This window comes from Winogradskyella eckloniae, from assembly GCF_013249045.1.
In the GTDB taxonomy this organism is placed as follows: domain Bacteria; phylum Bacteroidota; class Bacteroidia; order Flavobacteriales; family Flavobacteriaceae; genus Winogradskyella; species Winogradskyella eckloniae.
The window spans coordinates 1-57,671 of sequence record NZ_JABRWP010000003.1 but is presented as its reverse complement, the minus strand read 5'-3'; the positions used below and the strand labels follow the sequence as shown (position 1 = coordinate 57,671).

The following is a 57,671-nucleotide window of genomic DNA, read 5'->3' as shown; positions in this document are numbered from 1 at the left end:
AAACTCTTTAAGTTCATTTGGATCTCCTTTTCTAAACTTTTAGATTCGACAAATAGGCTTTCTAAATTGCTTTCAAACCCATTCATTTTAGCTGCAAACTCTTCCGCAGTAATATCTATGTATTCTATTTTAACTTCAAAATATTGTCCTGCACTTAGGCTGTAATTTTTGGCTTTTATATCGTCGTAAGACACCACAACAGAAAAATCGTCTTTGGCTTCTTTCGCATTAAACACATTTATAATTTGTTGTTCCTCGGCTTCGCTTAAAACGGTTTTTTGGTTTTTACCTTCTTTTACTTTGGTTCCTAAATTAGAGGCATCTACCAACACCACATCTTTTATATTGGTTTTATCTAAAAACAAAATACTAACGTTGGTTCCTGTAGTTGCAAAAATATTAGAAGGCATAGACACTACACCTGCTAGCATTTTACTTTCTACTAGTTTTTGTCTAATTTTTTTATCGATACCAGATTGTGCAGTTATAAAACCTGTAGGTACTACAATAGCCGCTTTTCCTTTTGGGGTTAAGCTGTGCATAATGTGTTGTATAAATAGCAAGTAAATAGCCATAGAGTCTTTCTTGCTTTTAGGAATATTGGGTATGCCTGCAAAAAAGCGTTCTTTATTGGCTTTGCTGTCTAAATCTGCACTGTAATCGCTAAAATCTAACTTAAATGGTGGGTTGGACACTATATAATCAAACTGTTCTAACTGTCCGTTGTCTTGTTTGTGATACGGACTTAAAATAGTATTGCCTTGTATAATGTTTTGTATGGAATGTACCAGATTGTTTAAAATAAGGTTTAAACGCAATAAGGCAGACGATTTTTGCGAGATGTCTTGCGAGTAAATGGTACACTTATCTTCGCCAATGGCGTGTGCAATATTCATTAACAAGGTTCCCGAACCTGCACTTGGGTCGTAACAGGTTACGTTGTTTACATTGTCTCCTGTAACCAAACAAGCAGCCATAATTTTGGCTACAGCGTGTGGTGTAAAATACTCGGCGTATTTACCTCCAGAATTGGTATTGTAATCTTTTATTAAATACTCGAAAATAGTAGCAAAAAAATCGAATTTTTGCGTGAATATGTGTTCAAAACTAAATGTGGTTAGCTTGTTTATTAAGGCTTTGCAGAAATCATCTTTTTTATCGGTAACATATTTACTTAGGTTTTCGAACAATACTACTTTTTCGCCACCTTGTGTAAGTACCGAGAAAATAGCGATATTATCTTTAGCTACGCTAACTAAGGTTTCATCGAAAATGGCAGCGAAATTGTCTTTGTTTTGTTGCTCAAACAAACGCGACAATAGGTTTTTAGGAGCGATGCGTGCGGTATTTTCGCTTATTTGCATGGTTAGCATTTCTAAATCGTCCTCAGAATACGTTTTAAGTGCATCGTCAAAGTTTTCGGCTTTTGCTAATTCGGGTTCTAGTTGTTTTAGTTCGTAAACGTATTTATCGTTTAAGAATTTATATAAAAATACTTGGGTTATTATTTTAAATTCGTTGCCGTCATTTCCTAAACCGTAATTGGCACAGACGCTTTTTAGGTCGTCTATAAGTGCTTTGGTTTGGGTTTCAAATTGTGTGGTACTTGTCATTATATTTAATCTCTCTTATTTAATTGCTGTTATTTCTGTTTAATACACTAATTACCAAACGTGTTACGGTTTGCATTTCGTCTGGTTTGCTAGATGCTATAAACAGCGTTAAACTGGCTAAGGTATCGTTACTAATTATGGGTTGTTGCTCACTATTAAACAACATATTGTTTTGTTGCAAAAACTTTAAAAAACAAGCAGCAGCTATACGTTTGTTGCCATCTACAAATGAGTGATTTTTAACTACTAAATATAGAAGCATGGTTGCCTTTTCTTCTATGCTTGGGTAAAAATCGTCGTCTCCAAATCCTTTTGCTATTTGTGCCACAGAACTCTGGAAGCTTTTATCTTTTTCTTTTCCAAAGACATCAGAATCAAACTCCGTTAGCATTTGATTAATTATCTCCTGATAATCGTCTAAACTAGGGTAACTAGCTTCTGTTGTTGTTAGTCCTTTAGCATCTAATTCTTCATGATCATAATCATCTAACAAGCTTAAGCCTTTAGCAAAGGTTTCTAAAATTATATTGTCTGAAGCCTTTTCTTCAATAGCTTTGCTTACTGTTCTAGTTAAAATATGAATCCCGTCTTTTAGTAGCTTTACTTCTTGTTCTTTTTGTGCTAATCGTTTTTCATTAAGCGCATAGCCTTTAACTAAATAATCTTTTAAAATAGCATTTGCCCATTTTCTAAAAGCAGTTCCTTTTTTAGAATTTACCCTATAACCTACGGAAAGAATTGCATCAAGATTATAAACATTTATTGTCCTTTTAACTTCTCTTTCCCCTTCTTGTTGAACTTGTGCAATTTTTGCACTAGTTGCCTCTTTATCTAATTCATTAGAACTATATATATTTCTTAAATGACGACCAATAGAAGTTCTATCGGTATCAAACAGCGCTTCAAGTTGATATTGGTCTAGCCAAATAGTTTCTCCTTCTAGTTTTACATCTATTGTAATACCAGAATCTTTATCTTGATAGATTACTATTTGACTATCCTTACTCATTTACTTTTTTTTGAACTGTCGTATATTTTGCGACAATTAATATTTTAACTTCTATTAAGCAACGTAACCGTTGTATTCGTTCATGTATTCTTTTACTATAAGGCTATTAATGCGTCTTACATCAGTTGTATTAATGTCAATTTTTTGTTCTTTTTTAAATTGGCTAACAACTAAACGCATCATCATTTTTTCTACATAACTCTCGTTTTCTAATAACTTAGAGTTTTGCAAAATCTCTTTATCTACTGCTGTTTTTAATCCTATTAAGGCGTCAAACAGTTTGCGTTCGCTATCGGTTAATGGGTCTTTTTCCATTAAACGTTTATGAATACGTGCATATTTAGCATCGTAATCGTATTTAGCTTTCAGTAATTGGTTTTCACGTTCTAGCTTTTTGGCTTTGTCATAGATTTCGTTTAAAGCTGTTATGTTCGCTTCCATTTCTTCTTTAGTGACTTCGCTTAAATTCTTCTTTTTAAACAAACGTTCTAACTCCTCACGTAAAGAAATAAAGATAGGATCTTTCTGGTCGAAGTTTCCTGCTAACATTTCTCTTGTATTACCTAAGGTGTTTTTCAGTTCGTCTGCCAATATCATTTCTTCTTCTTTCACTTTGGTAAAAGCAAAAATGACATCTTCTAAAGCTGTGTTTAAAATGTTATCGGTATCTACATTGTTTTCTAAAGCAATTCTTGTGTTTATTAGGGCTAACCTATCGTTAGTTAATCGTGCTAAAACAGATAGTTTTCTAAAATCTAATTTTTCGAGTAATTCAAAATTACCAGACAAACGAATGAGGTTATATAATTCTTTTGAATTGTTTAGGACTTTAGCAATTTGACGAATTTCGGAACGTTCGTTTATTTCTGAAATTTGCTGAGTAAAAACCTCTTTATTATGCGTGTCAAATTTGAATAAAACATCCTTTATTTCTTCAATCTCTTCTTTTATCTCTTCAGGCTTTTTAAACAGATTAGAATAATGTTGCATTTCATCTCCTAACTCACTTTGCAGCTCATTAAAGTAATCTTGATTGGTTTTATCGAACTCTTTCTGTATATCTGCAAAATCAACTACATAACCGTATTTATGCGTTTTGTAGGTTCTATTAACACGAGTCAATGTTTGCAGTAGGTTATGCGATTTTATCTTTCTTCCTATATAGAGTTTCTTTAAGCGTTTGGCATCAAAACCAGTTAATAGCATATTATAAACAAATAGAAAATCGAGCTTTCCAACTTTAAAATCGGACACCCAATCTCTTCTGTCTTGTTTGGTGCCAATATCATGTAAAATAACCTGTGCTTTGTTTACTTTGCTTTCTTCTTTTTTCTTGTTGCCATAACTAGCAGGTTCTTCTGCTGCTTGATCAAATAATGTATCAGACTTATCAGCATACTTATCGTCAAAAATCTCTTGCATCATTTTAGCTTGATCAGAAGAATCACAAACTACCATACCGCCAATGCTATAATCGTTCATAGAGATTCTAGCTTGTTCCATATCTTTAACAATATAGTCTAGCATAGGTTCTACAAATCTATGGTCTGCATAGAGTTTCTTTTTATCAATATTACCTTGTAATACTTTAATGTTTTCGAGTGCTTCTTGTAGTACAAGCTTGTAATTGGTTTCAATTTCTTCACGGATTAATCGTAAAGTGTAACCATCTTTAATAGATAGGTTGTAATAGTATTTATGAATATAATCGCCAAATAGCGTTCTAGAGTTATATTCTGAACCTAGTAAAGGTGTACCTGTTAGTCCTATTTTGATGGAATGCTTATCTGCCAATTCTAAATTGGCTAAAAAGCTACCTTTAGGGTTATAACTACGATGTACTTCGTCTAAAAAGAAAACACGTTGTACACTCAGATTGTAATCGTTGTTTTTAATAACATCAGGATCATCTTTAAACTTCTGGATATTTACAACTGTAATTTCCGGCTTACCAGAACTGTTGTGCAAAACGCTTGTCGATTTAATGTCGCGACTAAATACCTCTCTAGAATCTACTTTATGCACTACTAAACCACGAGCTGTAAATTCCTTTGCTGCTTGGGCTAATAAATCTAATCTATCTACAATAAAATAGAACTTTGGTATGATATTATGCTTTTGAAAATAATGCGTGAGGTGTTTTACATTAAAATATGCTAAAGCCGTTTTACCAGAACCTTGTGTATGCCAAATGATTCCTTTTTTAATACCGTTTTCCAACTTGTTCTCTATCGCTTTAGTAGCAAACAGTTGTGGATAACGCATAATGTGTTTTTCTAGTCCATTTTCTTCTTCTACATAAGCAAAAGCATAACGTAGAATGAATTTTAAACGCTCTCTCTGAAATAAAGACGTAGAAATAGAATTGGTCGCTGTATTTGGGCTTTTATTAGATTGGTATTCTTTATTGCTTTTTATACTTAGAAGGTTGGTGTCTTTTAAAACATAATTTTCATCTTCCCCTGTAAGTGGTTGAAGTAGCTTGTTTAAATCAAAGGTTTCTTCTTCTCTAAAATAATTGAAGATTGGTTTTTTATAATTTGTTGTACTATAAAAAGCACCTTCTAACATTTGCGTATCCTCCTCACTATATGCCATGTTATTTGAAAACACCATGAGCTGAGTTAGGTTGACAAACTTTCTGAACTTCTTGTTCTGAAAGCGCCTTTGCATTCGTCTATGTTCATCTTGAACACCATTTCTATTATTCGGTTTTTTAACTTCTATAAAAACCAATGGCATTCCGTTTATTAAAAGAATAATATCTGGTCTAAAGCTTTCGTCGTCTTTGTTGTATGGTAACTCGGTTACAACATGGAATGAATTATTATCAAAATTCTCAAAGTCTATAAGTTTAACTCCTGATTGATCTATGAGCTTATTGTAAAAAGCTCGTCCTAAATCTTCATTTTCCAAGGATATAGAAATATCATCGTATACTTTTTGGATATCCTTTTCTGATAAATAGGAATTTATCTTTTCAATACGTTCTTTAAAAATATCAGTAAAGATATTTGTATTTTCATCCCAAATACTGTCTTTTAATGAAAGGTAAGTATAACCTAATTGAATTAAATGTAAAATGGATGGTATTTTAACTCTAGAGTCTTCGTTGAATATCATTTACGTAAAAGAAATGTCATATAATTCTTAGTGAAGTCTAAAATATGAATCTTTTTCAATTAATGGTTACGGTTTTACGTAATTATATTTTAAAAACGACTTACAAACTTGATTTTCTGAAACATATCTACCAAATCACTACCTTCTTCGATACTTTTATCCTCTAAAAAATCACTACAGCTTATGTTAAAACCTTTATTTTTTAATTGAATAACTTTAGTATTCCAATCGATAAATTCTGTTTTATCAGGAAACACAATAATATTATAACCTTTTAGCGGTTTTAATAGTTCCTCTTTTAAATTCGATTTAGAGCCTGTTGCCAACCACAAATAAGCAGGAAATAAAACACTCATTATTATTGCTGTTTTCTCAGATTCAACAATGCAAACGGTGCTCCCTTTATCATAATCACATAAATTATGTATTCCAAAAAGGCATTGTTGTAATACAAAACCATCTATTTGTAATACACGATGCATCCAATTTATATGAGGATATGGTTTTTTGACTCTGCTACCGCTATTTTTGTCGTAAAGCATCACTTTTCCTGCACATATATTCATTTGTTCATCCACCTGCCAAAAAATGGTAGCACCATTCCAATGGCTTGAAGTACCTATAAAGTATTTACGTATTACATTCTTAATATCTGTATTACAAAAGTGCTGTTGCAAGTATTTTATAAAATTGTTATTAGTATAATTTCTTCCGAAACACCCAATTACCTTATCTGGATGACTTGATGCTTCAGAAGCTAAAATCAAATTATTGATATTAGTGATTGTTTTATTTCCACTAGGGTATTTATGATATTGACATTTACTTTCTCGGTCACACCTACCAATGGTTGATTCTAAATATTCTAATGTTTCAACATCAACATACCTTACAAATGATTTTTTAAGACATGATGGACATTGAAATTTTTTGCTTGATTTATCTAAGGTGTATTTGTAAGTCATAATTTTTACTATCTCGTACCATTCGTACCTGAAAAAAAGGTACGAGTGGTACGAATTTTATATTTAAGGTTTTCTCACTTTATTAAAATGATTATTTATTAAATACGCTATACCATCTTCAACTGTGAAGTCTGGCATAGGCTTCTTTTTTCGTTTTGCAGGCGTCTTTGGTTGCATTTTAAGTTCTAGCATATCACATAGCTTAAATAACTCTTCATTTGAGAGTGCAGTAGCTATATTATATACATCCTTAGCATTCATTGATTATAGACCCAATGCTTTTTTTCTTTTTCTAATAGCTCCTTCAGACAACCCCAATTGTTCGCCTATTTTAACGTTAGAAAGTCCTTGAGAAATTAAATCTTTCATTAATGCATCTCGCTCCTCAAAATCATTATAATTGGTTTGCTTTAAATGCTCCATCTCAGAACTAAACTCAATAAACTCAAAGCTCAAAAAATTAAATTCTTTTGTAAGTTTACAAACCACCACATTATTATGATGATACATATGTTCTGTATTACGCTGCTTTATTTGAATTAGATACCTGTATGAGGGGTCAAAAGAACTTCCTCCAATAGCAAAGGAACTATCACAAAAATTCATTAACATTTTACTACCAGCTAGGTCATTTTTTGTAATTGGTTTTGAAGCATCACGTTTAGGCGTATGAGCTAACACCAGTATGGAAATATTCCTTTTTTTAGTTAATTGCTTCAAAATCTTCATGAGCGCAAGAGCGTCTTTTGCTCTTTCATTATCACTCTTTAAATAGGTAAGATTATCTATAATAATTACCTGTGCATCTTTATCAATAATGATTTTCTCAAGTGAATTAGTTAAATAATCTTCAACGCCATTATACTTTTTAGGAATATCAACATCTGTATTTATTTCTGCTCTAAGTAGATTTGAATCGAATTTATAATGATCTTGGTAGTTAAAAGAATATCTATTCTCAAATTGTTTATCCGAAAGTTCAAAATCTAAATACAACACTTTCTTTGGCTCGCATTCAAATTTAAATCCTACTATGGCTTTCCCTCTACTTATACTATCAGCAATTTGGACTGCCAAAATTGATTTACCGATATTTGTGTCAGCAAATAAAATACATAGTTCATTTTCATACCAAAACTCACTGAAAAGCATGTTAGGAATAGGACGGTTCTTAGCTTCATCAACCCATTGATTTGCAGGTTTAATCGTTAAACAGTAATTAACACTTTGCTGATTACCTAAACTTGCTTCTTGATTCTTAATTTCACGTAAAACTTCATCTTGAAATGGTTTCAACATTTTATTCCAATCCATAATTTCTAATATTTGATTGCCCAGATTTCATCCATGAGTCTGAAATAATCGAATGACAATGGGTGATTAGTTGTTGAAAAAAAGAATTGTTTGTGCTCGTAATTAGGCTCAACTAAAAATCTATTAAGGTCATTGAGTATTTTAACAAACTCGAGCTTCAACTCTTGAGAAAAAGAACTTTCATTAATTACTAATTCAACCCTATTTTTTATAGATGTTAATAACGTCTTGTTATTAAAATCTTGAGGATTCATAGACTTGTAGAAAATCCAAGTCAACAAGTATGTGAAGTCGTATGATTGCTCATATCGCTTTGGTTTTTGTTCGTTTGATTTGAAAATCTCTACAGAATCTGGTATATCTATAAAAAATTCATCATCAACCTCATTGTGATCAAGAACATGGTCCGTTAATAATTCTCTCAAATATTGAGAAAGTGTTTGGATATTATAACTAGCCAATTCTTCTAGTTGCAACTTAACGTCAGCACCTAATCTTAAATTAATTGTTGTGTCCATATAATTTGTATTAATAAATGCAATTTCATGCAATTCATTAAGATTTATATGTCCAATACCTTGTCTCAAACATGTCTTTTCATGTCCGTAAAAGGCATTTTATGTCCTAAAATAGAAGAGTTAGGTTTTTTTGAGGAATTTTGTCCATTCGCTTTGATATTTTTTGACTCTATCTTCATGTTGATAGTTTACCAAATTTGTGTAGTCCCTAATCTTAGTTTGTTGAATACCGTGCGCGTTTAATAGGTATTCTTTAAATTTAGTTTTTCGGTTAACTATTAAAATTTCTTTGAAAAGAAATTCGTAGAGACTCTCTATCTCAGATGGGATATTTTCTTTGAGGTTTTTTATTGTTTTATATGTGAAATTAAAAGCGTCAAAAGACTTAAAGATATGCTCGTATTCAACATAAATACTTTTTAACTCTTTACATTCTAACGGTTTAACACCCATAGCCTCCTTAAAAATAGGTATTAAATGATATGACAATTCCAAGTCACACCATTGTTGCATATCAAACTCAATGAATGGATAATCTAAACTAGAAATAACAAAACTATTTTCATTTCTTTTCGATAAAGGAAATGCCAAAAACTGTTCGTTTATATTCCAAATAGCGTCAAATCTATTTTTTAAAAGATTATTCTTCCTCTGCCTATAATCTGGATCAATAAATAGAAAACCATCATGACCTGTAATTTTTTTATTAAGTCCTTTTAATTTTTTAGATAAAAATTTATTAATCTTTTTTGAATTACCTATTTCAATTTCCTGTCTAAATTCAGGTATTAAAAGTTCAATGTTTCCAAGATTATTTTGTAAAATTTGAGGGTAAACATGATTTAAGACTTCTTCTTTATATTCCGAGTTCCATGAAATAATTCCATGACCACTTTTTTTTTTTATATTGTGCTTTAATAGAAGTTCGCTGACCTCCTCTTTTGAGTATTTATCTAGATTTTTATTTATCCCAAGTGCAGTTAAACTATACTTTTTTTCCAAATGGTATAACCGTAACATTTCACTGTTCAATTTTTCAATAAGTTGGTCTAATCTCTCTAGCAAGTTCATTTGATATAAAAATAGTATTAGAAAAACACATTTGTTTTCATTTATTCAAGTAGCTTAGAATAATCTTCAGGCAGTACCGCATCAATATCTCTTAAATACTGTTCGAGTGCACCCATAGTTGCATGCCCCGTAATTAAAAGTAATCTACCTTTAACAACATGAGGTGGCGCTGTTTTTGCCATTTCTTTGTATAATTTAGTAATAGAAGTGTGCCTGAAACTATATAAACCATGATTCGTTCCATAGTCCAGTTCATCCTTTACTTTTTTAAATTGTTTAGTAAAATAATCCCTTTTATTTATCTCCTGAATATCCCATTTTCCACCAATTCCATCGGGTGTAAACAAATAATCATCTTTATCAAAGCTTGTTAAATCTGGAATTTCATCTAATAATATATCAGGTATAATTTTTGCTTTTACTGGCTGATTCTTTGCCCTAACATATAGTTTCTTATCAATAAGATCTAAGTCTCCAATTTTTAATCGGCAAACTTCTATAGGCCTTAATAGGTTATAATAAATGAATCTTATAAATAAATATAACGTCGGTTTATTTTTCTTTAAATATTCGTAAATCTCTTTTTCCTGAGTTGGAGTAAACGTTTTATTTCTTTCGGGAGTACTTTTTAAAACATTTATTTGCTTAACAAAATTATTGTGTATTACATCATTATCCATTAATGTTTGAAAAAATGAACCAAGGTCGGTTCTAGTGTTATTTCGATTTCTTGGACTTGAAGATTGCAACACAGAGTTCAAATATAGTATTACATCTTTTTTTGTAATACAATTGATAGAGTCTTTTTCCTTGAAATTATTAGCTTCTAACCAACGTTTAAATCTGTTTACTCGACTTTTAAACTTGACATAAGAATTAGAGCTAAGCACCTTTGATTTTGTTCTAAGAACTAGTTCAAAAGATTGCGAAATAGACATTGACATATCCTCTTCTTTATCTACTGTAGGTTTCACTTTTTGTTTTACAGCCGTTTCTGAGTGCTGCCCTTTCTCTCTTTTCTCTATATATTCGGCTAAACTCATACTATTCTTATAGGGGTTAAACCCTTCATCTAATAATATCAATAAACTTTTCTTCATGATATTAAGAAGACGTAATCGTGTAACTTTATCCTTATGTCTATTTATCCCTCCCTTTATATTTTGTTGTCTTACAAGTTTTCCTGTTTTAGGGTTTCTAAATGAGTAATAGACATACCAATGTTTTTTTAAAGCATCTTTTTGGGTTGCTTTTGGTAGTTTAGACCATGTGTTAATATCAACACCACCAGTATAAATTTTAGGTTCGGAATAATTCAATTTCATTGGAAAACCGTGTACGTTTTCGTGTACGTTTTGTAAAAGTAAGAAAATAGAAGACATAAAAAAACGGATTGTGAGACACAATCCGTTGAATTTATTAGCATAAAGCTTTGTAGCGGGAACAGGACTCGAACCTGTGACCTTCGGGTTATGAGCCCGACGAGCTACCTACTGCTCTATCCCGCGATTTTAATTTAAAATGATTTTCTTAGCTTCTAACTCTCGGTTCATAATGCCGACCCAATCATTTTAGGACTGCAAAGATAATACTTTTTTTAATATATAAAAGACTAAACAAAAAAATAACGCATAATAAAAATTAGCGCTACTTAAATCTTCCTCTATTATTTAGGTCTTAATCCTCGTCATCTTCACTATCTAAGGTCGCTACAGCTTCTTGTAAATTAATTTCGTCTAAATCAAAATCTACGATATTTGGTAATACTTCTTTTAAAACAGCATAATTCCCTTTAAACTGATTATTACTTAAAAGTAAAGTTTTTAAACCCGTTAATTCTACCAACACACCTGGTAAATTTCCGTAAAAAGCATTATTAGACAACACCAATTCTTCTAATTCTGTTAATTGACCAATAGACGTTGGAATAGTTCCAAATAAATTATTATCAAATAAACTTAGAACTTTTAATGCTTGTAATTTCGATAAACTCGATGGTAATGTTCCCATTAATAAGTTACTACTTAACATGAGGCTTTCTAATTTTGTTAAGTCACCAATTGAATCTGGTATTGCACCGTAAAGGTCATTATTATATAATTCTAAGGTTTTCAAGTTCACTAAATTCCCAATATCAGCAGGTATTGGTCCACTAAATTTATTCGAAAACAATTTTAACTCTTCTAAGGAGATTAAACTTGTAAGTGATTTTGGTAATTCGCCCTCTAACTTATTAAAAGCTAAGTTAAGTACTTTTAGATATTTTAAATTTGAAATAGATTCTGGTAATTTTCCTTCTAACGCGTTAAAACTCATATTAATTTCAACGACATTATCATCTTCTAAAGTGATACCAAACCATGTTGAAACTGGCTGATCCAAATCCCAGGTATTTTTCCAAGATGAACCATTCGTTTCATTAAATAAATCTACAAGTGCTGCTTTTTGATTTGGAGAAACTTCAGCAAAACATAATGCCGAAATTAAACAGAAAAGAAATGTTATTTTAAGTGTCTTCATAACTGGTAGATTTTTGTGGAGGGACACAATAACATAACAAACATAATCAAAATGACTATAAACTACAACATTTTTCGATGAACTACACTATCTATATTTACAAATACCTAATAATCAATTATATACGTTTTATCACTATTCTATGTTTTCAGCGAAAAAACTTAAATTTTATGAGCACTAGACCTAACCGATACTTGTATGGGATTACAGCAAATTTCGCAATCTTCAATGTATTTTTGGTTTGTTTGAGACGTATCAAAAAGCATAGAAATCTGTTCCCAACAATACGGACATTGAAAAAAATATTTAACATTTTTTATGTAATTTAGAACTGAACATTTAACAATTCTCCACTTAATTGAAGGACGTCTAATTCAGAAAGTTTAGCAGAAAATTTGGCTTGATTTCTACTTAATTCTGCATTCAACAAATTGAGTTGTGCTTGTCTAAACTCAATTGAATTAACTTGCCCAATTTTGAATTTCTCATGTGTTCTTTCAAAATTATTTTGAGCTGTTTGTATGTTCTTTTCTTGAATATTATAAATCTCTAATTTATTCTGATAATTATCCCAAGCATTATTAAAATCCGTTTCTATACTTAGCAATAAATTTTCTTTAAGGAGCTTTTGCGTTTCTAGATTAACTTTTGCATTTCTTACTCTTGTAATTGTTGCGCCTCCATCAAATAAATTCCAGCTTAAACTAAGTCCTCCTGATAAACCTGTATTTGTTGAAACGGACACAAATGATGCGGCATTATTATTGTTTTTATTCCATCCATAAGACCCTATTAAGCCTAGTGTTGGCAGGTATGCAGATTTCTCTGAATTGATATCTAATTTAGATATTTCAATATTTTTTTCTGTTTGCAGTAAGGCCACATTTCTTGTTAACGCTTTTTGAAATAAACTATCTTTTTGAAATTGAAGTGTAAACTGCACGTCGGTTTCTACGTCAAAATCATTCGTATAGATTTCGCCTAGTACCAATTTTAAATCACGTTTGGCATTTATTATCTCTTGCTTAATATTAATGATATTAATACTATCGTTATTAATATCCACTTCTGCATTGAGAACTTCTAACTTCGTATTTTGACCATATTCAAACTGATACTCGGCTCGTACCAATCTATCTCTTGTAATGTTTAAAGTCTCCTCTAAAGTTTTTAAATTATCTGTTAATTGTGCTACATTATAATACACAGAAAACAATTGTATTATGGTATTTTCTATGGTTTCTCGAGCTTGTAATTCAGATAATTGGTACTGTTCTTTTAAGCGTTTATAATTATATCGTCTGCCTAAACCATCAAATAAGGTGTAGTTTAAACTCACACTTGCATTGTAATTTGAGCTTTCTGCACCATTTAAAATCGTAGTTTCTCCATTAGAAAATTCTGCTTCGGTATTATCTAAGTTAAAATTAGAACCAGCATTTGCCGTAAGCGTTGGTAAAAATTCAGAATTAAGAATACTTTGATTTTGCTCTGCAACTAAGACGTCGTTATTTGCTATTTGTATACCGTAATTGTGCTCTAAAGCCGTAGAAATAGCTTCTGATTTTGTTAATACATTTTGTGCATAACTATAAAAACTACACACAAATAATAATAGAATAAGTTTGCTCTTAGTGATCATTAGCTTCATTTTGTTCTTTAATTGCACGTTCTACTTCCTCTTTTGTAACTTCATTACCTGTTGCTAACCACTTAAAACTCTTTTTTATACTGTTACTAAATGACAAAAATAATGGCAACACTAATAAGGTTAATATCGTTGCATAAGCAATACCAAAAGAAATTGAAATTGCCATTGGTTTTAAAAACTGAGCTTGTCTACTTTTCTCTAATAATAGAGGCGCCAAACCTGCAATAGTAGTTACTGAGGTTAGGAAAATAGCTCTAAATCTTGATTTTCCTGCTTCAGACAATGCCAATTCAAAAGGCATTCCTTCTTTTAAGTTACTATTAAATTTACCGATTAAAACCAATCCATCATTTACCATAATTCCTATTAAGGCAATAATACCTAAAAGTGATAATACATTAACTTGAAAACCTAACAACCAGTGTCCCCAAGCAACTGCTGTTAAGCTTAATGGAATTAATAAAATAAGTAAAAAGGGTTGAGAGTAACTTCTAAATGTAAAAGCTATGGTAATATAAATTAATAACAGAATTATAGGTCCTGCAACGCCTAAAGATCCTGTTAATTTATCTTTTTCTCTATTCTGACCTTCATAAGACGCATTAATAGAAGGGTATTTAGATTGTAATTGTGGAATAAACGATGTTTTAATATCGTCTATGATATCTGTATTACTCGTACTTGGATCCTTTAAATCGGCATACACTTGTATTTCTCGCTTACCTTCTAAGTGATTTATGGCAACATCACCTCTGGCAATACTATAATCTGCAATATCTTTTAGCGTAACGCGTTCACCCGTTGGTGTTACAATACGCATAGCATCTAAATCGTTGATAGAACTTCTATTTTCAATATCGTAACGTACCCAAACTTTAATTTCATCTTGTCCTCTTTGAAAACGTTGCGCTTGCGCACCAAAAAAACCAGCTCGTACTTGTGCCATTACGGTACTTAAATCTAAACCTAATAAATAAGCACTTTCTTTAAGTTCTAACCGAATTTCTTTTATACCTGCTGGATCGTTATCTCCAATATCTTTAAGTAAAGGATTAGATTCTAAATATTTTTTAAGCTCTAATTTTGAAGCTTTTAATTCTTCAATATTATTACTCAGTAAGGATACAGAAACCGGACTACCACCAAAATTACCTCCAGAACCATAAATTAATCGCTCAGTTCCTATTACAGGTCCAACTAATTCTTCTAATCGGTTAGTTACCAAATCTGCTTTTATCTCATCTGGTCGTTCCTCACCTGGCAGCAGGTTAATTCTTAATCTTGCACTAGAGCTACTGCTAATATCTACAATTGTATTTTCAAACAATTGCTTTCCAGTTCCTTTTAAGTACTTTTCTGTAAGTTCTTGGTTGACGATAAATGATTTTTCTTCAATTAACGAAATGATAGAATCTGTAATTTTAACATTAGTACCAGCAGGCATTACTAATTCTATGTTTGCAGCATCACTAGCAATTCTTGGGAATATCGTCACACCAATTACACCACCTCCAAGTGAACCAAACGTCAATACCAATAGCGCAATAAAAACACCTAAAGAGAATATTTTATATTTAAGAACACGATCGAAAATTGGTGTATAAATTTTATCTCTCAAAAAAGCCATTAAACGGTCTCCAAAAGTATTAATCACTCTCATAAAAGAGAAAAAGCGCTTTATCTTAGAAGGGTTTTCATCTACCTTCTGAACTCTTAAGGCTTTAGAGTGCGCCAAATGGGCTGGTAAAATTACCAATGCTTCTATTAAAGAAACTACCAATGTTAATATAACAATGACTGCAACTTCACTAAAAAACTCACCTATTCTACTATCTAAAAAGAAAAATAAAGAAAATGCTAAAAGCGTTGTTATAATAGCCGAAACTACTGGCGGAATTACCTCTAATGTTCCATCAATTGCCGCTTGTATTGGTTTTTTACCTTTTTCGTAATGCTGATAGATATTTTCTGCAATAACAATACCGTCATCAACTAAGATTCCTATTACGATAATCATCCCAAATAATGACAACACATTGATGGTAACATCAAATTGCGCAGCAAAAATAAACATTCCTAAAAATGAAATTGGAAGACCGAAAGCTACCCATAATGCCAATCGTGTATTTAAGAAAATCGATAAAAACAATAATACCAGAAGCATACCTACAATGGCATTTTCTGTTAACAAATCTGTTCTTTGATTTAAGGTAATAGATCTATCACTAACAACTTCTAATTTAACATTATTATACTTTTGATTATACTCGTCTATATAGGCTTTAATGTTATCTGCTGAAGAAATTAAATCTTCGTTATTAGTACTTGTAACCGTAATATTTACCGCTAAATTTTGATTAAAATATGTAGCATTAGGCGTTTCAGAAAAACGGTCTCTTACCACAGCAACATCTTTTAACCTAATGACTTTACCATCCGATGACGCTCTTACAATAATATTTAAAAGTTCCTTACCGTAATATTGTCTGTTGTTTGCTCTAATTAAATATTCTTCAGCTACCGTTTTTACGTTTCCACCAGTGACCAAAATATTGGCATTACTTACTGCATTGGCAACATCAGTAAAGGTTAAATCGTAGGCCAATAAATCGAGCTCATTAACTGCAATTTCAATTTCCTCTTCTGGAAATCCTGATAATTCAATTTGAGAAATCCCATCTATAGCACGTAAATCTGTTTCAACCTGTCTTGCTAATTCTTTTAAAGTTTTTAGCGGTATGGCTTTTCCATTTATAGCAAATGATATGGTTTCTCTAACCGCTTCTTGTTTAGACACTACTAAAGGTTCCATGCCTGTAGGAAATGAAGGTACGCGATCTACAGCATTCTTCACTTCTAGTAGCATAAAATCTAAACTCTCACCTTTCTCAATCTCAACTGTAATAGTTCCACTATTTTCACTAGATGTAGATGTTACTCTATCAACACCTTTTAAGCCTTTAAGGTTATCTTCGATTTGAAGTACAATACCTTCTTCTATCTCTTGTGGCGATGCACCTGGATACGCAATAGCAACGGTAATAATTTTAGATTCGGTAAGCGGAAAATAGGACGACTTTAAGGATACAGCTCCAATTACACCAAAAATGATAAATGCTATTATTAAAACATTTACTGCGACATGATATCTTATGAAATATTCAATTATTTTTCTCATTATTGAATAGTATCATTTGTTGAAACATTACTTTTTACACCTTTAACATGCATACCAGCATAGGCTCCAGGAACAGACTTTTTTAATATAACCGTTCCGTTTGGCACTTCCTTTAAAACAACCGATTCACTAGAAAAATGCGCTGGTTTCACAGGAATGACATCCAATAAACTATCGTTAACAACGTAAATTTCTTGACTATCTAATAACAGGTTTCTATCTATTTCTATAGCATTTTCAATGTTTTCAGCATTTAAATTAGCTTCGAGATACATGCCTTCTTTTAAATCTTGATGCTTTACCTCAATGTATACCGTAATTGTTTGGGTGGTGGCATCAATGCTACCATTAACACGAGAGACTTTTCCTTGATAAACCTTAGTCTTATCTAAACTCGTTAAACTAACACTTTCACCTTCCTTTAAAATATCGGCATAAGACTTACTTATAGCCACTTCCATTTCGTAAACCGAAGGATCTATAAACTCTCCTAATTTTTGACCACTTCTAATTAAAGTTCCTTCCGTAACCAATGCTTCTGTTAAAATACCAGTAAAAGGTGCAGCAATTCTGTATTTAGTTAATCGTTGTTCTAAATTTTTTACATTATAATAGGCACTAACAATACCACGACCTGTGATAAAATAATTCTCCTTTTCTCCCGACATCTCTGGCAGTTTTGGTGTTGTTTTATTTAAATCAAAACCATTTAAGTAAGCTTGCCATTTAGGATACACTTCTGTAAAATCCAATCGCAAATCTGGCATTATTGCAGCTACACTGTTATATAAATCGCTTTTTGCAGATTGCACGCTTGCATAATATTCAGAGGCGTCTAAGCGAATAAGTGTCTCTCCTTTAGTGAATTTTTGTCCTGGTTTAAATAATTTTGAACCCGTTTTAAAAATGCCTTGTACTTCAGAGTACAATTCTACACGTTGTTTACTATTTAAATTTCCGTTAGCAGAAATCACAACCGGAACAATACCATTTTTAACGGTATCTACTATGACGGTTTTAACAACTTTAGGTACAACAGGTTTCGGTTTGTGCTTATTATCAATTAAATAATTAGCATAAATGAAGGCACCTACAAGAAATGCAATGCCTATAACAGATAAAATAATTTTTCTTAACATAATATGATGGTCGGTAAATTGCAAATTTACCCATATACCTATGCTTATCCGTTAAAAAAAACTTAATTGTTACGTTAAAATTGATCAAGTGCTAACTGAACAGACTCCCAATCTTCCATCAATTTTTCTAAATCTCTTTTCTTTTTTTGATAGCGATCAAAAAACTTTGGATCTGAAGCCGTTTGGTCATAATCTGTAGCCAATTTTACATCGTCAGATTTAATGTCTTTTTCTAGTTGATTAATTTTAGACTCGATATTGCTAAGTTTATTATTTAAAGATTTTAACTTCTTTTGGTCTTCGTAACTCTGCTTATTACTTTCTTTAGGCTTATTAGCAACGACGGTTCTCTTTTCTGCTTCTCTTAAATTTTCTAGATTGCGTTGTTCTAAATAAAAATCAATATCTCCTAAATATTCTTTTATATTTTGATCTTTAAACTCATAAACCGTATCTGTAAGTCCTTGTAAAAAATCCCTATCGTGAGAAACCAAAATTAAAGTGCCTTCAAATTTCTTTAATGCCTCTTTTAAAACATTTTTAGATTTTATATCTAGGTGATTGGTCGGCTCATCCATTATTAAAACATTTAATGGTTGTAATAATAATTTAGCCAATGCTAAACGGTTGCGTTCACCACCAGAGAGCACTCTTACATACTTTTCAGCTTCCTCTCCTCGAAACAAAAAGGATCCTAAAATATCCCTTACCTTACTTCTATTGGTTTCATTAGCAGCATCAATCATGGTATCTAAAACTGTTTTATTTCCATCTAAATACTCTGCTTGATTTTGAGCAAAATATCCAATTTGCACATTATGCCCAAGGTTTAAAGTGCCTTCATGCTCAAGTTCTCCAACAATGATCTTTGCTAGAGTAGATTTCCCTTGTCCATTCTGGCCAACAAATGCCGTTTTTATATCTCTTGGTACAGCTAAATTCACATGATGTAAAACTTGTAAATCGCCATAACTTTTAGAAACATTGTTTAATTCTACAACAATTTTACCTGGTGTTACGGAAACCGGAAAATTAAGAGACATAACACTATTATCATCCTCGTCTACTTCAATTCTATCAATCTTATCTAACTTTTTAATAAGCGATTGCGCCATGGTTGCTTTAGACGCTTTAGCCCTAAATTTTTCTATTAGCTTTTCTGTCTGCTCTATTTTTTTCTCTTGGTTTTTCTGAGCCGCTAATTGCTGAACTTTCATTTCTTTTCGTAACGCTAAGAACTTTGTATAAGGCTTATTATAATCATAAATTCTTCCTAAAGAAATTTCAATCGTTCTATTGGTAACATTATCTAAAAACATTTTATCGTGAGATACAATAACTACAGCTCCTGTATAGGTTTTTAAAAAATTCTCTAACCAAATAATCGATTCTATATCTAAGTGGTTTGTAGGCTCATCTAATAGTAATAAATCATTATTTTGTAATAACAATTTTGCCAATTCTATTCGCATTCGCCAACCACCAGAAAACGTATCTGTTAACTTATCAAAATCGTCTCGCTTAAATCCTAAGCCTTGAAGAATTTTTTCGGTTTCACCTTGGTAACTATAGCCTCCTAAAATTTCGTACTGATGCTGAATATCATTTAAATCAATCATAAGTTGATTATAGGATTCACTTTCGTAATCGGTTCTTTCGGCTAACTGGGTATTTATTTTTTCAAGCTGCGCTTCACAAGCTTTAATATCCTTAAATGCCTGATACGATTCTTCTAAAACTGTTTTACCTAAATCAAAATCGATGTCCTGCTTTAAAAAACCAATTTTCATATCCTTATCAGCAGCTATTTGCCCAGAATCCGCTTCTTGCTCTTTAGACAATATTCTGAGCATTGTGGATTTTCCTGCGCCATTTTTGCCAATTAAACCGATACGGTCACCTAGGCCTAGCTTAAAGGTAATTTCTTCAAAAAGATATTCTCCTTGAAATGAGATAGAAAGATTGTGGATATTTAACATACGATTTTAGGATATGACAGCGCACCTTTTTAAGTTACAATTGTTACAATACTAGAATTTTAATATTTTATCTTTGTATTGTTTTTAAAACTGCAAAAGTAAAGGTTTAATTATGATTAGAAAAGGAATGAAATTATATAGTATTCTTTTTGGCGCCTGCCCTAAATGTCATCAAGAATCCATGTATGTCAACAAAAATCCATATGTATTATCTGATATTATTAAAATGAATGATACATGTTCTCATTGTAAAACAAAATACCAGATAGAACCTTCATTTTTCTACGGTTCTATGTATGTAAGTTACGCTGTAGCCGTTGCTTTTGCTGTAACTGCCTTTGTGATAAGCTATTCTATTTTTTCAACTTCAATAATTACGGCATTTATTGCTATTATTGTCACTTTAGTGGTTTTAATGCCTATTATCATGAGGCTTTCTCGAAATATTTGGATCAACTTTTTTATAAGTTACGACAAAGAAAAAAACGGCGTTTAGTACAACGACCTTAGCTACGATAACCTTTTTTCTTGTGGTTATTGAAATCGTCTTACATCAATTTCAGCATCTAAGACGTCATTATGCTCTATACAATTATATAATTTACGACTTACATAAGGCGCAATCATTACACCTCGTGTACCCAATCCATTAAGTATATATAACCGACTATGTTCTGCATGCCTACCTACAATTGGTCGTCTATCCTTAACCGTAGGCCTTATACCTGCCACATGATTAACGATTTCAAAATCGCATATTAAAAAAGATTTTAATTTTACTATAAGTTCTTCTTTAGCTTTATGCGTTGGTGTATTGGTTTTGTCTTCATTATTATATGTAGCACCTACATTGTATAAATCTCCACCTAACGGAATTATAAAAACGGAAGATTTTATGGCGTAATTTATTTTTAAATCTTTCGCTTTTATAGTTATCAGTTCTCCTTTAGAACCTGTTAAGGGAATATCATTAAAAAACGGATTGCGTTTTACACCAAAGCCTTCTGCAAACACCACCTGTTTCGCCTTAAAATCTTTATAAATAACATGATCCGAATTTACCTCTAGATCATTATACTTAAACGTTTCGTGTTGCAAACAGTGTTTATTTACCAAATAATTTTGATATGTATGTATTAAGGTTTCCGTATCTATTCGACCTGCGTGTAACAGCTCGCCAAAGCCTAAAGTTGCATCTATATTTTCATTATTATTTTTAACCAATTGCGTGGATAGAAATGTTTCAAGACTCGGTTTATCACTAGCTGTAAACCATTTATTCTGCTCTTCAATTGAGGTAAATCGTCTTAAAATACGAAGTTTATAATCTATGGTAACGCCTAATTTGTTTTCTATGGCTGTATAAAAAGGCATTGCAATATTGAGCTGCTCCTTGGCTTTCCAAACTTCTGAAAATCGTTTTAAAATGACTGGATTATATAAACCTGCCGCTACGCGTGATGATTTTTGAGAGCCATCATCAAATACAAGAAAACGTTTATTGTTTTTTTGTAACGCTTCGCAAAATGCAATACTCGCCAAGCCACAGCCTACTATGATATAATCTAGTTCTTTCATAAGTGTAAAAATAAATAATTCCACCTTGAGAGAACTGAAGTCTTAACAATAATATTAAACAAAAAAAAACGCCCACTTAAAAAGTGAGCGTTTATATTATCTATGCTATGGCTAATTAGTAGCTCCACATATCTTGTTCAAAATTTCTAATTTTGTCCTTAATACGTTCAGATTCTAATAATTGCATTAATGCATTTTCTGCAACATATTCTTTTACTTCTCTATCACCATAAACATTTTCTTCTTTGTAGATAACACCACTAAAACGTCTACTGTTTAATAAGTGATCGAATGAAAGTGGTACAGCACTATTTTTATTGTTAAATGCTTTAGCTTCATGAAGAATATCTCTTATTTCTGGGAAAAATACCCAAAATAATCCGATTGGTTCTTTATTAGCTTCATCATCAGAATCAATAAAGTTAACATCTGGTGCTGCTGGAGCAATTGCTAAAATACGATACTTTAATTCACCTTGACGTTTATCAAAATACCATAAACCTTTAACTAAATAAGAGTTAATATCAGCGGCTCCAATTTCACGACGAATTACATACTCTTCTGGGACTTGAGAGGTATCAGAAATACCTTCTGCGTTCATCCACTCAATACCTTCATCCGTAATAAATTCTGTTCTTAACGCAGGTGCTAAGTCTTCCATTGTACGTTCTTCTGTGAAATATGCATCTGCATATACCTTAGGAATGGTACCATCTTCAATATTAGACATTAATACTTTAAATAATGATTTTCTATCATCACCTAAGTTATCTTCAATTGGAAAATATAACGGAAAGTTAGCGCGTTCGTCTAAGACAATCTTCTCCCAAGTCATTTTAGAAAACAAGATATCTCTATCACCAACATATCCATATTCTAAAGGCTTGTCATTATCTAGAAGTAACTGCGCTTCAGTTTTCATACCAATTTCTTCTGGTATTTTTGCGTTTAGGATATTAGCTTGAGCAAACATTGTATTTGCCGCTAAGACTCCTATTCCTATACATAAAAAGCTTTTTAAATTCATCTTATTCTTTATTATAATTTGGGATTTTATTTTATTGATTCTTAAATCAATTAGTTAGTAACTTCAACAGCTACTGGTGTTACGCCTTTTAATCTGTAAGACGAATTACCTTGTATAGCAGCTTTAATATCAAAGATTGTAACCACATCACCTTTACGTGCTCTACCAATAGCAGATTTCGCTTGGCTATTCATTTTAGTACCAGATACTATAACCGTAGGTTGACCAGGAACTTTTACTTTAAATGATGTTACATTGATTGGTAAATCAAATACAAAGTCATCTAATTTAGCTCCAACAGTACCTATTTCTAAGTTACGCTTTGGTAATTTTACAATTCCATCTTTACCAGAAATCGTTCCAGTAGGCTTAGGAATATCTTTAATTCTAAATGTCTTTTTATCACTTGCGTGAGAACCATCATCTAAAGTAGCAGATACGTTAATCGTTACTTCTCTACCAGATCCTGGGTTCATAACATACTTCCCTTTACCTGTTGGCTTAAGACCAGCACCAGTTGCTTTTACTTTATTGTCTGGTACACCTGCAAAAGATATAGTCATTGGGTTAGCAACACCACGATAAACAACGTTCATCTTATCTGCAGAAATAGTAGCAGAATTAGGTCTTGGAACAACAACATAGTTTCCAATAATAGGAATTTCTAAAGGCTTACCATCTTCAATAAATGTAAATTTACCTTCTACTTGGTGCTCACCAACATTTCCAACACTAAAGTCTAATTTAGCTGCTCCAGTAGAATCAATTGCATTTGTTAAATCAATTTCTTGACCTTGTACATTTAATTTCGTAGGTGTTACATTAGCATATTTTCCTAATACTACTCGTCCTTGGAACTTTTCACCAGCAAAGAATGCTGACTTATCTGCTAATACAATAGCTTTATAATTCTTTAATGATACTGCTTCTGTTACTAAGTTTCCTAAGAAACCATTATACATGTTAGTCTCAGTAGCTTTAATATCATTTTGCATTGCTGTTAACTTTGTATAAGATGCAATAGCTGGAAACCCTTGGAAATGATAATCTAACCATTTCTTTTTAGCACCATCACCATCAACAACTTCTTCTAAGCTAAAACGCTTTTCAAAGCTCTCAATTACTTTAGACCACTTTACATCATCACCTACAATTTGCTTGATGTCTGATTTATACTTTGCGATAGCAGCAACGATTTCATCACCACGCTTTGTATAACGATCACCTGTAAACCATAGTTCATCTAGTTTATCACCTTTATCCATTTCTTCAAAAGGTAATTGACCATTTTCTTCTCTAATATATCCACCTTTTTTAATGATATCATCTTCCTTTACGGATTCGATAAACTTATAAAAAGCATCAGATATTTTACTAATTTGTTGTGCCTTACTTGCTACTACTGCAAATTCTTGTGGTTTTTCTTCAGCCTTCTTTTCTAGTTGACTAAGAATTCCTTCATTTGAAGTTGCTGCTAACTCATTAGCGTTATCAAACTTTGTATTCATTAACCCAAATGCAGATAATACTTCTTTTGACATGGTCATTGCAATCATTGCAATGAATACCAAGTACATTAGGTTAATCATTTTTTGCCTTGCGGACTGTTTTCCTCCTGCCATTTCTAATTAGTTTTTAATTGTTAATTAATTAATTTGATTTAAAAACTTAATTAGTTTTTGTTCATTGCAGATAACATACCTCCATAGACACCATTTAATGATGACAAGTTAGACGCTAACGATTGCATTTGCTCTTTTAATTTAGTAGCGTTTTCAACAGCTTCTTCGTTAATAGCAGCTTGACGATTAGCACTTTCCATTTGTACTTTATAAAGACTATTTAAAGACTCCATTTGCGCTGCTGCTAAAGTCATTTCTTCACTGTATTTCTTTTGAGCTGCCATTGAATCTACTGTTGGAGAGATTCCTTTTGCTGCACCTTCAAAGTTTTTGATACTATTACCAAGACTTGCCATAAGCTCACCATCAATTTTTGCATCTTTTAATAAATTATCTAATTTTTTAGATAATAAACCTTCAGCATCTTTTGGCTCCTCAATAGCTTTTTTCTTCTTACCTCCTAATGATTGACCTCCAGCTAATTCAGGATATACTAATGACCAATCTAAGTCATCTCCTTGCTTTTCAAAAGCTGAAATTGTAAATACCACGGCTTCTACAATCATACCTAAGGTAAGAATTGCTGATCCGTAAGGCCAGTGTTGGATTTTGAATAATGCTCCAATAATTACAATTGCCGCTCCAAGTCCGTAGACCATATTCATTGTTGATAATTTCTTTTGTGCCATGATTTTAAATTTTAGTTTTCAATTGAGTTTGGTTGTTAGACTCAATTTGGGATTAATATATAGTTTAAGTTAAGTTTGTTAATTTGTTGCTGCGTTATTTGTGACTTCAGTTCCCATATAATCTTGAACTGTTCTAAATCCAATATAACTTCTAGCAGAATCTGCATATTCATAGTCTCTTGAACTTACTTGTAAGAAGTAAGCAACATCTTTCCATGATCCACCTCTTACCACTTTACGTGCATTATTTGGATCGTTTACATTTGGATTGATTGACGACGCATATTCGTAAGATGCAGGATCGTAAGACCCATTTACCCATTCTGAGACATTTCCAGCCATGTTGTATAAGTTGAAATCGTTAGGATCATAAGCATCAGCTTCTACAGTATATAATGCTTGATCTGCTGCGTAATCACCACGTAACGGCTTAAAGTTTGCCATAAAACATCCTCTATCGTTTTTAGTGTAAGGTCCACCCCAAGGGTATGAAGCACCTTGTAAGCCACCACGCGCTGCATATTCCCATTCTGCTTCAGATGGTAATCTATATGAGTTTACTGCGTGTACACCTCTTTTCTTTCTATCTGCATTGTGATATAAGGTTCTCCATTGACAGAACGCTTGTGCTTGTTTCCAAGATACACCAACTACAGGATAAGCACCGTAAGCATCATGCCAGAAATAGTCATTATGCATTGGCTCATTATAAGAGTATGCGAAATCTCTAATCCAAGCGGTTGTATCTGGATAAACCTCAACTTCTTGCTGTACAACCACCTCAGATCGCTTAAGACCTCTGTTTTTTGCAGCTTTTTGAATATCCATAAATGTATATTGAAACTTAAATTGTTTCACATCCCAAGTACGTTGTCCGTTATAAGACTCTTCTAAAGGTAAATACATACCGTCCATAACTTCTGCATACAATTCATCTGGATACTCATCTGTATCTAGAAATAATTCTACATCACGATTAATTTTTCTTTGCTCATTACCATATGTGTTTTGCATATAGCTTTCATAAGCGTTAAGATCTTCTGGGTTTGCATCTTTATATGCAAATTCACCAATATCTCCATTTCCAGGTGTTTTTCCCTCTAAGTCAGCCATCTCAGCTAATTTTAATCTTAGAATGGAATCTCTTACCCATTCTACAAATTGGCGATACTCGCTATTTGTAATTTCTGTTTCGTCCATATAAAATGCACGAACTGTTGCAGTTCTTGTAGGTGCATCTTGAACACCTGCTAAATCATCATCAGATTTTCCCATAATAAAAGCTCCGCCTGGAACAAGCGTCATACCATAAGGCTTCTCAGGATGCCAAGCTTTCCCTTTGACTCCTACCAATTGTCCACGGTCTCCAGAATTACAACTGGCTACCAAAGCTAGTACTGCGGTTAGTAAAATAAACTTCTTAATATTCATAGTAACTCGAGGTTAAATTAGTCATTAATAATTTTGAGGTCGTAAACATATTTATATATTTTCGAATAAACAACTTTTTTCGCATTTTTTTTGCATTTCATCCTTAAAATAAGCATTTCATCGACTAAAAAAACACAAAAATCCGACAAAGTGCACATTTTAGAAGCTATTCTTCCTATAGGCCTTAAACCAGCGTTCTGGTATTTCACCTTGCGTTGCCAACACATAATCGGAATGCATGCATGGTAATAACGTATGCTTTTTTAATTTATTATTAACATTTGGTAAAAAAGGAATTTCAATCCACCATCTGCCTGTTTTCAAACTTTTATAAAATATTAGTTCATCCTCTTCTACTAATACATTATATTTTTGATAATATGTTTCATTATTAAATGCATCATCATTAACGCGGCAATTGACACCTTCTACAAAGTACCATATCATCTGCGCTACTAACATTGATGTTGCACTATCGTTTTTAGATCCATGGTATTCATATATACCAAAAGAAGATACCTTATTACTTATACCTGCATATCTACTTATGGCACATATTTCTTTTCCAGAAAATCCGTTTGGCGAATACTTTTGATTATCACTAACCTCTGCAGCTCTCACTGATTTTAAATCTACAGAAACAATATGCGCATCTCGCAACAAAGGTTCTACTTTATTTATATCTCCTGAAATCTCTCCTAATCGATAGGCTTCAAAATACAATTTTTCTATGAGATCTATTTCTTCTTGAGAATTAAAATAAGTTTGATACCCTAATGTTGCATAATTAAACAAGTTATATGGCTCTTCTACGATAATCTTCCCTACATAACTATTGTTCTTAATAGGAAGACTTGCATCTCCTAAATCAAAATTGGTATCTATACTCGCAATGTTTACCATTGGCAACAAGGCATCATATGCTCGGTAATTTGCATATGTTAAGTCTTGACTGCCTCCTAATACTATAGGTATAATATCTTTTTCTACTAAAACAGCTATGGCTGTACGAATAGCAAAATATGTATCTTCTACCGTTTCACCAGGTTCTATATCGCCAAGATCTGCAATTGTAGTGTACCAATTTCCTGGAAACAGTGTATATAGGGTTTTCCTAATGGAATCAAAATCAATTTTAGCACCTATATAATTGACGTCATTCCTATTTTCTTTAACACCTATTATGGATAATTGAACACCTTCTAAATCTGGAATTCCGTTTTGGCGCGAATGAACTTTAATTTTTTTTCCTAGTGATTGTTGCGCTGTTAGTTCGTTGTGAGCTAATACCGCATCGGATACAGGAGTGAGAAAATTAAAATTCATAGGTATTATTTCTTTTTAGTTGTCGTCTTCTTTTTGGCTGTCGTTTTTTTTGTGGCTCTTTTTTTAGTCGCCTTCTTTTTTGGGGCGTTTTTTTCGAGAATACCTAATGCCTTTTCTAAAGTCATTTTAGTGACATCTACGGTTTTAGCTAGCTCTACTTTTTGTTTACCCTTTATTATATTGTGTCTTCCCCATCTTGCTTTTTCCACTCTAACACCTTCATCTTCCCAATTATGGATAACTTTATCTATCTCTTTTTGAATTTTCTCTTCAATTAGAGTTACTATATCTTCTTCAGATAAATTATCCCAATCGTACTTTTTGTTGACGTTAATAAACATGTTGTTCCACTTTATAAAGGGCCCAAATCGTCCTTTACCTTTTGTAACCTCTAAATCCTTATACATATATATAGGAGCATCTGCTAATTCTTTCTCCTTAATATATATCATCGCCTCATCCATATCTACACTTAATGGGTCAACACCTTTTGGTAGTGATACAAACTTTTTACCAAAGCGCACATAAGGCCCAAAACGGCCATTGTTTACTTCTACTTCTTCTTCTTTATAATGACCTAACGCTTTTGGAAGCTTAAACAAATCCATTGCTTCTTCGTAGGTTATAGAATTTAATTGCTGATCTGGCGATAAACTGGCAAACTTTGGCTTTTCTTCGTCCTCCATGACACCTAACTGTACCATTGGTCCAAATTTACCTAAACGTACACTGACTTGACGACCTGTTTTAGGATCTGTACCCAAAATACGTTCTCCTGACTCGCGTTCTGCATTTTCTTGAACATCTTCGACCTGCGGATGAAAACCTTTGTAGAAATCTTTCATCATTTCTCTCCAGTCTTCTTTACCTTCTGCGATATCATCAAATTTATCTTCAACTTTTGCAGTAAAGTTATAATCTAAGATACTTTCAAAATGTTTTACCAAAAACTCGGTTACAATCATACCAATATCTGTTGGCACTAATTTTCCTTTGTTAGATCCGGTTTGCTCTGATAATGTATTATCTTTTATCTTTTGATTTTCAAATACTAGTTGCTTATATTTTCTTTCATCACCTTCATGCGTTCCTTTTTCAATATAATTTCTATTTTGAATCGTAGAAATTGTTGGCGCATATGTAGACGGACGACCAATACCTAACTCTTCGAGCTGTTTTACCAAAGATGCTTCAGTAAATCTTGCTGGTGGTCTGCTAAAACGTTCCGTCGCTGTGATGTACTTATTTTGAAGTAATTCACCAACTTTTAAATCTGGTAAAATACCTTCTTGCTCCGCATCTTCATCATCTGTACCTTCTAAATACACTTTTAAAAAGCCTTCAAAAGTGATGATTTCTCCGTTTGCAGTAAACTGTTCGTTAATTTTATTTTTAGTGTTAATCTGAATTTTAAGATTCGTACGCTCTAACTTAGCATCACTCATTTGTGAGGCTATGGCACGTTTCCAAATAAGATCATACAATCTTGCTTGATCGCGCTCTGCATTTACTGTGTGGTTTGAAAAATCAGTAGGTCTTATGGCTTCGTGAGCCTCTTGTGCTCCTTTTGATTTGCCTTTATAATTTTTTGGGTTGCTAAATTCCGCACCATATGCTGAAATAATTTCTTTTTCTGCACCCTTTTTAGCTTCGTCAGATAAGTTAACACTATCTGTTCTCATATAAGTAATAAGACCTGCCTCGTACAATCGTTGTGCATTAGACATGGTTCTACTTACCGAAAACCCTAATTTTCTCGAAGCTTCTTGCTGTAATGTAGAGGTTGTAAATGGTGCTGCTGGAGATTTTTTAGCAGGCTTCTTTAATAATTCTGAAACCTCATAAGTTGCACCCAAATTGTCATTTAGAAATTGTAATGCTTCTTTTTCTGAATTGAAATTCTTTGGCAACTTAGCTTTAAATGAATTGCCATTTTCAGTAGTAAATTCTGCATCTACTCTATACGATGCTTTGGCCTTAAAGGCTTGTATATCTTGCTCTCGCTCTACTATTAAACGAACAGACACAGACTGCACACGCCCAGCAGACAATCCTCCTTTTACTTTACGCCATAATACAGGAGATAATTCATAGCCCACAATACGATCTAATACACGTCTTGCTTGCTGTGCATCTACTAAATTATAATCAATACTTCTAGGATTTTCTATCGCTTTATTTATCGCTGTTTTCGTAATCTCATGGAAAACAATACGTTTCGTTTTTTCTTTATCTAATTTTAATGTCTCTGCTAAATGCCACGCAATAGCTTCTCCTTCACGATCCTCATCACTCGCTAACCATACAATATCTGCTTTCTTCGCTAAATCCTTTAATTTTTTTACGACATCTTTCTTGTCTTTTGACACTTGATATTTTGGCATAAAATCGCCCTCTACATCAACTCCCAATTCTTTTGAAGGCAAATCTGCAATATGCCCAAAACTGGACTCTACTTTATAATCTTTCCCTAAAAATTTCTCTATGGTTTTTGCCTTTGCAGGTGACTCAACAATAACTAGATTTTTTGACATTCTTAAAATTTTGCGTTTACAAATGTATGTGAAAATTCAGTTACAATCCTAATTTGGTCGTAAATAGCATACATTTTAACGTAACTTTCTTGGCTCAATGTACTAAAAAAGCCCTACGAATTGCAAGACTTTCTATGTTTTAAAAAAAAATTAAGAATCTACCTGGAGCTAAAACAAATTACCTCTATTTATTTTTATAGCTGAAGTGTTAGCTATTTCGCTCAGTTTGAGACGTTGCGGAATCCGTTGCTACAACAGTTCCATTTGGTTGTGCTACACTGTTCTCCATAGCACTCATCATTTTTAGAGCTGTTTTTGCTAATACACTTTCTGGAAACTCTTTTAAAGTTCTTTCATAATAGGCTTTAGAATTTACACCATCACCTATTTGAGCATAGCAAAATCCGATATTCGCCAAAGCCATTTCTCTATATGATATTTTAGAAGAGCTTAATAAGGTCACAAAGCGGTATTGGTCGATCCATTCATTTTTTTTAAAAAAGGCATAACTTTTCTCAAAGTCGGAAATTGCCGCTTTAAATTTTTCGGCATGATTATTCTTTATGCCCTTTCTATGATCTCTTGCAATGAAGTTTCTTAAGGCAATAGAAATCACCAAATAGGTCAAAGCACCATAAAGAAATGCATTTTCTGGATGAAATTGATACCAAATTAAAATAATAATGCCCATTACAATAAAATGAGGGATTATTGAAATCCAATTGGTTTGTCTTACTGTTGGCACTTTTGCACTCATAATTTATTTACTTAAACCACGATCAGTGATAAATTCCTTAAATAGTATGTGTTCTTTTTGTTTTTCTATTGTCAATGCCGATAATTGTACATCACTCATACCTATTGGCGAATAGAAAAATGTTTTCCAAATTGGTCGGTGTTTCATAAACAAATGCCTTCCGCCGAATTCATCATGTGTGTAGATGCCTATCCAAAACTTAGACACTATTAAAATTCCTATAAGCAGCACACCTATTTTACCTTTCAAATTTAGTTATTTAATATCGTTTCATCTCTAATAGGTATAAAGTATGGGCTCTGAAAACCCTTCAATATGTAACAACACTTCATTCACTCCTTCAACTTTTAGAGGTGTTAAATCGAATTGCTCTTGCTTGTTAAAAAATGCTAAACAAACCTCATTATTATATAGGTGTAACTTTAAATACCGTTGTGGTGGCAATGATTCTGCTATAGTCCCAGAATCTATTAGCGTCATAACCCAATTGGCACTATCACAACCACTACCCGAAATTGTTAGTGTTATGCAGTCATTTTCAACCAAGACCTCGTTAATGGCATAACTGTCACTTTCAGTGTAAGCTGAATGATCTATAGATATGTCTAATCCACAAGGCTCACTACTGACTGTTTCATCAGTATCACATTGCATATTTAACAACAACACGCACATTAAGACACACACTATAAACTTCGTATTTTTCATCAGACCATTTATCATATAGGTATTAAACTAATAATTAGGTTGTGCTAGAATCTTGTATTTTCCTCAATTTGAGGCGTTTCGTCTTCATCATCAAAACCGATCACTTCCTTATATATAAAATATACTGGTAAACTCGAAAAAGATCTTGTAACATACATGCCTACAAAACACATACAAAACCCAACAACAGAGGCTAATATCCCAGAAACAACAATTAATCCAAAAGCCATAAACCATTTTTTATTTCCTAAGTCAAAGGCCATTTTTACTATATCCGAAATGGCCATATCTGGATTAAATGCGTAAATGGTAACCAAAAAAGCTAATGGAACAAAAACATATATTATTGGAAATACGCACAACAGTAAGGCCAACAACAAAATACCGCCAAATACCAATCCTAGTTTTATTGTTTTACCCAAGTATGGTTTTTTAAAGAAATAGAAATAGTCTTCACTTCCCATTTGTTCTAAGTCCTTCAACTTACAAATTCTATAAAATGCAGCATATAAACCCAACGTTATTATACTCATTCCTAAAATTAAAATAAGATATACAAATCCAAAAGAGACAAAAAACATGGCGCCAATTTCTGGCTGCACTGTACTATATGCATCGTACGTACTCGAGTAAACATCTAGAAAACCTGTAAGAATTAAAGGAACATAAACCAGCATTCCTATTGGCATTGCCAACACCATTCCTAGTAACAAAACCACCAAGCCCTGAACCCAAACTTTCTTAAACAACTCAATAGATTGATTAAAAATGGTTCCGAAGTCTAAATCTTTAGCGCCTTCAATTTTACGTTTCATTTTAATGGTAGTCATCTTTTAATATTTTGGTTAGTACTTCAAAAGAAATCTATTTTTTGCAAATATTCAAGCAAATGCGCAGACCACTCCCAAAATACACCATTTTTATATGATGTAAAATAAAAACATTAACGATTTTATAACTGCCACTTTGTCATAATCTACAAAATAATATTATCTTTGCATGCTTATTGCATTTTGCAGTATTCACTACAACTGATGGAAAAAACTATAGACGAAAATAAACAAGGCGAAACCTTAATTTTAGACAAAAAAGAAGGTAATAAACGAAAACTATTTATAGAAAGTTATGGCTGTGCTATGAACTTTAGCGATAGTGAAATTGTAGCTTCTATTTTATCAGAACAAGGTTTTAACACCACTCAAACCCTTGAGGAGGCTGACTTAGTGTTAGTAAACACCTGCTCAATTAGAGATAAAGCCGAACAAACCGTTAGAAAACGTTTACAACAGTACAATGCTGTAAAACGCACTAACCCAAAAATGAAGGTTGGCGTTTTAGGCTGTATGGCAGAACGCTTAAAAACAAAGTTTTTAGAAGAAGAAAAAATTGTAGACCTTGTTGTAGGACCAGATGCCTATAAAGACTTGCCAAATTTACTTGCAGAAGTCGATGAAGGTAGAGATGCTATAAACGTTATTTTATCTAAAGAAGAAACCTATGGCGATATTTCGCCAGTAAGATTAAACACCAATGGTGTTACTGCTTTTGTATCGATTACGCGTGGTTGTGATAACATGTGTACTTTTTGTGTTGTACCATTTACAAGAGGACGCGAGCGCAGTAGAGACCCACAAAGTATTATTGAAGAAGTCAACGATTTATGGGCTAAAGGCTTTAAAGAAATAACGCTTTTAGGGCAAAATGTAGACAGTTATTTATGGTATGGTGGTGGCTTGAAGAAAGATTTTGCAAACGCCTCTGATTTACAAAAAGCAACGGCTGTCAACTTTGCCAATCTTCTAGAATTATGTGCCAAAGCACAACCGAAGATGCGTATTCGTTTTTCTACATCTAATCCTCAAGATTTTACCTTAGATGTTATAGAAACCATGGCAAAATATGATAACATCTGTAAGCATATCCACTTACCAGTACAAAGTGGTAGCGACCGCATATTAAAAGAAATGAATAGACTTCATACGCGTGAAGAATATTTTGAGCTCATAGACAACATAAAACGCATTATACCTGAGTGTTCTATTAGTGTCGATTTAATTGCAGGTTTCCCAACTGAAACTGAAGAAGACCACCAAGACACATTAAGTCTTATGGATTACGTAAAATATAACTTTGGCTATATGTTTACATATTCAGAACGTCCAGGAACATTGGCTGGTCGTAAAATGGAAGACGATGTACCAGAAGCCGTAAAAAAACGTAGACTTAAAGAAATTGTACAATTAGAACGTAAATATAGTGAACTAAACACGCGTCAAAATCTTAATAAAACCGTTGAAGTATTAATAGAAAAAGCGTCTAAGAAATCTGACGAACAATGGTCTGGTCGAACTTCAGACAACACCGTTGCCGTGTTCCCAAAAGAGCATTACCAAGTAGGAGATTTAGTTAATGTACATATTACAGATTGCACAAGTGCAACGCTCATTGGTAAGGCTGTAGGTTACTCTAAACAAAATTAATTATGGAATCTATTCAAGCCATAAAACAACGTTTCGGTATTATAGGGAATGACCCTAAACTAAATCGTGCCATAGAAAAAGCTATACAAGTGGCACCTACGGACATCTCTGTATTAGTTACTGGAGAAAGTGGTGTTGGTAAGGAAAGTGTCCCTAAAATTATTCATCAATTATCGCATAGAAAGCACGGCAAATATATTGCAGTAAACTGTGGTGCTATACCAGAAGGCACAATAGACAGTGAATTATTTGGGCATGAGAAAGGTGCTTTTACAGGTGCCACATCTACTCGTTCTGGATATTTTGAAGTTGCAGATGGTGGTACTATATTTTTGGATGAAGTGGGCGAATTACCGTTAACCACGCAAGTGCGCTTATTACGTGTTTTAGAAAATGGCGAATTTATAAAAGTAGGTTCTAGTAAGGTTCAAAAAACCAACGTAAGAATTGTAGCAGCTACAAATGTTAATATGTTTGATGCCATTAAAAAAGAAAAATTTAGAGAAGATCTATATTACAGATTAAGTACCGTAGAGATTAACCTTCCTCCTCTAAGAGATCGTAAAGATGATATTCATTTATTGTTTAGAAAATTTGCGAGTGATTTTGCGTTAAAATACAAAATGCCAACTGTAAAGTTAACAGATGATGCGGTTCACTTATTAATGAAATACCGCTGGAATGGTAATATAAGACAACTCCGTAATGTTGCAGAGCAAGTTTCGGTTTTAGAACAAAACAGAACCATCAATGGCGTAACCATTCAAAATTATTTACCAAATACAGGCAGTAATTTACCAGCAGTGGTTAACAGCACAAAATCGGAAAGCGATTTTAGTAGCGAGCGTGAGATATTATATAAAGTTTTATTTGACATGAAGAGCGATCTTAATGATCTAAAAAAACTGACTATGGAACTCATGAAAACCGGAAGTACCTCTGAGGTTCAAAAAGACAACGAACATTTAATTCAGAAAATCTACGGCGAAGATAAAGAAGAAGAATTTGAAGCTTCTATGGACAATTTAGAAGTCTTATCCATTCCGGCACACACACCCAATACCATTCAGACCGACGATTTGCCTATTGAGACTGATGACAAATATCATTTTGCTGAAGAAATTGAAGAAGAAGAAACCCTATCTTTACATGATAAAGAATTAGAACTCATAAAAAAGTCACTAGAACGTCATAGTGGCAAACGTAAATTAGCTGCAGCAGAACTCGGCATTAGTGAGCGCACGTTATATAGAAAAATTAAACAGTTTGATCTTTAAGAAAGAATTATGAAATGCCTTATACGAAATCATTCTTTTTTAAGTTTTTAAAACTATAAATTACTGATTAACACTAACATTGTATAAATTCGTAAAATGAAAGCCGTAGAAATTTTTATGATTCGTAAATCGTTTACTAGAAACAGTTCAGAAGCTATTAGACAAGAAGCAGAAGATCTTATTAACGACAAACATTATAAAGGTTACCGACTTATTAATGTAGATTTTGATGTTGCCGATAATGCTGGTTATATTTACGCTTTTATAACAATGAAAAAGCCAAACACCTATTAAATGAATAACTTTAAATACATATTTATATTGGTCATTTGCGCTATAAGCACAAGCTGTAAAGTCAATTATTCGTTTACAGGTATTACAGATACTCCAGAGACTTTTCAGGTTAACTTTTTTCAAAACAAGGCCGATTTAGTAGAGCCAGGCTTAGATCAATTATTTACAAATGCGCTTCAAGATTTAATTGTAAATCAAACGAGCTCTAACTTAGTAAACACAGGTGGTGAAGTCATATACGAAGGCGAAATTACAGAATATAGAATAGCACCAATGACTGCAACTGCAGAAAATACTGCAGCCCAAAACCGATTAACGATCAGTGTGCAAGTGCGCTATATTAACACAAAAGACGAGGAAAAAGATTTTGACAAACGCTTCTCTTTCTTTTATGACTATGGTGCCAACGAACAATTATCAGGAAGCATTAAAGACACTGCTTTCGACGAAATATTAGAACGTTTAACACAAGATATTCTTAACGCTTCTCTTGCAGATTGGTAAACTATGCAGCTTGAAAATTTAACCACATTAATTCAAAAGCCTGACGTTATTTCAGCCGCTCAAACCGATGAACTCTCTGCGGCTATAAAGACCTATCCGTATTTTCAAACCTTAAGAGCACTGTATTTAAAAGGACTAAAACAAACAGATAGTTATAAGTATAACAATGCCTTAAAAATAACGGCAGCACATACCACAGACCGAAGCGTTTTATTTGAATATATCACTTCTGAAGCCTTTAATCAGAACGAAATTTCTAAGCAAATAAAACAAAACATAGAGCACATAAAAAGTATTGAAGTCAATGCTGTAGACGACATTTCCATTAACAGAAGTGTTACAATAGATGATGCCCTAAAAGAACAAATAAAGGCTACAGAAGGGGTTTTAGATCCAGATTTGTTTGAAGCCAAACCAATAGAGCAGCCCAAATTAGAAACTTCGGCACCAAAAATTGAGGATACTATTATTGCCGTAGATGTCAAAAACATTACACCCGAAAAACAACTTAATATAGGAAAACCTTTAGAGTTTGATAAAACTGAAAATCATTCCTTTACAGAATGGTTAAAAATCACAAGTTTTAAGCCTATAAATCGTGAAACTACCAAAACAAAAGAGGCCGAAGAAGTCATCAGCAACCCTGAACCAGCTTCGCCATTAGATAGCAAATTGGCCATAATTGATAAATTTATTAGCGAAAACCCAAAGATAAAACCAATATCTAACAATGCGCCTAAACCCAAGCTAGTAAACAATGACGACGTCATTTCGGATAGTTTAATGACTGAAACTTTGGCAAGAATTTATTTAGAGCAAAAAAATTACGATAAAGCAATTCAATCTTACAAAATTTTAAGTTTGAAATATCCAGAAAAAAGTAGTTTCTTTGCACACCAAATAAAATTGGTGAAAGAATTAAAAGATAATAATACAATATAAAATGAGTGCATTTACAATATTTTTAGTACTAATCGTAATCGTTGCCTTTTTACTTGTCGTAGTAATTATGGTACAAAACCCAAAAGGTGGAGGATTATCCTCTTCATTTGGAGGTGGTGGTACACAGCAAATGGGTGGCGTTAAAAAAACTGGAGACTTTTTAGATAAGAGTACTTGGTTTTTAGCAACGGCTTTAATCGTATTAATCCTAGCATCTAACTTAACTATTGGTTCAGGAGGTTCTTCAGAATCTAAAGCATATGATGCTGATGAAACGTCAACAGAATTACCAATGTCTACACCAGCAACAAATGATGGTGCTACAACAGACGGAGCAGCAACAGAATAACACATTCTAGTTATAAAACACTACAAAAAGCCAACTTAAACAGTTGGCTTTTTTTATTCTCAAATTTAAAACGCAATCCAATATGAAACTTTGTCAGTCAACCGTAATTGGCATAATTTTCGAACTACGCTAAAGCGTAAATTAATAATTAAATAATTTTAAAAAACATATCAAAAATGGGCTTAAACATTAAACCATTAGCAGACCGCGTTCTTGTAGAACCTAAGCAAGCTGAAACTAAAACAGCATCAGGAATAATAATTCCGGATAATGCAAAAGAAAAACCTCAAAAAGGGACTGTAGTTGCAATAGGAAACGGAACAAAAGACGAACCTTTAACTGTTAAAATTGGCGACACTGTACTTTATGGAAAATATGGAGGAACTGAACTTAAACTAGAAGGTAAAGATTATTTAATGATGCGCGAAAGTGACATCTTGGCGATAATCTAATCCCAATTCTAAATTATGTTATTTCGCACTTGATGCGTAATCCAAAATATAAACTTAAATAAATTAGATTCCTGCCTCCGCAGGAATGACAAAAACTAAAAAACATGGCAAAAGATATAAAATTTGATATTGAAGCACGCGACGGATTAAAGCGTGGTGTAGATGCTTTAGCAAATGCAGTAAAAGTAACATTAGGACCAAAAGGTCGTAACGTCATTATCGGTAAATCATTTGGTGCACCTTCTGTAACTAAAGATGGCGTTTCTGTGGCTAAAGAAATTGAATTAGAAGATGAGCTAGAAAACATGGGCGCTCAAATGGTAAAAGAAGTGGCTTCTAAAACTAACGATTTAGCTGGTGATGGTACAACAACTGCAACTGTTTTAGCTCAGGCTATCGTTAAAGAAGGTCTTAAAAACGTTGCTGCAGGTGCCAACCCAATGGATTTAAAACGTGGTATTGACAAAGCTGTTGAAGCACTTGTAAAAGATTTAGATAAACAATCTAAAAAAGTAGGAAGTGATTCTGATAAGATTAAACAGGTTGCTGCAATTTCGGCTAACAACGACGATACTATTGGTGAATTAATCGCTAAAGCATTCGGAAAAGTTGGAAAAGAAGGTGTTATCACAGTAGAAGAAGCAAAAGGCATGGACACCTACGTTGATGTTGTAGAAGGTATGCAGTTTGACAGAGGGTATTTATCGCCTTATTTCGTTACAGACTCTGATAAAATGATTGCCGATTTAGAGAATCCATACATTTTATTATTCGATAAGAAAATTTCTAACTTACAAGAAATTCTTCCAATATTAGAGCCAGTTGCTCAATCTGGTCGTCCATTATTAATCATCGCAGAAGATGTAGAAGGCCAAGCCTTAGCAACTTTAGTGGTAAATAAATTACGTGGTGGATTAAAAATTGCTGCTGTAAAAGCACCAGGTTTTGGAGACAGACGTAAAGCAATGTTAGAAGATATCGCTATCCTTACAGGAGGTGTTGTAATTTCTGAAGAAAGAGGATTCTCTTTAGAAAATGCCGATTTAACCATGTTAGGTACAGCAGAGACTGTAACTATTGACAAAGACAACACAACAATTGTAAATGGCGAAGGAAAAGCTACTGATATTAAAGCCAGAGTTAACCAAATTAAAGCGCAGATTGAAACAACAACATCTGATTACGACAAAGAAAAACTACAAGAACGCTTAGCTAAATTAGCAGGTGGTGTTGCAGTACTATACGTTGGTGCGGCTTCAGAGGTAGAAATGAAAGAAAAGAAAGATCGTGTTGATGATGCTTTACATGCTACACGTGCAGCTGTAGAAGAAGGTATTGTTGCTGGTGGTGGTGTTGCTTTAGTGAGAGCTAAAAAGACATTAGAAAAAATTACTACAGATAATTTAGACGAGACGACTGGTGTACAGATTGTAAACAAAGCCATTGAAGCACCATTACGTACTATCGTAGAAAATGCTGGTGGTGAAGGCTCTGTTGTCATCAATAAAGTACTAGAAGGTAAGAAAGATTTTGGTTACGATGCTAAAACAGAAACGTATGTAGACATGCTTAAGGCAGGTATCATTGACCCTAAGAAAGTTACTCGTATCGCATTAGAAAATGCAGCTTCTGTAGCTGGTATGATCTTAACGACAGAATGTGCTTTAGTAGATATTAAAGAAGATGCACCTGCTATGCCAATGGGTGGTGGCGGAATGCCTGGTATGATGTAATACCAATGTACAAACATAACGTATAGAATCTTATTCTGTACGCAACGTAAAAGCCTTTGATACCCATCAAAGGCTTTTGTTTTAAATTAATTTCTTAGCTTTAGACCACTAAAGCATTTAGTCTATGTCAAAAACCACTTGGAAATATACGTTAAGAGAGATTATAATAGTTATTATAGGAATTACCATTGCGTTTAGCATGAACAAGTGTTCAGACAATTTAAAAGACAACAATCTTAGAGAAGAATATTTAATTAATCTAAAGAGCGATATTGAGGCGGATAAGATTGAACTCAATAAAAACATGACAGCCATTTCTAAAAAAATCGCTATTTGCTCAGAAATCATCCCAAAATTAAATTCTGAAAATGGCCAGAATATGCAATTGATGAATAACATTTTTTCAATTTTAAAATACGAAAATTTCAGCCCAAAAAATATAACCTACAAAACACTTATTAATTCTGGTGATTTAAAACTTATAGAAGATTTTAAACTAAAAACGAGCATTCAACAACATTACAGCAACTATGATGAACTCTCTGATGTCTATCATAGACACACCAGTTTAATAAAAGATTATTTAGGCAATTATCTCGTTAACAATGCAGATTACGATCAGATCCCAAAAGGAAATGCACCCTTTTTAGACGAAATAAAGTTAAAAAACATTGTACGCGCTTTGCTCACCACCTTTGGAGATAAGTTAGACGCTACAAAACTCGGTATAGAAAGTTGTGATATGTTAATACAACAAATAGACACCTCACTTCATTAGCACTCCATTTATAACTGTAATACCTATAAACCTACAGGATATTATTTTATTTATTGATTATATTCGTGTGTTGGCAGTAATATAACCAAACCTCAAACAATGAAATATTTAACAAGTTTTTTGCTTTTTTTGGTGTTTGTGAATTGTCAAAAAAAAGAAAATAAACCTGAATTTATAAAAGCAGAAATTATTCCCTCAAAAATTGACAGTTTGAATTCTGAAAAAGAAGTTCAAGCTTTTGTTAAAAAATTAAAGCATCCTTTTTATCAGCAAAAAATATCCGAAGATTCAGTTATAGTTTATAGAAAATTTGAGGAATTTGAATTAAAAAAAATAAGCGAATTCAATCGAAACTGTGAATATGATGAGGACATTCTAACTAAACAAATTGCTGCCTCTTTAAAAATAAATAAAAGCTTCTATAAATCAGATTTTGATAATAATGGATATACGGATTTATTGATTATTGGGGATAGTCATAATTGTGCAAGCCCTAAAGGTTGTGAAAATTGTGACGAATGCGAAGGACCCGAAAAGTTAAAATATATCTCTTGTGATTTTAGTGTTTATTCTCTTATGAATTTTGGGAATGATTCTATTAACTCTATTGATTTGAATTTTATTACCCAGTCGTTGTCATTAGTTCCTAAAATTATTGATACAGAGCTTGGTTCATTTATAGAATTACATAAACCTCAAGAATACAATTATGAAAATAGAAAGTTAGAAATTGTTAACAAAACAATTCCTTTAATTTATAAATATGGAACTTTTATTGAGCGTAACACAAAAAACAAAGAGCACGAAATTGAGAATATAGAATTTATTGCTGACGGTTGTGTAGCTGGATGTTCAGAATTTATTATTTCAATCGACAGTAATAGAAATGGCAAATTCAATGCTCTAAATTACAATTGGTTTGATAAAGACTTCTCTTCCGATTTAGAACCAAACGACATTGATGGAGAATTTAAAACTATAGTTTCTACTGAGCATTTTAATGAAATCTATGGAATTATCAATTATTTAGACTTTCCGAATCTAGATAATTCATATTATTCTGGTGCAATGCATTCAAGTTCTGTTGCATTAAAAATCACTTTTGATGGTGGAAAAATTAAGACTATTAAAGACAACGGATTAATTGGAACTTATGGACTTAATAGAGTTTATGAAATGTTTTACGAATTACGATTTAATCAAGAATGGAAATAAAAATACTACTGCCAACAATGTGTATAATTAATTGCTGGCTTCTAGCCTACTTACGAAAGTCCTCGCAGACTTTCTATTCGGTTTTTATTTGCTAACTTAGTTGCTTAACCACGCAACGAATCATATACAATCACGTTGCCAACCATTAGACAAAAATTCGAACTAAACAACAAACATTCGGAAAGTATTATTTGAATTTCATAACTTTGTCAAATGAAATCAAAAGAAACGGTTGCGGACTTTTACGCTCAACACAATCAAGAAAACAGAACAAAAGGACAGTTCAATATATATAAGCGTGAGGAATTTGCTTGCGACTCCACTTCTTTACCGACCAACCGAAGGGATTTTTATAAAATTTCCCTAATCTTAAATGGAGAAGGAATAATATCTTCCGCAGGACAATCTATTAACATAAAAGGCAATACAATAACTTTTATGAATCCGCTTATACCCTATTCGTGGGAACCGAAATCGACAAATCAAACAGGATATTTCTGCCTTTTCACAGAAGACTTTGTGAACCAAAATCTTAAAAATGAGAGTCTTTCACAATCACCTTTGTTCAAAGTTGGAGGGAACTTTGTCTTTTGTCCGAACGAAGAAAATTTACAATCCTTAATCCGAGCATTTGAGGGAATGTTTAAGGAAATCCAATCTGATTACCCTAACAAATATGAACTCATACGTAGTTATGTGCAAATCGTTATGCACGAAGCATTAAAAATGCAACCACCTGAAACTTTCTATAAGCCAACTAATGCATCCGAAAGAATTTCGACATTGTTTCTGCAATTATTGGAAAGACAATTCCCAATTGATTCGCCTAATCAAACAATTAAATTAAAAAATGCCAACGAGTATGCCACACAATTAAATGTGCATACAAATCATTTAAACAAAGCATTAAAAGAGGTAACCGGAAAAACCACAAGCCAATGGATTGCTGAACGAAACGCTAAAGAAGCAAAAGCACTATTGCTTAACAGCAATTGGAATATTGCCGAAATTGGTTATTCTTTAGGTTTTGAACATCCTTCAAATTTTAATATTTTCTTCAAAAACCAAACAGGAAACACACCAAATTCCTTCAGAAAACAAGGTGTTGCCATTTCATAACGAATAGTTTGATTAGCATAATTTTGACAATCATCAAGGTTCTAATTTTGCTTCATAAAAACAAAACATATGAAAGCAATACAATTAGAACTGTTTGGAATAGACCATTTAAAATTGGTAGATATTCCAACACCACATATTGGAGAAAATGAAGTTTTGGTAAAAACATCGGCAGTTTCACTTCAATATTTAGACTTAATAATGGTTGAGGGCAATGTAATTCCTGATTTGAAGTTTCCACACATACCAGTTTCCGAAGGAATGGGAGTTGTGGAGCAAGTAGGAAAAAATGTAACTCGTTGGAAAAAGGGAGACCGAGTACTAATTCCTTTTATACCAAAATGGGAATCTGGAGAAATCACGACTTACAACAATCAAAACCGAACTGGAATGCAGCTATCAGGTACTTTAGCTGAATTTTCGGTTCAACCTGAAAACACTTTGGTTCTTGCACCTAAAAATCTTACAGACGAAGAGTCTGCATCGCTTTCAGTCGCAGGCTTAACAGCTTGGGCAAATTTGGTTTCACAAGCAAACATTAAAGCTGGTCAAACAATTTTAGTGCAAGGTAGCGGAGGAGTTTCTTTATTCGCACTTAAAATCGCTAAAATATTCGGACTTAAAATAATCGCTACTACAGGAAGCAAGGAAAAAGAAGCTAAACTCAAAGCATTAGGTGCAGACGAAGTAATTAACTACAATGAAATAAAGGAATGGAGTAACGAAGTAAAACGCATGAATGGCGGAATCGGAGTTGATATTACTTTAGACGTTGCAGGTAGCAAAACCATTGAACAGAGCATACTTTCTTGTAAAGAAAATGCCTTTATTGGCTTGGTTGGCTTTATGTCAGGTAGTGAAATAACCATTGACGTTTTTCCCTTAATAATGAACTATATCAGACTTCAAGGCTATTCTGTTGGCAACGCACAAGAATTAACAGAATTGGTAAACGCAATCGAAAAAAACAATCTCAAACCAGTTGTTGATAGTGTTTTCACAGTTGAAAAAACCAAAGATGCTTTCTTGAAATTAAAATCAGGAAAAGCATTTGGAAAAATAATCATCAAATTCTAATAAGAATGAAACATATACTAATTGGCATCTTTCTGATGCTATCCCAAATAGTACTTTCACAACAAACAACCAATGGCTTTTCAATGCCAGAAAGCATCACATCTAATGGCGAACGATTTTTCGTTTCAAGTCAAGGTCAAGATTTTATGACCAAAGATGGAGATGGCTTTATAAGCGAAATTTCATCAGATGGAAAAATCCTAAATCACAAATTTCTTCCTTTAAAAGGTGTTTTGAATGCACCAAAAGGAATGACCATTGTAAACAACATCCTCTATGTTGCCGACTTGAACAGAGTTGTTGGCTATAACATTAAAAATAGAAAAACGGTTTTTGAACTTGTAATTGATGAAGCAAAACTTTTAAATGACATTTGCGAATTAGAAAATGGTTTTATTGCAGTTACAGAAACCGTGTCAGGCAATATCTATAAAATCAAAATTGACAAAAAATCGTTTGAAATTATTGGCAACATTCCAACAGCTAACGGAGTTGCTTACAATCAAAAAACAAACCAATTATTGGTTTGCAGTAATGGCGAAAATTATGGAGATGGTTCTGTATATTTAAAGACAGAAAATTCAGAATTTAAAGAACTTCCTAATATTGCGAATGGCTTTTTTGATGGTATCGAGTGGATTGATAATGAACACATAATAATTTCAGATTGGATAACTTTTCCAGTAAATGGCTATGGAAAATTATGGGTTTACGACCTTAAAAGCCAACAATCAGAATTCAATATCACGGAAGAAAGTATTGCAGATATTTATTATGACAATACAACTTCAAAAATATATATGCCTCAAATGTTTCACAATAAGGTGTTAATTTCGGATTGGGAACAATTGAGCAAAAACCAAAATGAAATCAACAATCTTTACAATTATGGTGTAATTGATGCTTTTATTGGCGGACTTTATCGTGGCACGCTTCCTATGAAGGATTTAAAACTGAAAGGAGATTTCGGACTTGGAGCACCAAATATGCTAAATGGAGAACTAACAATGCTAAATGGTAGAGCTTACCAAACACAAGCAACGGGAGAAACCATTGAACTTGAAAATAATCATTTAACATCATTTGCTTCGGTTACGTTTTTTAAAGCGGACACCACTTTTGTTCAAAATTCATCAGCCGATAAAAATGCAATCTTGAATACCATCGAAAAAATGTTGCCAAGTAAAAATAAAATGTACGCAATTAAAATTTCAGGAAATTTCGACCGCATAAAAACAAGAGCATTTCCACCAGTTGAAAACGAACCTTTTCCAAAATTGGCAAACATACTTGACCAACAACAATTCTTTGATTATGAAAACGCAGATGGAACTTTAGTTGGTTTCTTTTTACCAAGCTATTTGAATGGAATCAACGCAGGAGGTTTTCATTTTCACTATTTGTCAAACGACACAAAACAAGGTGGTCATATTTTGGAATTTAACGGAAAAGACTTGAAAATTGAAATTGCATATCTAAAAACCTTTGAAATGGACACACCAAATGACAAAGGATTTCAAGACTTTGAATTTATAAAAGCTGAAAACGAATCGTTGCGAAAAGTGGAACAAGGAAAGCAATGAACAAAGGGCAGTTGCTAACAATGTATATAAAAAAATAGCGGTTTAGGTAAGCACCTAAACCGCTTTTATTTTTAAATAAGTATATTGCTTTCCGAAAAGTTCGTGCTTATTAATCCGCTACTTTTCGTATACGGAGACGTTGCAAACAATTTATCAGCAACCCTAAAAAAAAGAAATATGGGAATGATTGGAACGGTAATTAGAGTATCTGAAGAGGAATTAAATACTTTTCTAAAGGACTCTAAAGCTCTTGAAAATAAAATTTACGCAGACGAAAGCTATGCGGAAGATTGGTTTCTTGATTTAGACAAATCTTGGGACGGAATTAATTATATTCTGATAGGAGAAATAATTGGAGGACTTGAAAACGAACCGAATAAATTACAAAGAGCTCTATTTAGTTTTCAAATTATTGACGAAGAACAAGACCTTGGATATGGACCAGCTCAATATCTCAACCCGAATCAAGTAAAAGAAACATATTCGGAATTGGAAAACATAACGGACGAAAGTTTGAAAAATAAAATTAAAGCCTCACAGAACTGTACGAAATCTGCGAAGGAAAGGAGAGGGGATTTTCAATGTTGACGAAGTCTTAAGCTTCTACGTGTATTATAACCTTAATCCTCTCTTTTGTCTTTTCTTGTTTATTGTCTAATTTAATGAATTGTAAACTTAAGCCGTGTATAATTCATTGCTAGTTATTGCCTACTTGCAAAATTCCTAATAGATTTTCTATTTGGTTTGAATTACAAAGCCCTCGCTGAAAGTGATAAATCAGGAAAATCAACAAAGTTTATTGAATATATGCTCAAGGTAATTGACATTTCAATAAGTCAATTATTAGATTTTAATAATCGAACGTTAAATGAAAAAGATAGATTAGAATATTATGTTGCATTAAATAAAACTGAATTTACAAGAAAAGATTATATGGCTATTTTTAAAAATATTTCATCAGCGACAGCGAGTAGAGATTTAAAGAAAGGCACCGAATTGAATTTATTTGAAAAAATAGGAAAAAAAAATAAGACCATCTATCGTTTAAAATAACTAGGCACCACGAAAGCACAACTTCATGCATAATTAACAGTTTTACAATTACATACTTTCCAAAACCCAAACAGCTTTCCTACTCGTCAATTATTTAATAACTTAGGTGCTTAAACATGCCACAATCAAGAGATGAAAATTTGTTTAGCTCAAGTAAAATCCGAAAAAGGAAAAGTTCAAGAGAATATTCAAAACCACTTGAAATTTATTGAACGCGCAATCCTATTAAATGCCGACCTCATCATCTTTCCTGAATTGTCAATTACTAATTACGAACCTCGTTTAGCAAAAGCACTTTCAACAGATGTAGAAAACAGCATTTTTAATCCATTTCAACACCTTTCTGACCATAATCATATTACCATTGGCATAGGAATGCCTACAAAAGCAACCGACGGAATTCATATAAGCATGTTGATTTTTCAACCAAATAAACAGCGCACAGTATATTCTAAAAACCTCCTGCATTCTGACGAACTCCCCTATTTTATAAGTAGCAACAACCAACCTACCTTAACAATCAAAGGACAAAAAATTGCCCTTGGCATCTGTTATGAAACGCTTCAAAGAGCACATTTTATAAAAGCAAAAGAAAATAATGCCGACCTGTATGTTGCAAGCGTCGCAAAACCAAAAAGGGGCACCAACCAAGCGTATCTCCATTTTTCTGCAATAGCGAAAGAATTTAAAACACCTATACTGATGTGTAATTCTATTGGCTATAGCGACAATTTTATGAGTAACGGATTAAGCGCAGTCTGGAATTCTAACGGCGAACGCATTAACCAAATCGATGCTATAAATCAAGGCCTCCTCATTTACGATAGCGACACGGAATACACAGAAGTTTTTCAACCTCAAATCGCTAAAGGTCAACGTGCTGATTTAGACCCATTGTTTACAATTTACCTTAACTGCAAAACCGCGTTAGAGAAAAACGGGATTTACCAATGGGTTGACAGTTATCCAACAAAAAAAATCATTGCGGAAGATATAGACAAAGGCGTTTTATTCATTCTTAAAACTAACAGAGAAATCATTGGTGCCATAAACATTAGTGAGGAACAAGAAACCGAATACAAAACTGTAAATTGGGAGTTCAATGCCTTAAAGGTCTTAGTGATTCATAGATTGGTGATTGCGCCCAAACACCAGAGAAATGGCTATGCCAGACGTCTCATGGACTTTGCTGAGAAATTCGCAAGAGAAAATAACTATACCTCAATTAGACTCGACGCTTATAGTCAAAACAAGAAGGTTGTAGAATTTTATAAGAAACGAGCATATGTGATACGTGGCCAAGTGAATTTCCCTAAACGCGCACATCCATTTCATTGTATGGAAAAGAAAATAATAGCCATCGACAACACTATATAAACTTAATACCTAGATTTCGTCTACTGTACGTAAGGCCATTTTAATTCTTAAACGAGATATGCGTCTTAAAATCGGATGGACTTACTCCGACACTGTTCTTGAAAAATCGCGAAAAACTACTTAACGAATTAAAACCAAGATAAAACGCCAATTCTTTGGTGGTAATATCTCCTTTTACAAGCTCTCTTTTGGCTTCTGTGAGCTGGCGTTGCTGAATAATTTGCTTGGCAGTAGCATTAAGTTTTTGCTTTAATATTTGGTTTAATCGTTTACTACTAATCCCAATTTCATTGGCATAATAATCTGTATTAGTTTCTTTTAAAAACGTAACTTCCATCAACTCTAAAAACTGAAATACCCTTTTTTGATTTAAATCTTGCTCTAAAAAGACATCGTTTTGATAACGAATTAAATGCAGCAACAATACCTTCAGCAAGGTTTTAAGCATAATGTAAGACACATCATCATTAGCATACTCTTCTTTTAAAAGATCAACCAATTGTTTTATGCGGATTACCTGCTGCGCTTCATTGATATGTAACTGCGGATATTTATTAAACACAGACAGCACGTCTAATGCGTATTCTATGTCGTCTTCATCAATAAGGTCGCGTTCAAAATTTATTAAAACACCGTCATTTTCATTAAAAACGGAATGGCTAAATACCTCATTTAATGGCTTAAAATGTACATGTATTGCATTTTTAGCATGCCACTCAAAATAAATTCCCATAGAATTATCGGAGAGCATTTTGGCGCTTTTCTCAAACGGTTGTAAAATTTGAATTTTAGAATTCCAATGCTGGTTGCTCATTTACATTTGATGTGTGTTTCAAATGTAAAAAGAAATATTTAAACTTAATTTTTAGCTAAATTTTTTAAACATGTATAAAATAACCGCTCCAATTCCAACTGCTAAAACTGCAGAAACACTGTAGACCACAATATAATTGTCTGAAATATATTCTATAAACGTAGACAAAAACTGGCCACCAAAAACACCCATAGAATACAACCCTAAATTTTTTCCTTGATTTTGAATGGTACTGACCTCAATCATCATGTGGTTTAATAGCGGAATTGTAAATCCAAAACCAATTCCCATAAAAATGGCCATAAGCACCAACATTGGTACAGTACCAGCCATAGCCAAAACGATATAACTTAGCATAAAAAACAGAAAACCTAACGCTACCGTTTTACGATCGCTTAATTGCTTAACCACCTTTGGCATTTGACTCGCAGAAAGCACAGCAACAACCGAAATAAAAGCCATTAAATAACCTGTTTGAGACTCACTAAAACCAAACGTCTCTGGTAAATATAATGGTAATGTTACAAAGCCAACAAAGAATAACATCATCGCAAACAATGATGCAAAGAAAATTAGTTGAACCTTTATTTTATTGGCATTAGTTGCCTCTATAGTCGTGGATTTTTCTAACTTTTTTGCTGTAGGTTTAGGCAAGGTTTTTACGACCAATACTAAACAGAGCAAAGCCACAGCGTAAACATAAAAAGGATATTGCCAATGCAGCTCACCTAAAACACCACCAATTCCAAGAAAAACAACACCTCCCAACTCTATGGCCATACCTTGCCAAGCTATCATTTTCATTCGCACATCACCCGTAAAAAATTCTGCAATATATGCGGTTACAGAAACCTGAATACCAACCGTGACTACACCAAGAAAAAAGCGATTTAATATGAGGATATAATCATTAGCAATAAATGCTCCCAAAACACCTAAAATAGCATATGGCGCTAAGCTTAAAACGAGCAAATTAAAAGTCCCTAACTTGTTTATTAATCGTCCTACAAATGGAGCAAATACCACAACACCCAATGATGGTAAGGTTATTAACCAACTTGGCGAAAAACCAAAATTAGTGTGTTTTACAATACCTGTTAGCGCAGGTGCAATCACTGAACCTACCATAATGGTTAAACTGCTTACCAAAAGCAGTGTAAATATGCCGATGTTTGATACTTTTTTCATAGTACAAAATTCAACTTATTCTAACAAAACGGCTTCACCTATTTTCTAATATAGTATCCCAAAATGGAAATTTGAAGAAATGATCTAAATCACATAGCCCATTTTACAAAATCCATTAACTTCTTTACGCAACATTAATCTTAAGGCTAATGATATCTACGTTTTATTTGCTAAATTAGTTGCACTTTCAGTATTTGTACAAATTCCTAAAGATGAATTAATGTAGATTAGAAATCTTTAGATAACACGTAGAAGAACTTGAAACCAATAACTTTAATAGTTAGCAAATGAAAAAATTGCAAATAACATTTGGATTAATTGTGGGATTAATTGTTTTAGGGTTTATCCAAAATAACAATACGCCTAAACCGATTCAAAAAGTATCGGCAACGGAATTTGTTACCACATTAGAAAAACTTGGCTATTATAAATACGCAGAAGCATCAACTATTGATAGTTTAAAAAATGACCTCATAAAAAATTATGATCCTACCAATGAATTCGTAACCATTTGGAATGAAGATTCCGGAGTTCCGTTAGACTATAGATATTATTGGTGTGATGGCGAAACGGTTTTTGAAGCAGGCGGATTTATAGCACTTTTAGAACAGGTACAACCAACGCTGCATAAAATTGGACTCAAAATACATGTTACCAATCATTTTGAAGAATGGGATCAAAAAAACGAATGGTTAAATCACAGAATTACAATTAACGGCGCTGAGTACGTTATTTTTAAAAACTTTAAAGATTATGGTTGGGCAGAAGCCGTAATGCGCTTTGCACAAATTATAAATCAAGAAGCCAAAAATCAAGGTGTAGAAGACCTCGTTTATTTAGCTTCAGCGGGAAACGATGGACGCTTAATTTTCTTAAACCAAGCATTATATAATTACATTTATAGTGTTTACACCAACCAAAACTTAAAACCATTGGAGGTTAACGAATGGATAAAAGTTATGAAATCATAATATGAAGTCACAATTTACGATATTACTAGTACTATTAATTAGCATCTATTCTTGTCAAAGAGCTAAAAACAAAGGAAAAGAAATCATTAAGACCTCAAAAAATGAAATTTCTAATGTTTCAAAGAAAGCATGGGAAAAGTCAATAAATTACGCCTTTAATTCATTGTCCTATGCTGAAAACATTAGCTTAATAGATATTTATAGCGAGGAGGACCTTCCAGAAATGGATAAAATAAATGGTGTTCGAATTAACTGTCCTCCTAATTTTTACACGTGTTTTTTTAAATATAAATCTAACAAAACAGAAATCTTAGAGTTTCTATCGAATTTAAATACCAAACCAAATGACATTTTTGATAAAGAACCAATACAGACCGATGAATATTATATGCATAAAAGCTTAGAGTTTATAGAAGAGCAATTACCTAATTTCAAAAACAACATATCCTTTTTTAACGACCTAAAAGCGATTAAATCGATTGAATATTACCGATGTAATAAATTTCCATATGAAAATTACCTTGCCATTGATATTGATAACGAAATTATATATCACATAATAAAAAACTATTGGGATTAACCTAAACACAATAGTTGCAACATTATCTTTATTTAACTTTTATGTTATAGAAAACTTTCAAAACGATTCTACTCATTTTTTCTAATTAACTTAGAACTCAATTTACAAATGCACAATTAATCCATTATAGATCTAAACAAAGTATATGACTTTTAAATCCATATTATTTTCCACACTTGTTCTACTTGTAATAAGCTGCAAAAAGCCAAATAAAATAGATCTATTGATATCAGAATCAAAAGACTATGCTGATCGTGGTAATCCTCAAAAATCAATTGAATTATTAACCCAAGCGCTTCAGTTAGATTCAACACATTATATTGCACGCTACAACAGATCCACTAATTATCTCAACTTTAAACATTATGAACTTGCCTTATTAGATTTACAAATATTAAGCAAAACAGAACCAGAAAACGATGACTTATATTACAAAATAAGTGTTTGTTATAATGGTTTAAAAGATTACACTAATACCATTGCGTACCTTAACAAAGCCATTGAATTACAACCCAACAACGACGGTTATATAAAAGATAGAGCCGGAATTTATTGGACCATTGAAGCCTACGAAAAAGCTCAAATAGATTTTAACAAGATTATAGAATTAAAGCCAAAAAATCCTGAATATTACATACTAAGAGCTTTTAATACTGAAGAACTTAACGACTATGAATCTGCTATTTTAGATTACAATAGGGCTTTAAAATTAGATGACGAGGACTATAGAACATACTATGACCGTGGCAATGCTTACTTCACTGTAGGCCGTGTAAATAAAGCTTGTACAGATTGGAGAACAGCTATTGAAAAAGGCGATCCTAGAACAGTAGCATTGACCAAAAAAATAAAAGCAAATTGCAATTAAAGCATTTTTAAAACACCTTAAACCAAAACGCTATGCATATTGATATCATTGGAGCCGGAATAGGTGGACTAACAACCGCAATTGCCCTTGAACAAAAAGGAATAAAAACCAGGATTTTTGAGCAATCCGCAGAACTAAAACATGTTGGCGCAGGTATAATTTTAGCAAATAATGCCATGCAGGTCTATGAAAAACTAGGTCTTAAGGCTATAATAGAAGCCAACGGAAATCCTATCTCTTCAATGCATATTACCAGATCAAATCTAAATCCGCTTTCTAAAATTGACTTAACTTACTTTGAAAAAAAATACCATACCAAAAACATTGCAATTCACAGAGGAACGTTACAACAAATACTGATTGACACGTTAAAATCTACAGAAATAAATCTCAATCACAAACTCACATCCATCAATGCTCAAAAAAACAAATGTCAGCTAACCTTTGAAAATGGACAACACATACAATCTTCCATTGTATTGGGTGCAGATGGTTTAAATTCTATAGTACGGCAACATATACTACCAGACCATCAAATTAGAAATACGAATCAAATATGTTGGCGAGGCATTACCACCTATAAATTATCAAAGGCATTTAAAAATGAAATAAACGAAGCTTGGGGTAAATCGTCTAGATTTGGATTTGTTCAAATTTCAGAGAATACTGTGTATTGGTATGCTGTAAAATCTTTTAAATCACATAAAAATGAACTGTCCGTACATGCCTTAGAAGACTATTTTAGTCACTACAACATATTAATTAAAGACCTTATAAAATCAACGCATAAGGAACACATACACACCGCAGCAATTTCAGATTTAAAACCAACACATACGTGGTTTAAACACAATGTGTGTTTAGTTGGAGATGCTGCTCACGCTACCACGCCAAATATTGGGCAAGGAGCTTGCCAAGCCATAGAAGATGCATTTATCTTATCTGAATGTTTATCCAAACATCAATTTAACAAGGCCTTTGAAATCTACCAAACATTACGATTGCCCAAAGTACATCACGTGGTAAAAACAAGTTGGCGCATTGGTAAATTAGCACATCTATCTAACCCAATGCTCATTGCGCTTCGCAATCAATTATTACAAATAACGCCTGCCAGTATTAACAGAAAACAAAACGAATACCTATTTAAATTAAATACTGTTTAGTGCATGTATCCATTTGCTTAATTGTACAGTCCTCTTCCCTATTTTTAGTGTAATATCTAGACATTAGAACAAACTAGAGAATTATTGTCACCTCATAATTTTACCTTTTAAATTCTAAAAGTCACATTGAGAAAATAATTATATATATTTAACAAATTAAGGTTAATTTAATAGAAAACAACAAAATTCACACCTTTAGAATTTTAAATACCGAACGTATAAATTATTTAAAGTTTGTTTCTTGTTTTTATAGACAACTATTCAAATGATAGCATCAGAAAAATGGGTTACATACATGTGGGTTTTATTAGCGGTTTATGCTGCTCTACGCCCAGCAAAAGACAGCGCTTCAACGATCACAGGTTCTTCTTTTGTTTTAGATGGTGGCTGGACCGCTCAATAGCACTACACCTAGGTCCATTTATTTTGAAAACTATTGTATTTCTAAAATTTTTTATGCTGTTGTAATTTTTAAGTCAAACCTTAGACTAAATGGTTATGATGTATACATTTAAAGAATTTTCTACAAACGCCATTTTTAACATTGGAAACGAGACCGATTTGCTCCCTTTTAAAGAAGCAAAACAATGCGAACTATTTACATTTATTTGGTCTACATCAGAAGCTGTATCCTTAGTCATTGACAATGTACCACTTACCATTCCACCACATAGTATAGTAGCACTTACGCCCATACAGTATCTCCAGTACTTAGACGGTAAGCACATTATAGTTTACCAATTTAACCGTGAATTCTATTGCATTAAAGATCACGACCAAGAAGTAAGTTGCGTCGGGATATTATTTTTTGGTAATATTAATATTCCAATTATACATTTAGATAACGCAGAACAACAAAAGTTTAAAGTACTTCACAATGTATTTATTGACGAACTCGAAACCGAAGACAACATACAGTCTGAAATGCTTAGAATGTTAATGGCTCGATTTATTATAAAATGCACACGATTACTAAAAGCAAAAGAAAACATTTCTGCATCGCCAAAAAGCTCAAAAGTAGATCTTCTACGCGAATTTAATTACCTTGTAGAACAGCATTTTAAAGCGGAGCACAGCGTTTCCTTTTATGCTGACAAACTATTTAAATCCCCAAAAACATTATCTAATAACTTCGCGAAATTAAACAGAAGTCCCTTACAAATAATACACAATCGCATAGTGTTAGAAACCAAACGTCAATTGGCATATACCGATAAAACAGCAAAAGAAATTGCTTATGATATTGGATTTGATGACGCCTCACACTTAAGTCGTTTGTTTAAAAAACAAACCTCAGTATCACCTTCAGACTACAAAAAACGCTTAAAACAAAATAGTTAGGAAAAATTGACATGCCTTTAGGCAAATTCTTCATTTTAAGACATCATTTCCTATTGCATCTTTGCATTGTAATATTAAAACAATAACAAGATGAAAAATAAAATCACATCCATATTTAATCTCATAGAGATCTTTAGAAATCAAAGACCTAAAAAAATCGTCAGCACCATTAATACAGAAACGCATTGTGCTCAAAAACATATGCATGATTTTTACTGTGATGCCGAAAGACCCTATATAGACTAAACCAAGTAAGTAGGAAAAATCGACAAGACATTGGGCAAATAAAGCATTTTATTACACTACAAATAGAAGCAACTTTGTACCCACAAAACATTAAATCAAATACTAACTATTCTAACCAACAGTTAGAATCTAATAATTAAAAACATGAGTACATTTAATATCTTAAAACGAGAAGAAGTAAGCGCTAATAACCAAGCCATATTTGACAACTTAAATAAAGCACTGGGCTTTGTTCCAAACCTGTATGCAACATACGCTCATAGTGATACAGCGCTAGAGAATTATTTAAACTTTGCTAATGCAAAAACATCATTATCTGCAAAAGAAAAAGAAGTTGTCAACTTAGCAGTAAGCCAAGTTAACGATTGTATTTATTGCTTATCTGCTCATACAGCCATAGGCAAAATGAATGGCTTTACAGAGGCGCAAATTTTAGAACTAAGGGCAGGTTATTCAACCATAAATACAAAGTTTGATGCCTTGGCAAAATTAGCCAAAAACATTACAGAAAACAGAGGGAAAACCGACCAAGACGTCTTAGAAAATTACTTTAACGCAGGTTATACAAAGGGAAATCTAATAGACACTATCGCTTTAGTAGGAGACAAAACTATCTCTAATTATGTCCATAGTACAACATTAGTACCCGTTGATTTTCCATTAGCGCAACCTTTAAAATTAGAAACAATTTAATTCACAATAAACCATTAAAACACAAACAAAAGATGAAAAAATTTATAGCAATAATTGTATTAGCATTGACCTTAACAGCAACAGTAAATGCACAAGACAAGATGATGAAAACTAAGGCCACTTCGGTTACCTTAGAACAAACTAAAGGAGAATTTACACAAAAAGCATTAACATTATCCGAAGGCGATTATATTTTTGAAATTGCCAACCATAATGTCGGTAAGCAAGTTGGTTTTGTATTAGTGCCTAAAGGCAAAGATGCCTCTAACCCAGAAAACCATATAAAAACAGCTTATGTTACAAAAGCGGTAGAAAACAATACTACAGAAACGAGTAAGGTTACTACGTTAACCAAAGGCGAATACATTTATTTCTGCCCTTTAAATGAAACACCACAATATACGCTAACTGTAGAGTAACGTAATACGCAAAGGATTAAAAAAAGGAGCAAACCCTTAATTAGGTTGCTCCTTTTTTAGTTTAAAACAGTGACGTCTATTATTTTCCTAACATTAATAGCTCGCTACATACCACTTCTGTGATATAACGTTTAATACCATCTTTATCTTGCCAAGACCTTGTTGTTAATTTCCCTTCAATGGCGACCTCTTTTCCTTTTGTAATAAACTTCTCTACAATTTGTGCTGTTTTTCCCCAAGCGACAATATTGTGCCATTGCGTATCCGTAATTTTTTCGCCTTGGGCATTCTTATAACTATCGTTTGTAGCAATAGAGAATTTAGCTAGCGTTTTACCAGATTCAAAATTGGTGATTTCTGGATCATTACCTAAGTTACCAATCAACTGTACTTTGTTTTTAAGTGTGTTCATAATTTCTAATTTTAATGGTTAAACAGTTAATACTATCGAGTTCTTATGTTTCGACACTGTAAAGATGTGACACCAAGCACATCCTAAACGGTATTTACATACTTACATACGTTTGTAAGTAATTGTAAACGCTTAAAAATAACTAATAGCCTAAAAACATTACGCTTAACACGATTCTTAAAAAAGAAATTAAAATTGATTATATTTAGGTGTTACCCAACATTTGAGAAACATCATATTCATAACAATTTTCCTTCTAAGTACAATCTGTACTGCTCAAAACAATGATTCTATTCCTGAATCTGAAAAAGAGTATCTGGAATTATTAAACTATACGCCAAAGAATTTTAAAATTGATTTAGAAAATAAACCTTCGAGCGAATTTCTAAAAACTGAACTGAATTCAATTTGGAAACTAAAGTTTGCGTATGAATTGAAAGACAAACTAAACGATAACGAAATTAAATGGTTGGAAGACCAAATTAATCAATTAGCAGTTGCTTATTTTCTGGAAAAAAAGCCAATTATTATCGAAAGTGTTGGAGGATACTCTGGATGTCCTGAACAGTTAGTGACGAGTGAATTAAATAATGAAACGAAAGTTACAATCTTGAACTTTTGCTCTGGAGGTTGTATCGTGAATAATAAAACGGAGGATTTTATTCGAATTTTTAATAATCGAACGGAAAAACTACTGTTGAACTGAAAACAAAAAACGTTGGGTAACACCGTGTATAATTAATTGCTTTTTACGTGCTTACTTGCGAAAATTCCTGCGGAATTTTCACGGGTTCGTAAATGTTTGCTAACTTAGTTGCTTAACCACGCAACTAACCATACACAAACACGTTAGCATACATTTTGACCCGTCCTGAATAAAGGCTACATAATTTTAAACATTATGTACAAAAATGACAAAGTAATTAGACGGTATTCAGAACCTTTTAAACTGAAAATTTTAGACGAACTTACAACTGGAAAATTAAAC

General features: G+C 32.8%; 55 protein-coding genes, 1 tRNA gene and 1 pseudogene (1 of these 57 running past the window's edge). 27 read left to right on the top strand and 30 right to left on the bottom strand.

Annotated features, from left to right (window positions below):
* From HNV08_RS05615 to HNV08_RS05540, 16 genes are all read right to left on the bottom strand, one after another.
* A protein-coding gene (locus tag HNV08_RS05615) for an HsdM family class I SAM-dependent methyltransferase (protein WP_173280197.1) crosses the window boundary here: on the bottom strand, positions 1-1,613 show its 5' portion. Its footprint begins 13 nt before the window's first position; 1,613 of the gene's 1,626 nt are visible here — the first part of the coding sequence; it begins with the start codon at positions 1,611-1,613; the stop codon falls past the left edge of the window.
* Positions 1,614-1,632: 19 nt separating this feature from the next.
* Positions 1,633-2,622, bottom strand: a complete 990-nt coding sequence (gene rhuM / locus HNV08_RS05610) for a virulence protein RhuM/Fic/DOC family protein (RefSeq protein ID WP_173280196.1) — start codon at positions 2,620-2,622, stop codon at positions 1,633-1,635.
* A 54-nt stretch (positions 2,623-2,676) separates the two neighbouring features.
* On the bottom strand, positions 2,677-5,745 hold the full coding sequence (locus HNV08_RS05605; RefSeq protein WP_173280195.1) for a type I restriction endonuclease subunit R: 3,069 nt from the start codon (positions 5,743-5,745) through the stop codon (positions 2,677-2,679).
* Between the two features lie 89 nt (positions 5,746-5,834).
* Positions 5,835-6,710: a DUF6371 domain-containing protein gene (locus HNV08_RS05600; protein ID WP_173280194.1), complete on the bottom strand. Its 876-nt coding sequence runs from the start codon at positions 6,708-6,710 to the stop codon at positions 5,835-5,837.
* 63 nt (positions 6,711-6,773) lie between these two features.
* On the bottom strand, positions 6,774-6,971 hold the full coding sequence (locus HNV08_RS05595; protein ID WP_173280193.1) for a hypothetical protein: 198 nt from the start codon (positions 6,969-6,971) through the stop codon (positions 6,774-6,776).
* A gap of 3 nt (positions 6,972-6,974) precedes the next feature.
* Positions 6,975-8,024 carry an AAA family ATPase gene (locus HNV08_RS05590; protein WP_241697185.1) on the bottom strand — a complete coding sequence of 350 codons (1,050 nt, stop codon included), beginning with the start codon at positions 8,022-8,024 and terminating at the stop codon, positions 6,975-6,977.
* Positions 8,025-8,029: 5 nt separating this feature from the next.
* Positions 8,030-8,611 carry a hypothetical protein gene (locus tag HNV08_RS05585; RefSeq protein WP_173280192.1) on the bottom strand — a complete coding sequence of 194 codons (582 nt, stop codon included), beginning with the start codon at positions 8,609-8,611 and terminating at the stop codon, positions 8,030-8,032.
* Between the two features lie 51 nt (positions 8,612-8,662).
* A complete protein-coding gene (locus HNV08_RS05580; protein WP_173280191.1) occupies positions 8,663-9,613 on the bottom strand; it encodes a hypothetical protein in 951 nt (316 codons plus the stop codon).
* Positions 9,614-9,654: 41 nt separating this feature from the next.
* Positions 9,655-10,995 carry a tyrosine-type recombinase/integrase gene (locus HNV08_RS05575; protein WP_173280190.1) on the bottom strand — a complete coding sequence of 447 codons (1,341 nt, stop codon included), beginning with the start codon at positions 10,993-10,995 and terminating at the stop codon, positions 9,655-9,657.
* Positions 10,996-11,048: 53 nt separating this feature from the next.
* A tRNA-Met gene (locus HNV08_RS05570) sits at positions 11,049-11,121 on the bottom strand.
* A 169-nt stretch (positions 11,122-11,290) separates the two neighbouring features.
* Positions 11,291-12,133 (bottom strand): leucine-rich repeat domain-containing protein, encoded by an 843-nt coding sequence (locus HNV08_RS05565; protein WP_173280189.1) that lies wholly within the window; start codon positions 12,131-12,133, stop codon positions 11,291-11,293.
* A gap of 161 nt (positions 12,134-12,294) precedes the next feature.
* A complete protein-coding gene (locus HNV08_RS05560; protein ID WP_173280579.1) occupies positions 12,295-12,453 on the bottom strand; it encodes a CPXCG motif-containing cysteine-rich protein in 159 nt (52 codons plus the stop codon).
* Between the two features lie 5 nt (positions 12,454-12,458).
* Complete coding sequence (locus HNV08_RS05555; RefSeq protein ID WP_173280188.1) at positions 12,459-13,775, bottom strand: TolC family protein; 1,317 nt, start codon at positions 13,773-13,775, stop codon at positions 12,459-12,461.
* Positions 13,765-16,962: an efflux RND transporter permease subunit gene (locus HNV08_RS05550; protein ID WP_173280187.1), complete on the bottom strand. Its 3,198-nt coding sequence runs from the start codon at positions 16,960-16,962 to the stop codon at positions 13,765-13,767. The genes HNV08_RS05555 and HNV08_RS05550 overlap by 11 nt, the downstream gene beginning before the upstream one ends.
* Positions 16,962-18,101 carry an efflux RND transporter periplasmic adaptor subunit gene (locus HNV08_RS05545; RefSeq protein ID WP_173280186.1) on the bottom strand — a complete coding sequence of 380 codons (1,140 nt, stop codon included), beginning with the start codon at positions 18,099-18,101 and terminating at the stop codon, positions 16,962-16,964. The genes HNV08_RS05550 and HNV08_RS05545 overlap by 1 nt, the downstream gene beginning before the upstream one ends.
* Before the next feature lie 74 nt (positions 18,102-18,175).
* Entirely contained in the window at positions 18,176-20,080 is a 1,905-nt protein-coding gene (locus HNV08_RS05540) for an ABC-F family ATP-binding cassette domain-containing protein (RefSeq protein WP_173280185.1), read from the bottom strand.
* 112 nt (positions 20,081-20,192) lie between these two features.
* Between HNV08_RS05540 and HNV08_RS05535 the strand changes: the two genes are divergently transcribed.
* Positions 20,193-20,576, top strand: coding sequence for a DUF983 domain-containing protein (locus HNV08_RS05535; protein ID WP_173280184.1), 384 nt, complete (start codon positions 20,193-20,195; stop codon positions 20,574-20,576).
* Between the two features lie 38 nt (positions 20,577-20,614).
* On the opposite strand, the gene HNV08_RS05530 is transcribed toward HNV08_RS05535, so the two are convergent.
* From HNV08_RS05530 to HNV08_RS05480, 11 genes are all read right to left on the bottom strand, one after another.
* Positions 20,615-21,658 (bottom strand): NAD(P)/FAD-dependent oxidoreductase, encoded by a 1,044-nt coding sequence (locus HNV08_RS05530; RefSeq protein ID WP_173280183.1) that lies wholly within the window; start codon positions 21,656-21,658, stop codon positions 20,615-20,617.
* A gap of 115 nt (positions 21,659-21,773) precedes the next feature.
* Positions 21,774-22,685 carry a type IX secretion system ring subunit PorN/GldN gene (gene porN, locus HNV08_RS05525; RefSeq protein ID WP_173280182.1) on the bottom strand — a complete coding sequence of 304 codons (912 nt, stop codon included), beginning with the start codon at positions 22,683-22,685 and terminating at the stop codon, positions 21,774-21,776.
* A gap of 50 nt (positions 22,686-22,735) precedes the next feature.
* Positions 22,736-24,307, bottom strand: coding sequence for a type IX secretion system motor protein PorM/GldM (gene porM / locus HNV08_RS05520; protein WP_173280181.1), 1,572 nt, complete (start codon positions 24,305-24,307; stop codon positions 22,736-22,738).
* A 50-nt stretch (positions 24,308-24,357) separates the two neighbouring features.
* A complete protein-coding gene (porL, locus tag HNV08_RS05515; protein ID WP_173280180.1) occupies positions 24,358-24,996 on the bottom strand; it encodes a type IX secretion system motor protein PorL/GldL in 639 nt (212 codons plus the stop codon).
* Between the two features lie 78 nt (positions 24,997-25,074).
* Positions 25,075-26,421 carry a type IX secretion system lipoprotein PorK/GldK gene (gene porK, locus HNV08_RS05510; protein ID WP_449441494.1) on the bottom strand — a complete coding sequence of 449 codons (1,347 nt, stop codon included), beginning with the start codon at positions 26,419-26,421 and terminating at the stop codon, positions 25,075-25,077.
* A gap of 165 nt (positions 26,422-26,586) precedes the next feature.
* Positions 26,587-27,753: a formimidoylglutamase gene (locus HNV08_RS05505; protein ID WP_173280178.1), complete on the bottom strand. Its 1,167-nt coding sequence runs from the start codon at positions 27,751-27,753 to the stop codon at positions 26,587-26,589.
* A 5-nt stretch (positions 27,754-27,758) separates the two neighbouring features.
* A complete protein-coding gene (gene topA / locus HNV08_RS05500) occupies positions 27,759-30,287 on the bottom strand; it encodes a type I DNA topoisomerase (protein ID WP_173280177.1) in 2,529 nt (842 codons plus the stop codon).
* Between the two features lie 208 nt (positions 30,288-30,495).
* Positions 30,496-31,044: a tetratricopeptide repeat protein gene (locus HNV08_RS05495; RefSeq protein WP_173280176.1), complete on the bottom strand. Its 549-nt coding sequence runs from the start codon at positions 31,042-31,044 to the stop codon at positions 30,496-30,498.
* Positions 31,045-31,047: 3 nt separating this feature from the next.
* Positions 31,048-31,293 (bottom strand): hypothetical protein, encoded by a 246-nt coding sequence (locus HNV08_RS05490; RefSeq protein ID WP_173280175.1) that lies wholly within the window; start codon positions 31,291-31,293, stop codon positions 31,048-31,050.
* Between the two features lie 27 nt (positions 31,294-31,320).
* Positions 31,321-31,752: a hypothetical protein gene (locus HNV08_RS05485; RefSeq protein ID WP_173280174.1), complete on the bottom strand. Its 432-nt coding sequence runs from the start codon at positions 31,750-31,752 to the stop codon at positions 31,321-31,323.
* Between the two features lie 44 nt (positions 31,753-31,796).
* The gene (locus HNV08_RS05480) at positions 31,797-32,582 is read right to left on the bottom strand and encodes a hypothetical protein (protein WP_173280173.1); all 786 of its coding nucleotides are present in this window, start codon (positions 32,580-32,582) and stop codon (positions 31,797-31,799) included.
* A gap of 204 nt (positions 32,583-32,786) precedes the next feature.
* Here HNV08_RS05480 and miaB point away from each other — a divergent pair, with 204 nt between their 5' ends.
* The 16 genes and pseudogenes from miaB to HNV08_RS05400 all read left to right on the top strand — a co-directional run bounded on the left by miaB (position 32,787) and on the right by HNV08_RS05400 (position 47,985).
* Positions 32,787-34,232 (top strand): tRNA (N6-isopentenyl adenosine(37)-C2)-methylthiotransferase MiaB, encoded by a 1,446-nt coding sequence (gene miaB / locus HNV08_RS05475; protein ID WP_173280172.1) that lies wholly within the window; start codon positions 32,787-32,789, stop codon positions 34,230-34,232.
* Positions 34,233-34,234: 2 nt separating this feature from the next.
* A complete protein-coding gene (locus HNV08_RS05470; RefSeq protein ID WP_173280171.1) occupies positions 34,235-35,509 on the top strand; it encodes a sigma-54 interaction domain-containing protein in 1,275 nt (424 codons plus the stop codon).
* 96 nt (positions 35,510-35,605) lie between these two features.
* A complete protein-coding gene (locus HNV08_RS05465; protein ID WP_173280170.1) occupies positions 35,606-35,803 on the top strand; it encodes a hypothetical protein in 198 nt (65 codons plus the stop codon).
* Positions 35,804-36,307 (top strand): LptE family protein, encoded by a 504-nt coding sequence (locus HNV08_RS05460; protein ID WP_173280169.1) that lies wholly within the window; start codon positions 35,804-35,806, stop codon positions 36,305-36,307.
* 3 nt (positions 36,308-36,310) lie between these two features.
* Entirely contained in the window at positions 36,311-37,249 is a 939-nt protein-coding gene (locus HNV08_RS05455) for a hypothetical protein (RefSeq protein WP_173280168.1), read from the top strand.
* A 1-nt stretch (position 37,250) separates the two neighbouring features.
* Positions 37,251-37,598, top strand: a complete 348-nt coding sequence (secG, locus tag HNV08_RS05450) for a preprotein translocase subunit SecG (RefSeq protein ID WP_173280167.1) — start codon at positions 37,251-37,253, stop codon at positions 37,596-37,598.
* A 176-nt stretch (positions 37,599-37,774) separates the two neighbouring features.
* Positions 37,775-38,050 carry a co-chaperone GroES gene (locus HNV08_RS05445; protein ID WP_173280166.1) on the top strand — a complete coding sequence of 92 codons (276 nt, stop codon included), beginning with the start codon at positions 37,775-37,777 and terminating at the stop codon, positions 38,048-38,050.
* Between the two features lie 104 nt (positions 38,051-38,154).
* Positions 38,155-39,783, top strand: a complete 1,629-nt coding sequence (gene groL, locus HNV08_RS05440) for a chaperonin GroEL (protein ID WP_173280165.1) — start codon at positions 38,155-38,157, stop codon at positions 39,781-39,783.
* A gap of 124 nt (positions 39,784-39,907) precedes the next feature.
* Positions 39,908-40,561 (top strand): DUF6090 family protein, encoded by a 654-nt coding sequence (locus HNV08_RS05435; protein WP_173280164.1) that lies wholly within the window; start codon positions 39,908-39,910, stop codon positions 40,559-40,561.
* 99 nt (positions 40,562-40,660) lie between these two features.
* Positions 40,661-41,776, top strand: coding sequence for a DUF6438 domain-containing protein (locus HNV08_RS05430; protein ID WP_173280163.1), 1,116 nt, complete (start codon positions 40,661-40,663; stop codon positions 41,774-41,776).
* 213 nt (positions 41,777-41,989) lie between these two features.
* The gene (locus tag HNV08_RS05425) at positions 41,990-42,895 is read left to right on the top strand and encodes an AraC family transcriptional regulator (protein WP_173280162.1); all 906 of its coding nucleotides are present in this window, start codon (positions 41,990-41,992) and stop codon (positions 42,893-42,895) included.
* Positions 42,896-42,964: 69 nt separating this feature from the next.
* On the top strand, positions 42,965-43,972 hold the full coding sequence (locus tag HNV08_RS05420) for a zinc-dependent alcohol dehydrogenase family protein (protein WP_173280161.1): 1,008 nt from the start codon (positions 42,965-42,967) through the stop codon (positions 43,970-43,972).
* A 5-nt stretch (positions 43,973-43,977) separates the two neighbouring features.
* Positions 43,978-45,555, top strand: coding sequence for an acetolactate decarboxylase (budA, locus tag HNV08_RS16320; protein WP_241697184.1), 1,578 nt, complete (start codon positions 43,978-43,980; stop codon positions 45,553-45,555).
* Between the two features lie 177 nt (positions 45,556-45,732).
* Complete coding sequence (locus HNV08_RS05410; protein WP_173280160.1) at positions 45,733-46,143, top strand: DUF1877 family protein; 411 nt, start codon at positions 45,733-45,735, stop codon at positions 46,141-46,143.
* A gap of 162 nt (positions 46,144-46,305) precedes the next feature.
* Positions 46,306-46,608: pseudogene (locus HNV08_RS05405) on the top strand (Fic family protein); the annotation flags it as partial.
* Positions 46,609-46,740: 132 nt separating this feature from the next.
* A complete protein-coding gene (locus HNV08_RS05400; protein ID WP_173280159.1) occupies positions 46,741-47,985 on the top strand; it encodes a GNAT family N-acetyltransferase in 1,245 nt (414 codons plus the stop codon).
* Positions 47,986-48,025: 40 nt separating this feature from the next.
* Here the strand turns inward: HNV08_RS05400 and HNV08_RS05395 are convergent, their stop codons facing one another.
* A complete protein-coding gene (locus HNV08_RS05395) occupies positions 48,026-48,799 on the bottom strand; it encodes a helix-turn-helix domain-containing protein (RefSeq protein ID WP_173280158.1) in 774 nt (257 codons plus the stop codon).
* 51 nt (positions 48,800-48,850) lie between these two features.
* A complete protein-coding gene (locus HNV08_RS05390; RefSeq protein ID WP_173280157.1) occupies positions 48,851-49,987 on the bottom strand; it encodes an MFS transporter in 1,137 nt (378 codons plus the stop codon).
* Positions 49,988-50,274: 287 nt separating this feature from the next.
* Between HNV08_RS05390 and HNV08_RS05385 the strand changes: the two genes are divergently transcribed.
* The 9 genes from HNV08_RS05385 to HNV08_RS05345 all read left to right on the top strand — a co-directional run bounded on the left by HNV08_RS05385 (position 50,275) and on the right by HNV08_RS05345 (position 56,271).
* A complete protein-coding gene (locus tag HNV08_RS05385; protein WP_173280156.1) occupies positions 50,275-50,958 on the top strand; it encodes a hypothetical protein in 684 nt (227 codons plus the stop codon).
* A 1-nt stretch (position 50,959) separates the two neighbouring features.
* Complete coding sequence (locus HNV08_RS05380) at positions 50,960-51,538, top strand: hypothetical protein (RefSeq protein WP_173280155.1); 579 nt, start codon at positions 50,960-50,962, stop codon at positions 51,536-51,538.
* 223 nt (positions 51,539-51,761) lie between these two features.
* Entirely contained in the window at positions 51,762-52,406 is a 645-nt protein-coding gene (locus HNV08_RS05375) for a tetratricopeptide repeat protein (RefSeq protein WP_173280154.1), read from the top strand.
* A 32-nt stretch (positions 52,407-52,438) separates the two neighbouring features.
* Positions 52,439-53,572, top strand: a complete 1,134-nt coding sequence (locus HNV08_RS05370; RefSeq protein WP_173280153.1) for an FAD-dependent monooxygenase — start codon at positions 52,439-52,441, stop codon at positions 53,570-53,572.
* Positions 53,573-53,837: 265 nt separating this feature from the next.
* Positions 53,838-53,975: a hypothetical protein gene (locus HNV08_RS05365; protein WP_173280152.1), complete on the top strand. Its 138-nt coding sequence runs from the start codon at positions 53,838-53,840 to the stop codon at positions 53,973-53,975.
* Positions 53,976-54,070: 95 nt separating this feature from the next.
* A complete protein-coding gene (locus tag HNV08_RS05360; RefSeq protein ID WP_173280151.1) occupies positions 54,071-54,913 on the top strand; it encodes a helix-turn-helix domain-containing protein in 843 nt (280 codons plus the stop codon).
* A 90-nt stretch (positions 54,914-55,003) separates the two neighbouring features.
* On the top strand, positions 55,004-55,159 hold the full coding sequence (locus HNV08_RS05355; protein ID WP_173280150.1) for a hypothetical protein: 156 nt from the start codon (positions 55,004-55,006) through the stop codon (positions 55,157-55,159).
* Positions 55,160-55,303: 144 nt separating this feature from the next.
* A complete protein-coding gene (locus HNV08_RS05350) occupies positions 55,304-55,852 on the top strand; it encodes a carboxymuconolactone decarboxylase family protein (protein ID WP_173280149.1) in 549 nt (182 codons plus the stop codon).
* Positions 55,853-55,884: 32 nt separating this feature from the next.
* Positions 55,885-56,271: a cupredoxin domain-containing protein gene (locus tag HNV08_RS05345; RefSeq protein ID WP_173280148.1), complete on the top strand. Its 387-nt coding sequence runs from the start codon at positions 55,885-55,887 to the stop codon at positions 56,269-56,271.
* A 79-nt stretch (positions 56,272-56,350) separates the two neighbouring features.
* Here HNV08_RS05345 and HNV08_RS05340 read toward each other — a convergent pair whose 3' ends face one another.
* Positions 56,351-56,683: a single-stranded DNA-binding protein gene (locus tag HNV08_RS05340; RefSeq protein ID WP_173280147.1), complete on the bottom strand. Its 333-nt coding sequence runs from the start codon at positions 56,681-56,683 to the stop codon at positions 56,351-56,353.
* A 223-nt stretch (positions 56,684-56,906) separates the two neighbouring features.
* On the opposite strand from HNV08_RS05340, the gene HNV08_RS05335 reads away from it, so the two are divergent.
* Positions 56,907-57,389 carry a hypothetical protein gene (locus tag HNV08_RS05335; protein WP_173280146.1) on the top strand — a complete coding sequence of 161 codons (483 nt, stop codon included), beginning with the start codon at positions 56,907-56,909 and terminating at the stop codon, positions 57,387-57,389.
* The last annotated feature ends 282 nt before the right edge of the window (positions 57,390-57,671 follow it).

What these genes read in the sequence shown, in the direction of transcription:
- rhuM (WP_173280196.1), bottom strand. Translation starts at nt 2,622, where the DNA reads ATGAGTAAGGATAGTCAAATAGTAATCTATCAAGATAAAGATTCTGGT.
- HNV08_RS05605 (WP_173280195.1), bottom strand. Translation starts at nt 5,745, where the DNA reads ATGATATTCAACGAAGACTCTAGAGTTAAAATACCATCCATTTTACAT.
- HNV08_RS05600 (WP_173280194.1), bottom strand. Translation starts at nt 6,710, where the DNA reads ATGACTTACAAATACACCTTAGATAAATCAAGCAAAAAATTTCAATGT.
- HNV08_RS05595 (WP_173280193.1), bottom strand. Translation starts at nt 6,971, where the DNA reads ATGAATGCTAAGGATGTATATAATATAGCTACTGCACTCTCAAATGAA.
- HNV08_RS05590 (WP_241697185.1), bottom strand. Translation starts at nt 8,024, where the DNA reads ATGGATTGGAATAAAATGTTGAAACCATTTCAAGATGAAGTTTTACGT.
- HNV08_RS05580 (WP_173280191.1), bottom strand. Translation starts at nt 9,613, where the DNA reads ATGAACTTGCTAGAGAGATTAGACCAACTTATTGAAAAATTGAACAGT.
- HNV08_RS05575 (WP_173280190.1), bottom strand. Translation starts at nt 10,995, where the DNA reads ATGTCTTCTATTTTCTTACTTTTACAAAACGTACACGAAAACGTACAC.
- HNV08_RS05565 (WP_173280189.1), bottom strand. Translation starts at nt 12,133, where the DNA reads ATGAAGACACTTAAAATAACATTTCTTTTCTGTTTAATTTCGGCATTA.
- HNV08_RS05555 (WP_173280188.1), bottom strand. Translation starts at nt 13,775, where the DNA reads ATGATCACTAAGAGCAAACTTATTCTATTATTATTTGTGTGTAGTTTT.
- HNV08_RS05550 (WP_173280187.1), bottom strand. Translation starts at nt 16,962, where the DNA reads ATGAGAAAAATAATTGAATATTTCATAAGATATCATGTCGCAGTAAAT.
- HNV08_RS05545 (WP_173280186.1), bottom strand. Translation starts at nt 18,101, where the DNA reads ATGTTAAGAAAAATTATTTTATCTGTTATAGGCATTGCATTTCTTGTA.
- HNV08_RS05540 (WP_173280185.1), bottom strand. Translation starts at nt 20,080, where the DNA reads ATGTTAAATATCCACAATCTTTCTATCTCATTTCAAGGAGAATATCTT.
- HNV08_RS05535 (WP_173280184.1), top strand. Translation starts at nt 20,193, where the DNA reads ATGATTAGAAAAGGAATGAAATTATATAGTATTCTTTTTGGCGCCTGC.
- HNV08_RS05530 (WP_173280183.1), bottom strand. Translation starts at nt 21,658, where the DNA reads ATGAAAGAACTAGATTATATCATAGTAGGCTGTGGCTTGGCGAGTATT.
- porN (WP_173280182.1), bottom strand. Translation starts at nt 22,685, where the DNA reads ATGAATTTAAAAAGCTTTTTATGTATAGGAATAGGAGTCTTAGCGGCA.
- porM (WP_173280181.1), bottom strand. Translation starts at nt 24,307, where the DNA reads ATGGCAGGAGGAAAACAGTCCGCAAGGCAAAAAATGATTAACCTAATG.
- porL (WP_173280180.1), bottom strand. Translation starts at nt 24,996, where the DNA reads ATGGCACAAAAGAAATTATCAACAATGAATATGGTCTACGGACTTGGA.
- HNV08_RS05505 (WP_173280178.1), bottom strand. Translation starts at nt 27,753, where the DNA reads ATGAATTTTAATTTTCTCACTCCTGTATCCGATGCGGTATTAGCTCAC.
- topA (WP_173280177.1), bottom strand. Translation starts at nt 30,287, where the DNA reads ATGTCAAAAAATCTAGTTATTGTTGAGTCACCTGCAAAGGCAAAAACC.
- HNV08_RS05495 (WP_173280176.1), bottom strand. Translation starts at nt 31,044, where the DNA reads ATGAGTGCAAAAGTGCCAACAGTAAGACAAACCAATTGGATTTCAATA.
- HNV08_RS05485 (WP_173280174.1), bottom strand. Translation starts at nt 31,752, where the DNA reads ATGAAAAATACGAAGTTTATAGTGTGTGTCTTAATGTGCGTGTTGTTG.
- HNV08_RS05480 (WP_173280173.1), bottom strand. Translation starts at nt 32,582, where the DNA reads ATGACTACCATTAAAATGAAACGTAAAATTGAAGGCGCTAAAGATTTA.
- miaB (WP_173280172.1), top strand. Translation starts at nt 32,787, where the DNA reads ATGGAAAAAACTATAGACGAAAATAAACAAGGCGAAACCTTAATTTTA.
- HNV08_RS05470 (WP_173280171.1), top strand. Translation starts at nt 34,235, where the DNA reads ATGGAATCTATTCAAGCCATAAAACAACGTTTCGGTATTATAGGGAAT.
- HNV08_RS05465 (WP_173280170.1), top strand. Translation starts at nt 35,606, where the DNA reads ATGAAAGCCGTAGAAATTTTTATGATTCGTAAATCGTTTACTAGAAAC.
- HNV08_RS05460 (WP_173280169.1), top strand. Translation starts at nt 35,804, where the DNA reads ATGAATAACTTTAAATACATATTTATATTGGTCATTTGCGCTATAAGC.
- HNV08_RS05455 (WP_173280168.1), top strand. Translation starts at nt 36,311, where the DNA reads ATGCAGCTTGAAAATTTAACCACATTAATTCAAAAGCCTGACGTTATT.
- secG (WP_173280167.1), top strand. Translation starts at nt 37,251, where the DNA reads ATGAGTGCATTTACAATATTTTTAGTACTAATCGTAATCGTTGCCTTT.
- HNV08_RS05445 (WP_173280166.1), top strand. Translation starts at nt 37,775, where the DNA reads ATGGGCTTAAACATTAAACCATTAGCAGACCGCGTTCTTGTAGAACCT.
- groL (WP_173280165.1), top strand. Translation starts at nt 38,155, where the DNA reads ATGGCAAAAGATATAAAATTTGATATTGAAGCACGCGACGGATTAAAG.
- HNV08_RS05435 (WP_173280164.1), top strand. Translation starts at nt 39,908, where the DNA reads ATGTCAAAAACCACTTGGAAATATACGTTAAGAGAGATTATAATAGTT.
- HNV08_RS05430 (WP_173280163.1), top strand. Translation starts at nt 40,661, where the DNA reads ATGAAATATTTAACAAGTTTTTTGCTTTTTTTGGTGTTTGTGAATTGT.
- HNV08_RS05425 (WP_173280162.1), top strand. Translation starts at nt 41,990, where the DNA reads ATGAAATCAAAAGAAACGGTTGCGGACTTTTACGCTCAACACAATCAA.
- HNV08_RS05420 (WP_173280161.1), top strand. Translation starts at nt 42,965, where the DNA reads ATGAAAGCAATACAATTAGAACTGTTTGGAATAGACCATTTAAAATTG.
- budA (WP_241697184.1), top strand. Translation starts at nt 43,978, where the DNA reads ATGAAACATATACTAATTGGCATCTTTCTGATGCTATCCCAAATAGTA.
- HNV08_RS05410 (WP_173280160.1), top strand. Translation starts at nt 45,733, where the DNA reads ATGGGAATGATTGGAACGGTAATTAGAGTATCTGAAGAGGAATTAAAT.
- HNV08_RS05400 (WP_173280159.1), top strand. Translation starts at nt 46,741, where the DNA reads ATGAAAATTTGTTTAGCTCAAGTAAAATCCGAAAAAGGAAAAGTTCAA.
- HNV08_RS05395 (WP_173280158.1), bottom strand. Translation starts at nt 48,799, where the DNA reads ATGAGCAACCAGCATTGGAATTCTAAAATTCAAATTTTACAACCGTTT.
- HNV08_RS05390 (WP_173280157.1), bottom strand. Translation starts at nt 49,987, where the DNA reads ATGAAAAAAGTATCAAACATCGGCATATTTACACTGCTTTTGGTAAGC.
- HNV08_RS05385 (WP_173280156.1), top strand. Translation starts at nt 50,275, where the DNA reads ATGAAAAAATTGCAAATAACATTTGGATTAATTGTGGGATTAATTGTT.
- HNV08_RS05380 (WP_173280155.1), top strand. Translation starts at nt 50,960, where the DNA reads ATGAAGTCACAATTTACGATATTACTAGTACTATTAATTAGCATCTAT.
- HNV08_RS05370 (WP_173280153.1), top strand. Translation starts at nt 52,439, where the DNA reads ATGCATATTGATATCATTGGAGCCGGAATAGGTGGACTAACAACCGCA.
- HNV08_RS05365 (WP_173280152.1), top strand. Translation starts at nt 53,838, where the DNA reads ATGATAGCATCAGAAAAATGGGTTACATACATGTGGGTTTTATTAGCG.
- HNV08_RS05360 (WP_173280151.1), top strand. Translation starts at nt 54,071, where the DNA reads ATGATGTATACATTTAAAGAATTTTCTACAAACGCCATTTTTAACATT.
- HNV08_RS05355 (WP_173280150.1), top strand. Translation starts at nt 55,004, where the DNA reads ATGAAAAATAAAATCACATCCATATTTAATCTCATAGAGATCTTTAGA.
- HNV08_RS05350 (WP_173280149.1), top strand. Translation starts at nt 55,304, where the DNA reads ATGAGTACATTTAATATCTTAAAACGAGAAGAAGTAAGCGCTAATAAC.
- HNV08_RS05345 (WP_173280148.1), top strand. Translation starts at nt 55,885, where the DNA reads ATGAAAAAATTTATAGCAATAATTGTATTAGCATTGACCTTAACAGCA.
- HNV08_RS05340 (WP_173280147.1), bottom strand. Translation starts at nt 56,683, where the DNA reads ATGAACACACTTAAAAACAAAGTACAGTTGATTGGTAACTTAGGTAAT.